Annotated in this window: 48 protein-coding genes and 3 tRNA genes (2 of these 51 running past the window's edge); 13 read left to right on the top strand and 38 right to left on the bottom strand. The window is 59.0% G+C overall.

Going from position 1 to position 57671, the window contains the following annotated elements; all coding sequences use genetic code 11:
* Window positions 1-1386: the 3' portion of a TonB-dependent receptor gene (locus AC07ZE_RS04645; RefSeq protein WP_207261739.1), read on the top strand. Its footprint begins 939 nt before the window's first position; only the last 1386 of its 2325 coding nucleotides appear in the window; the start codon falls outside the window, past its left edge; its stop codon occupies window positions 1384-1386.
* Window positions 1387-1515: 129 nt separating this feature from the next.
* Entirely contained in the window at window positions 1516-4041 is a 2526-nt protein-coding gene (locus AC07ZE_RS04640) for a PepSY domain-containing protein (RefSeq protein WP_207261737.1), read from the top strand.
* A gap of 129 nt (window positions 4042-4170) precedes the next feature.
* Here AC07ZE_RS04640 and AC07ZE_RS04635 read toward each other — a convergent pair whose 3' ends face one another.
* The 4 genes from AC07ZE_RS04635 to ptsP form a co-directional block, all read right to left on the bottom strand.
* Window positions 4171-5712: an alkaline phosphatase D family protein gene (locus AC07ZE_RS04635; protein ID WP_207261735.1), complete on the bottom strand. Its 1542-nt coding sequence runs from the start codon at window positions 5710-5712 to the stop codon at window positions 4171-4173.
* Between the two features lie 167 nt (window positions 5713-5879).
* On the bottom strand, window positions 5880-7619 hold the full coding sequence (locus AC07ZE_RS04630; RefSeq protein WP_207261733.1) for a PTS fructose-like transporter subunit IIB: 1740 nt from the start codon (window positions 7617-7619) through the stop codon (window positions 5880-5882).
* Between the two features lie 11 nt (window positions 7620-7630).
* The gene (gene pfkB, locus AC07ZE_RS04625) at window positions 7631-8572 is read right to left on the bottom strand and encodes a 1-phosphofructokinase (protein ID WP_207261731.1); all 942 of its coding nucleotides are present in this window, start codon (window positions 8570-8572) and stop codon (window positions 7631-7633) included.
* Window positions 8572-11433, bottom strand: coding sequence for a phosphoenolpyruvate--protein phosphotransferase (gene ptsP, locus AC07ZE_RS04620; protein WP_207261728.1), 2862 nt, complete (start codon window positions 11431-11433; stop codon window positions 8572-8574). The genes pfkB and ptsP overlap by 1 nt, the downstream gene beginning before the upstream one ends.
* Before the next feature lie 292 nt (window positions 11434-11725).
* On the opposite strand from ptsP, the gene cra reads away from it, so the two are divergent.
* Complete coding sequence (cra, locus tag AC07ZE_RS04615) at window positions 11726-12721, top strand: catabolite repressor/activator (protein ID WP_207261726.1); 996 nt, start codon at window positions 11726-11728, stop codon at window positions 12719-12721.
* A 3-nt stretch (window positions 12722-12724) separates the two neighbouring features.
* Entirely contained in the window at window positions 12725-13504 is a 780-nt protein-coding gene (locus AC07ZE_RS04610; RefSeq protein ID WP_207261724.1) for a TatD family hydrolase, read from the top strand.
* Between the two features lie 38 nt (window positions 13505-13542).
* Here the strand turns inward: AC07ZE_RS04610 and AC07ZE_RS04605 are convergent, their stop codons facing one another.
* The 4 genes from AC07ZE_RS04605 to AC07ZE_RS04590 form a co-directional block, all read right to left on the bottom strand.
* On the bottom strand, window positions 13543-14247 hold the full coding sequence (locus tag AC07ZE_RS04605) for a methyl-accepting chemotaxis protein (protein ID WP_404940885.1): 705 nt from the start codon (window positions 14245-14247) through the stop codon (window positions 13543-13545).
* A 1512-nt stretch (window positions 14248-15759) separates the two neighbouring features.
* The gene (gene ampE / locus AC07ZE_RS04600; RefSeq protein ID WP_207261720.1) at window positions 15760-16596 is read right to left on the bottom strand and encodes a regulatory signaling modulator protein AmpE; all 837 of its coding nucleotides are present in this window, start codon (window positions 16594-16596) and stop codon (window positions 15760-15762) included.
* Window positions 16593-17168, bottom strand: a complete 576-nt coding sequence (gene ampD, locus AC07ZE_RS04595; RefSeq protein ID WP_207261718.1) for a 1,6-anhydro-N-acetylmuramyl-L-alanine amidase AmpD — start codon at window positions 17166-17168, stop codon at window positions 16593-16595. The genes ampE and ampD overlap by 4 nt, the downstream gene beginning before the upstream one ends.
* A gap of 64 nt (window positions 17169-17232) precedes the next feature.
* Entirely contained in the window at window positions 17233-18516 is a 1284-nt protein-coding gene (locus tag AC07ZE_RS04590) for a DUF1631 family protein (protein ID WP_207267761.1), read from the bottom strand.
* A 240-nt stretch (window positions 18517-18756) separates the two neighbouring features.
* Here AC07ZE_RS04590 and nadC point away from each other — a divergent pair, with 240 nt between their 5' ends.
* Complete coding sequence (nadC, locus tag AC07ZE_RS04585; RefSeq protein ID WP_207261715.1) at window positions 18757-19605, top strand: carboxylating nicotinate-nucleotide diphosphorylase; 849 nt, start codon at window positions 18757-18759, stop codon at window positions 19603-19605.
* 71 nt (window positions 19606-19676) lie between these two features.
* Here the strand turns inward: nadC and AC07ZE_RS04580 are convergent, their stop codons facing one another.
* Window positions 19677-19982 (bottom strand): DUF6388 family protein, encoded by a 306-nt coding sequence (locus AC07ZE_RS04580; protein WP_095193990.1) that lies wholly within the window; start codon window positions 19980-19982, stop codon window positions 19677-19679.
* 298 nt (window positions 19983-20280) lie between these two features.
* Here AC07ZE_RS04580 and AC07ZE_RS04575 point away from each other — a divergent pair, with 298 nt between their 5' ends.
* Window positions 20281-20733 carry a hypothetical protein gene (locus AC07ZE_RS04575; RefSeq protein ID WP_207261713.1) on the top strand — a complete coding sequence of 151 codons (453 nt, stop codon included), beginning with the start codon at window positions 20281-20283 and terminating at the stop codon, window positions 20731-20733.
* Window positions 20734-20742: 9 nt separating this feature from the next.
* Here the strand turns inward: AC07ZE_RS04575 and AC07ZE_RS04570 are convergent.
* The 16 genes from AC07ZE_RS04570 to rlmE all read right to left on the bottom strand — a co-directional run bounded on the left by AC07ZE_RS04570 (window position 20743) and on the right by rlmE (window position 36288).
* Window positions 20743-20818: transfer RNA gene (locus AC07ZE_RS04570), tRNA-Thr, on the bottom strand.
* 139 nt (window positions 20819-20957) lie between these two features.
* Window positions 20958-23063, bottom strand: a complete 2106-nt coding sequence (gene pnp / locus AC07ZE_RS04565; protein ID WP_096513505.1) for a polyribonucleotide nucleotidyltransferase — start codon at window positions 23061-23063, stop codon at window positions 20958-20960.
* Between the two features lie 210 nt (window positions 23064-23273).
* A complete protein-coding gene (rpsO, locus tag AC07ZE_RS04560; RefSeq protein WP_002555121.1) occupies window positions 23274-23543 on the bottom strand; it encodes a 30S ribosomal protein S15 in 270 nt (89 codons plus the stop codon).
* A 142-nt stretch (window positions 23544-23685) separates the two neighbouring features.
* The gene (truB, locus tag AC07ZE_RS04555; protein WP_207261711.1) at window positions 23686-24603 is read right to left on the bottom strand and encodes a tRNA pseudouridine(55) synthase TruB; all 918 of its coding nucleotides are present in this window, start codon (window positions 24601-24603) and stop codon (window positions 23686-23688) included.
* A gap of 3 nt (window positions 24604-24606) precedes the next feature.
* On the bottom strand, window positions 24607-25008 hold the full coding sequence (gene rbfA / locus AC07ZE_RS04550) for a 30S ribosome-binding factor RbfA (RefSeq protein WP_095193994.1): 402 nt from the start codon (window positions 25006-25008) through the stop codon (window positions 24607-24609).
* Between the two features lie 159 nt (window positions 25009-25167).
* Complete coding sequence (gene infB / locus AC07ZE_RS04545) at window positions 25168-27687, bottom strand: translation initiation factor IF-2 (RefSeq protein WP_207261701.1); 2520 nt, start codon at window positions 27685-27687, stop codon at window positions 25168-25170.
* A 27-nt stretch (window positions 27688-27714) separates the two neighbouring features.
* Window positions 27715-29196 carry a transcription termination factor NusA gene (nusA, locus tag AC07ZE_RS04540; RefSeq protein ID WP_207261700.1) on the bottom strand — a complete coding sequence of 494 codons (1482 nt, stop codon included), beginning with the start codon at window positions 29194-29196 and terminating at the stop codon, window positions 27715-27717.
* Window positions 29197-29243: 47 nt separating this feature from the next.
* Window positions 29244-29702, bottom strand: coding sequence for a ribosome maturation factor RimP (gene rimP, locus AC07ZE_RS04535; protein WP_007915250.1), 459 nt, complete (start codon window positions 29700-29702; stop codon window positions 29244-29246).
* Between the two features lie 138 nt (window positions 29703-29840).
* Window positions 29841-29917, bottom strand: a tRNA-Met gene (locus AC07ZE_RS04530).
* Window positions 29918-30014: 97 nt separating this feature from the next.
* Window positions 30015-30100, bottom strand: a tRNA-Leu gene (locus AC07ZE_RS04525).
* Between the two features lie 22 nt (window positions 30101-30122).
* Window positions 30123-30506: a preprotein translocase subunit SecG gene (gene secG, locus AC07ZE_RS04520; RefSeq protein ID WP_017336473.1), complete on the bottom strand. Its 384-nt coding sequence runs from the start codon at window positions 30504-30506 to the stop codon at window positions 30123-30125.
* 4 nt (window positions 30507-30510) lie between these two features.
* Window positions 30511-31266, bottom strand: a complete 756-nt coding sequence (tpiA, locus tag AC07ZE_RS04515) for a triose-phosphate isomerase (RefSeq protein ID WP_207261699.1) — start codon at window positions 31264-31266, stop codon at window positions 30511-30513.
* Window positions 31267-31332: 66 nt separating this feature from the next.
* Window positions 31333-32670, bottom strand: a complete 1338-nt coding sequence (gene glmM / locus AC07ZE_RS04510) for a phosphoglucosamine mutase (protein ID WP_207261698.1) — start codon at window positions 32668-32670, stop codon at window positions 31333-31335.
* Window positions 32671-32686: 16 nt separating this feature from the next.
* A complete protein-coding gene (gene folP / locus AC07ZE_RS04505) occupies window positions 32687-33538 on the bottom strand; it encodes a dihydropteroate synthase (protein WP_207261697.1) in 852 nt (283 codons plus the stop codon).
* A gap of 8 nt (window positions 33539-33546) precedes the next feature.
* On the bottom strand, window positions 33547-35457 hold the full coding sequence (ftsH, locus tag AC07ZE_RS04500; RefSeq protein ID WP_077046416.1) for an ATP-dependent zinc metalloprotease FtsH: 1911 nt from the start codon (window positions 35455-35457) through the stop codon (window positions 33547-33549).
* A 201-nt stretch (window positions 35458-35658) separates the two neighbouring features.
* A complete protein-coding gene (gene rlmE, locus AC07ZE_RS04495; protein WP_096513513.1) occupies window positions 35659-36288 on the bottom strand; it encodes a 23S rRNA (uridine(2552)-2'-O)-methyltransferase RlmE in 630 nt (209 codons plus the stop codon).
* A gap of 101 nt (window positions 36289-36389) precedes the next feature.
* On the opposite strand from rlmE, the gene AC07ZE_RS04490 reads away from it, so the two are divergent.
* Entirely contained in the window at window positions 36390-36698 is a 309-nt protein-coding gene (locus AC07ZE_RS04490; protein ID WP_017336468.1) for a YhbY family RNA-binding protein, read from the top strand.
* 9 nt (window positions 36699-36707) lie between these two features.
* Here AC07ZE_RS04490 and AC07ZE_RS04485 read toward each other — a convergent pair whose 3' ends face one another.
* The 8 genes from AC07ZE_RS04485 to grpE form a co-directional block, all read right to left on the bottom strand.
* Window positions 36708-37112, bottom strand: coding sequence for an MFS transporter (locus tag AC07ZE_RS04485; protein ID WP_207261696.1), 405 nt, complete (start codon window positions 37110-37112; stop codon window positions 36708-36710).
* A gap of 28 nt (window positions 37113-37140) precedes the next feature.
* Window positions 37141-37617, bottom strand: coding sequence for a transcription elongation factor GreA (gene greA, locus AC07ZE_RS04480; protein WP_207267760.1), 477 nt, complete (start codon window positions 37615-37617; stop codon window positions 37141-37143).
* A 2-nt stretch (window positions 37618-37619) separates the two neighbouring features.
* Window positions 37620-40841: a carbamoyl-phosphate synthase large subunit gene (gene carB, locus AC07ZE_RS04475; protein WP_207261695.1), complete on the bottom strand. Its 3222-nt coding sequence runs from the start codon at window positions 40839-40841 to the stop codon at window positions 37620-37622.
* Window positions 40842-40959: 118 nt separating this feature from the next.
* Window positions 40960-42096: a glutamine-hydrolyzing carbamoyl-phosphate synthase small subunit gene (gene carA / locus AC07ZE_RS04470; RefSeq protein ID WP_095965946.1), complete on the bottom strand. Its 1137-nt coding sequence runs from the start codon at window positions 42094-42096 to the stop codon at window positions 40960-40962.
* A 259-nt stretch (window positions 42097-42355) separates the two neighbouring features.
* On the bottom strand, window positions 42356-43159 hold the full coding sequence (dapB, locus tag AC07ZE_RS04465) for a 4-hydroxy-tetrahydrodipicolinate reductase (RefSeq protein WP_095194005.1): 804 nt from the start codon (window positions 43157-43159) through the stop codon (window positions 42356-42358).
* Window positions 43160-43169: 10 nt separating this feature from the next.
* Window positions 43170-44294: a molecular chaperone DnaJ gene (dnaJ, locus tag AC07ZE_RS04460; protein ID WP_007973132.1), complete on the bottom strand. Its 1125-nt coding sequence runs from the start codon at window positions 44292-44294 to the stop codon at window positions 43170-43172.
* Window positions 44295-44592: 298 nt separating this feature from the next.
* Window positions 44593-46509 (bottom strand): molecular chaperone DnaK, encoded by a 1917-nt coding sequence (gene dnaK / locus AC07ZE_RS04455; protein ID WP_207261694.1) that lies wholly within the window; start codon window positions 46507-46509, stop codon window positions 44593-44595.
* 102 nt (window positions 46510-46611) lie between these two features.
* Window positions 46612-47178, bottom strand: a complete 567-nt coding sequence (gene grpE, locus AC07ZE_RS04450; protein WP_207261681.1) for a nucleotide exchange factor GrpE — start codon at window positions 47176-47178, stop codon at window positions 46612-46614.
* A 241-nt stretch (window positions 47179-47419) separates the two neighbouring features.
* Between grpE and recN the strand changes: the two genes are divergently transcribed.
* Window positions 47420-49093, top strand: a complete 1674-nt coding sequence (recN, locus tag AC07ZE_RS04445) for a DNA repair protein RecN (RefSeq protein ID WP_095194008.1) — start codon at window positions 47420-47422, stop codon at window positions 49091-49093.
* A gap of 76 nt (window positions 49094-49169) precedes the next feature.
* Here the strand turns inward: recN and fur are convergent, their stop codons facing one another.
* The gene (fur, locus tag AC07ZE_RS04440) at window positions 49170-49574 is read right to left on the bottom strand and encodes a ferric iron uptake transcriptional regulator (RefSeq protein ID WP_003197684.1); all 405 of its coding nucleotides are present in this window, start codon (window positions 49572-49574) and stop codon (window positions 49170-49172) included.
* A 97-nt stretch (window positions 49575-49671) separates the two neighbouring features.
* Between fur and AC07ZE_RS04435 the strand changes: the two genes are divergently transcribed.
* A complete protein-coding gene (locus AC07ZE_RS04435) occupies window positions 49672-50199 on the top strand; it encodes an outer membrane protein assembly factor BamE (protein ID WP_207261679.1) in 528 nt (175 codons plus the stop codon).
* Between the two features lie 58 nt (window positions 50200-50257).
* Here the strand turns inward: AC07ZE_RS04435 and AC07ZE_RS04430 are convergent, their stop codons facing one another.
* Genes AC07ZE_RS04430 through AC07ZE_RS04420 form a run of 3 tightly spaced genes read right to left on the bottom strand, consistent with a single transcriptional unit; the run spans window position 50258 to window position 52410 of the window.
* Window positions 50258-50572, bottom strand: coding sequence for an RnfH family protein (locus tag AC07ZE_RS04430; RefSeq protein WP_207261677.1), 315 nt, complete (start codon window positions 50570-50572; stop codon window positions 50258-50260).
* A complete protein-coding gene (locus AC07ZE_RS04425; RefSeq protein WP_207261675.1) occupies window positions 50565-50999 on the bottom strand; it encodes a type II toxin-antitoxin system RatA family toxin in 435 nt (144 codons plus the stop codon). Before AC07ZE_RS04425 ends, AC07ZE_RS04430 begins: the two co-directional genes overlap by 8 nt.
* A 7-nt stretch (window positions 51000-51006) precedes the next feature.
* Window positions 51007-52410, bottom strand: a complete 1404-nt coding sequence (locus AC07ZE_RS04420) for a sodium-dependent transporter (protein WP_207261673.1) — start codon at window positions 52408-52410, stop codon at window positions 51007-51009.
* 120 nt (window positions 52411-52530) lie between these two features.
* Between AC07ZE_RS04420 and smpB the strand changes: the two genes are divergently transcribed.
* Window positions 52531-53013 carry an SsrA-binding protein SmpB gene (smpB, locus tag AC07ZE_RS04415; RefSeq protein WP_137806057.1) on the top strand — a complete coding sequence of 161 codons (483 nt, stop codon included), beginning with the start codon at window positions 52531-52533 and terminating at the stop codon, window positions 53011-53013.
* A 61-nt stretch (window positions 53014-53074) separates the two neighbouring features.
* Here smpB and AC07ZE_RS04410 read toward each other — a convergent pair whose 3' ends face one another.
* On the bottom strand, window positions 53075-53842 hold the full coding sequence (locus AC07ZE_RS04410) for a GntR family transcriptional regulator (RefSeq protein WP_207261671.1): 768 nt from the start codon (window positions 53840-53842) through the stop codon (window positions 53075-53077).
* A 262-nt stretch (window positions 53843-54104) separates the two neighbouring features.
* On the opposite strand from AC07ZE_RS04410, the gene AC07ZE_RS04405 reads away from it, so the two are divergent.
* The 3 genes from AC07ZE_RS04405 to AC07ZE_RS04395 form a co-directional block, all read left to right on the top strand.
* Complete coding sequence (locus AC07ZE_RS04405; protein WP_207261668.1) at window positions 54105-55799, top strand: lactate permease LctP family transporter; 1695 nt, start codon at window positions 54105-54107, stop codon at window positions 55797-55799.
* A 146-nt stretch (window positions 55800-55945) separates the two neighbouring features.
* Window positions 55946-56770, top strand: coding sequence for a (Fe-S)-binding protein (locus AC07ZE_RS04400; protein WP_207261666.1), 825 nt, complete (start codon window positions 55946-55948; stop codon window positions 56768-56770).
* Window positions 56767-57671: the 5' portion of a LutB/LldF family L-lactate oxidation iron-sulfur protein gene (locus tag AC07ZE_RS04395; RefSeq protein ID WP_095194016.1), read on the top strand. Its footprint extends 550 nt past the window's final position; the window shows 905 of its 1455 coding nt (coding positions 1-905); its start codon is at window positions 56767-56769; the stop codon falls past the right edge of the window. The genes AC07ZE_RS04400 and AC07ZE_RS04395 overlap by 4 nt, the downstream gene beginning before the upstream one ends.

The following is a 57671-nucleotide window of genomic DNA, read 5'->3' as shown; positions in this document are numbered from 1 at the left end:
AAAGGCCGCGTCGACACTGCAACCATCGCCATCGAGCACGACCTGAGCGACGCGCTGACCGTCAAGAACACCCTGCGCCACGGCAACAGCATGCAGGATTACATCCTGACCCAGCCGGATGACAGCAAGGGCAACGTCAACAATGGCAGCGTCTGGCGTCGTGCGAACACTCGCGTGAGCAACACCGAGACCACCACCAACCAGACCGATCTGTTTGGTGATGTCTACATCGCCGGCTTCAAGAACAGCTTCGCCACCGGTATCGAACTCAGCCGCGAGGAAAGCCAGAAATCCTCGTACAACGTCAACACCGACACGACTCCGGGCACAGCGGCCGTCACCACCAACTGCTCGCCGGCATTAATCGGCGCGCCAAGCGGTTACAACTGCACCTCACTGCCCAACCCGAACCCGAACGATCCATGGAACGGTGCGATCTCGCGCAACTACGCAGGCACCGACACCAAGGCCAACACCTATGCGTTGTACGTGTTCGACACTTTGGAGTTGTCCGAGCAGTGGCTGGTAAACATGGGCCTGCGCTACGACCATTTCGATACCGATTACAAAACCTACAACGCCGCCGGCACCACCACGTCCAAGGGCGATGACGTCAGCGAGTTCGTCACCGGCCAGTTCGGCGTGGTCTACAAGCCGGCGGAAAACGGCAGCATCTATGCGTCCTACGCCACCTCCGCCACCCCACCCGGCGCTACTCTCGGCGAAGGCCAGGACGGCAACCCGCTGGGCGGCACGCCAGATCGCAACGGCAACCTGCTGAGCAGCGACATGGAGCCTGAAACCACCAAGAACTACGAAATCGGTACCAAGTGGGATCTGATGAATGATCGTCTGTCGCTGACCGCCGATATCTTCCGCACCGAGAAGGAAAACGCTCGTGTGCAGACCAACACCACGACCTACGAAAACGTCGGCAAAACCCGCGTCCAAGGCTTCGAGCTGTCGGCCACCGGCAAGCTGACCGACAAATGGCAAGTCTTCGCCGGTTATGCCTACATGGACAGCGAGCAAGTCGACGGTGGTGACATTCCGGCAAACCGAGCCAACGACGGCAACGAGCTGCCCAACACGCCAAAAAACAGTGCCAGCCTCTGGACGACCTATCAGGTCACACCGAAGTTGACTATCGGTGGCGGTGCGTTCTATGTCGACGACGTATTCGGCAGCGCGGCCAACACCACCATGGTCGATTCCTACGTTCGCTACGATGCGATGGCCGCCTACAAACTGACCAAAAACATCGACCTGCAACTGAACGTGCAGAACCTGACCGACGAAACCTACTACGACAAGGCTTTCTCGACTCACTTCGCCAATCAGGCGGCGGGCCGTACTGCCTTGCTGAGCACCAACTTCCACTTCTAATGATGTGGGAGTGGTTAGCCCCGTTCATCCAGGTGAACGGGGCTTTTGTGTGTAAAAAGAATGCTTCTCGAAAACCCACGGCATAATGCGCGCCGTGACGATTATTTTTAAACGAACAAGGCGAGCGACGTGTTGAAGAAAACCCTGTTCCAGTTGCACTGGTTTTTCGGCATCAGCGCCGGACTGGTCCTGGCCCTGATGGGCATCACCGGGGCGACGGTCTCGTTTGAGGATGAAATCCTCTACGCACTGAACCCTTCGGTGCTGCAGGTGCAGAAGCAGGTTGCAGGTGTATTGCCGCCTGCTGAACTGGTCGAAAAAATCGAAGCATCCACCGGCAAAAAAGTCGCGATGCTTTCGGTGGACGTCGACAGCGACATCGCCGCACGCGTGTTCTTCACTCCGCCTCCCGGGGAGCGCCGGGGGCAAATGCGCTTCTTCGATCCGTACACCGCCGAACTGATGGGCGACGCTACCGGCCAGCAATTCTTCGGCCTGATGCTGCAACTGCACCGCTTCCTCGCCATGGGCGACACCGGCCGGCAGATCACCGGCGCCTGTACGCTGATCCTGGTGTTCTTCTGCCTCTCCGGCCTGTACCTGCGCTGGCCTCGGCAGTGGAAAAGCTGGCGCACCTGGCTGACCCTCGACTGGAAGAAAAAAGGTCGCAGCTTCAACTGGGACCTGCATTCGGTTGCCGGCACCTGGTGCCTGGTGTTTTACCTCTTTTCCGCGCTGACCGGGTTGTTCTGGTCCTACGAGTGGTACAGCAAGGGCCTGACCCAATTGCTCTCCGACTCGCCGCAGAGCGAGCGCGTCCGCTCGCGCGGTCCGGCGCCAAGCGGCCCGGCCCCGACAGCCGATTACTCGGCGATGTGGAGCAGCATCTACAGCGCGGCCGGTCCCGACCTGAGCTTCTACAACACCCGCATGCCACCGGTGGCCGGGAAACCGGCGACTGTTTACTACCTGTTGAAAGACTCGCCCCACGACCGCGCACTGAACCAGATCACCCTCGACCCGGTCACCGGCGTGATCAAACGGCATGACCGCTACAGCGACAAGAGCTTCAAGGCGCAACTGCTGACCAGCATTTATGCACTGCACGTCGGCAGTTACTTCGGCCTCGGCGGGCGCATCATCCTGACGATCACCGCCCTGACCATGCCGCTATTTTTCATCACCGGCTGGCTGCTGTACCTCGATCGGCGCCGCAAAAAACGCCAGATCAAGGACGCCCGCAAAGGCCTCGCACAACCGGGCAACGACGCCCCGGCGTGGCTGATCGGCTTCGCCAGCCAAAGCGGGTTCGCCGAGCAACTGGCGTGGCAGACGGCCGGCCAGTTGCAAGCCGCCGGCCTGCCGGTGAAGGTGCAGCCGCTGGCGAGTGTCAGCGAGCAGGACCTGCATGACTCGAACAACGCGCTGTTCGTGGTCAGCACCTTCGGCGACGGCGAAGCGCCGGACAGCGCCCGTGGCTTCGAGCGCAAAGTACTGGGCCGGGCGTTGAGCCTGGAGAGCCTGAACTACGCCGTGCTCGGCCTCGGTGACCGGCAGTATCAACACTTCTGCGGATTTGCCCGACGCCTGCACACCTGGCTGGGTGATCACGGCGGCAAGACTCTGTTTGCCCCGGTGGAAGTCGACAGCGGCGACCCTTACGCCTTGCGTCACTGGCAACAGCAACTGGGCCTGTTGACCGGCCAGGCGCCCGTGGACACCTGGCAGGCACCCGGCTACGGCAACTGGACCCTGAGCCGTCGCGAATTGCTCAACCCTGACAGCAGTGGTTCGGCTGTCTATCTGCTGGGGCTCACCGCACCGACCACCAGCAGTTGGCTGGCGGGTGACCTGGTGGAAGTGCTGCCGCGCAATTGCCCTTGGGCGATCGAACATTTCCTCGATGGTTTGGGGATCGACGGTCGGGCCGCCATTACACTCGATGGTTTGTCGCAACCACTGGAACAAGCCCTCGCCAGCCGACAGCTGCCCGAGAACCGCAGCCACCTGGTCGGTCTGCACGCGCAAGCGCTGGTGGATGCCCTAGTACCGCTGGCCATGCGTGAATACTCCATTGCCTCGATTGCCGCTGACGGCATCCTCGAACTGATCGTGCGCCAGGAGTTGCATCCGGATGGCAGCCTGGGTGTCGGCTCCGGCTGGCTCACCGAACACGCGCCGGTGGGCAGCAGCATCAGCCTGCGGGTTCGACGCAACGGCAGTTTCCATCTGCCCAACGAAGCGGTGCCGATGATCCTGATCGGCAATGGTACCGGCCTGGCCGGACTGCGCAGTCTGCTCAAGGCTCGGATTGCCGATGGTCAGCAACGTCAATGGCTGGTGTTCGGCGAGCGTCATCGGGAACACGATTACCTGTGTCGCGACGAACTGGAAGAGTGGTTGATTTCCGGCGATTTGCAGCGCCTGGACCTGGCGTTTTCCCGGGATCAGACGCAGAAAATCTACGTGCAGGATCGCCTGCGTGAATCAGCGACTGAACTGAAGAAATGGCTGGAGGATGGGGCCGTGATCTACATTTGCGGCAGCTTGCAAGGGATGGCGACTGGGGTGGACCAAGTCCTCAACGATGTACTCGGCACTGCCGAGGTTGAACGCCTGATCGAACAGGGCCGCTACCGCCGCGACGTGTACTGACGCTCCAAATCCCCTCTGAGAGCGAGCCTGCTCGCGAAAGCTGTCTGACAGACACTCAACATTGAATGTCATACCGCCTTCGCGAGCAAGCTCGCTCCCACAAGGGAACGGTGTCGACCGGCCCTCTTCTTAAACCGGCTGCAATTTCTGCTCAAACACCGCCACCCCATCCAGATCCCGCAACACCACGCTCAGCTCCCCCGTCTGCCCATCGATATTCACCTCGCCAAAGAACTGAAACCCGGCAAACGGCGAACTGTTTTGCGCCGGCGGTGCTTTGTGGAACACCACGTCAGGGCCGAAGGTTTTATCCAGCTGGTCAGGACCGAAGCTTCCGGCATTCAATGGGCCGGCGACAAACTCCCAGAACGGTTCGAAGTCCTGAAACGCCGCATGGTCCGGGTGATAGTGGTGCGCCGCGCAGTAATGCACATCCGCCGTCAGGAACACGAAATTGCGCACCTGCTGCGCCCGCAGGAAACCCAGCAGCTCGGCGATTTCCAGCTCCCGCCCCTGGGCCGGTCCCGGATCGCCATTGGCTACCGCATCCCAACGCTCGACTCCGGGGCTGACCTCGCCGTCCGGTACGCCAAGGCCGATCGGCATGTCGGCGGCGATGACTTTCCATTGCGCGGTGGAGGCTTTCAGCGACGCCTTCAGCCAATCCAGTTGTTCGCGCCCGAGGAAAGGTTTGGCGTCGCCCAGGTTGTCGTCATTGGCGCCACGATAACTGCGCATATCGAGCACGAATACATCGAGCATCGGCCCATAACCGAACTGGCGATAAACCCGCCCGTGACCATCGCCCCCCTGTAATCGCATCGGTGCGTACTCGAGCCAGGCCTGACGCCCGCGGTCCACCAGGCTGTGGATATCTTTGCTGTTGTAGCGCTCATCCAGTTGCTTGCCTGGCGACCAGTTGTTCACCACCTCATGGTCGTCCCACTGCCAGATCTGCGGCACCTCGGCGTTGAAGCGGCGAATGTTTTCGTCCATCAGGTTGTAGCGGTAATTACCCCGGTAATCGTCGAGCGTCTCGGCGACTTTGCTCTTGGCCTCGCTGGTGAGGTTGCGCCACACCCGACCGCTCTCGGTGGTGAGCTGCGCAGGTATGGGACCGTCAGCGTAGATACTGTCGCCGCTGTGGATAAAGAAATCCGGCAGTCGCAAACGCATGGCTTCGTAGATACGCATGCCGCCGATGTCAGGGTTGATGCCGAAGCCCTGACCGGCGGTGTCACCGCTCCAGACGAAACGGATGTCGCGGTGTGTCTGGGGCACGCTGCGCAGATGGCCGAACCAGGGCTCGCTGACGACACCGCTTCGGGCGTCCTCAAATTGCACACGATAGAAAATCGCCTGATCGGCGGGCAGTCCGGTGAGCTCGACTCGAGCGGTGAAGTCGGTGCGGGCATCGGCCAGGGGCGACACGAATCGCCGGGGATTGGAAAACAGGCTGCGGGTGTCCCATTCCACCACCATCCGCGCCGGGCGATCACAGCGGCTCCAGATGATCGCGCGGTCACCGAGCACGTCGCCGGATTGCACACCGTCGGTGAGTTGCGGTCGATCCTTGACCGAAGCGATCACCGCTGGCGCCAGCCCCGGCAACAACAGCCCGGCACCCACCGCTTGCATGACGCGACGGCGGCCGAGGTCGAATTCGCTCATTGTTGTTCTCCCTGGAAAAGGAAAAACTCAAGCACGCGGGCATGACACTCATGTGAAAAAGCGATCGCTGTGGGAGCGAGCCTGCTCGCGAAGGCGTCGTGTCAGTCTACTTCTACTTTACAGGCAGACCGCTTTCGCGAGCAGATTCGCTCCCACAGGGGCCTGTGTCAGGCGCTGACGGGTTCTACCGCCAACTCTACAACTTCCGGCCGCTTGACCAGCGCATACACCACCGCCGTCAACAAGCTCCCCGCCACGATCGCGAGTAAATACAACAGCGCATGATTGATTGCATTCGGGATCAGCATCACGAACAAACCGCCATGGGGTGCCATCAGCTTGCAGCCGAAATACATCGACAACGCGCCGGTCAGCGCGCCACCGGCGATGCTCGCCGGGATCACGCGCAATGGGTCTTTGGCGGCAAACGGAATCGCGCCTTCGGAGATAAAACACAAACCCAGCACCAACGCTGCCTTACCGGCCTCGCGCTCAGTTTGCGCAAACTTGCGCCGGGCGATGAACGTGGCGATCCCGAGGCCAATCGGCGGCACCATGCCCGCCGCCATGGTCGCGGCCATCGGCGCATAACTCTGCGACGCCAGCAGCCCGACCGAGAACGCATACGCGGCTTTGTTGATCGGCCCGCCGAGGTCGACGCACATCATGCCACCCAGCAGCACGCCAAGCAGAATCGCGTTGGTGGTGCCCATGCTGTCGAGGAAGTGCGTGAGCCCTGCGAGCATCCCGGCCACCGGCTTGCCGACCACGTAGATCATTACCAGACCGGTGAACAGACTGGCCAGCAGCGGGATGATCAGGATCGGTTTCAGCGCTTCGAGGCTTTGCGGCAACCGTGCATAACGATTGATCGCCTGGGCCGCGTAACCGGCAATGAAACCGGCAATGATTCCGCCGATAAACCCGGCGCCCAGGGTGCTCGCCAGCAGGCCACCGATCATCCCCGGCGCGAGGCCCGGCCGATCGGCAATCGAATAGGCGATGTAGCCCGCCAGCAGCGGCACCATCAACTTGAACGCCGTGTCGCCACCGATTTGCATCAACGCCGCCGCCAGCGTCCCCTCCTCCTTGAACGCGGTGATGCCGAACACGAACGACAAGGCGATCATCAGGCCACCCGCCACCACCATCGGCAACATGAACGACACACCGGTCAGCAGGTGTTTGTAGACCCCGGTCTTCTCTTGCTTCGCCGGCCCTTTGGCACCGGTCGATGCGCTTTCCTGCGTGCCTTCGGCCAGCGCTTTGTTCAGCGTCGCCTCGGCCTGTTTGAGAGCAATGCCAGTGCCGCAACGGTAAATCTTCTTGCCGGCAAAACGCTCGGTGGCGACTTCGATATCCGCCGCCAGTAACACCACGTCGGCATCGGCAATCGCTTGCGCACTCAGAGGATTGCGCGCGCCAACGGAGCCCTGGGTTTCCACCTGCAGGTCGTAGCCCAAGCGCTTGGCCGCCTGTTGCAAGGCTTCGGCGGCCATGAAGGTGTGGGCGACCCCGGTCGGGCACGCGGTGATCGCTACCAGGCGCGGTGCATTTTTTGTGGCGCTTACAGGTTCGGCGGTGGCTTCAGGCGCGAGATAAATCTGCGCCTCTTCGGCGCCACGTCGCAGCACCCCTTCCACATCTTGCAAAGCTTGCGCTGGCGTACTTTGGAAAACGCGCTTGCCGACAAACCGCGACATATCCAGCGGCGCGCTGCTCACCAGCAAAACCCACTCGGCGGCTTCAATCGTGGCCGCCGACATTTGCCGCTCCGGATGCGCCGCATCGCTGACTTCGACACTGGTGCTCCACCCTTGACGCTGGGCCGCCGCATCGAGCAAGCGGGCGCACAGCACACTGGTGACCATGCCGTTGGGGCAGGCAGTAACAATGGCTAACTTCATGACCAACCCTCTTATTGTTCTGTCAGGGGACGCACGCGCACACCCTGTTCGAGCTGCGCCAGGTGCGCCGCATCGCCAATGCCGAAACCGATCTGGGTGACCGCCATCGCGGCAATCGCCGTGGCGGTGCGCAAGGTCTGCTCAGGCGTATCGGCACTGAGTAAACCGTGGAGCATGCCCGCCAGCAACGAGTCACCCGCGCCCACCGTACTGGCGACGCTGACGCTGGGAGGCGTGGCATGCAGCGCCGAGCCGACACTGAACCAATTCACACCCTCGGCGCCGTGAGAAATCACCACATGTTCGATACCTTGAGCATGCAAGCGGTTCGCCGCTTCGGCCTGGGCAAGGACCGAAACCACCTCGCCACCCAGCACCTCGGCCAGCTCTTCGGTGTTGGGCTTGATCAGCCATGGACCGGCCTTGAGCGCCGCCGCCAAGGCCTCGCCACTGCTGTCGAGGGCAACTTTCAAACCGAGGCTTTTCAAGCGCAGGATCAAGGCCTGCAACCACTGCGGGCTGACACCTTGCGGCAAGCTTCCCGCGACAACGACGGCGTCATGCAACGGTGCGATCTGATCAAGCCGATCGAGCAACGCTTGCTGCGCCGCGGCACTGACCAGTGGCCCCGGACCGTTGAGGTCGGTGATGCGACCATTGCTTTCCGCCAGCTTGATATTGCTGCGGGTCTCACCGGGCACACGAATGAACGCGTCGACAAAACCGCGCTTGGCGAACAGGGTTTCGAACGCCTGCAGGTTGTCCTCGCCGAGGAAACCGCTGACCGTCAGCTGATGCCCGAGGTCCGCCAGCACCTGCGCCACGTTCACCCCTTTGCCGGCGGCGTGGGTGTGCATGGCGTCACTGCGGTTGACCTGACCGGGTTCCAGGCGCGGTAACTGCACGGTGAGGTCCAGCGCCGGATTGAGGGTCAGGGTCAGAATCTTGGCCATTACAGGGCCTCCACTAATGCGCGCACTTCATTGGCGCTGCCCACGGCGAGTGCCGCTTGGGCGAGGGTTTGGGTTTGGCTGAGGCTCAGTTCGCGAATCCGCGCCTTGACCTCAGCGATGCTGCGCCCGCCCACGCTCAGCTCATCCACGCCCAGCCCGACCAGCACCGGCACCGCCAGTGGATCGGCCGCCAGCTCACCGCACACGCCAACCCATTTGCCATGGGCATGGGCCGCGCGCACGGTCATGTCGATCAATTGCAGCACTGCCGGGTGCAAGCCATCGGCCTGGGCCGACAAGGTCGGATGACCACGATCGATGGCCAGGGTGTATTGGGTCAAGTCGTTGGTGCCGACGCTGAAGAAGTCGACCTCTTTGGCCAGCACCGGCGCCAGCAATGCCGCCGACGGCACTTCGATCATGATGCCCAGTTGCAGGTCCGCGACCGGGATTTCCAGGCGCAGGCGTTCGGTCATGTCCCGCGCCTGGCGCCACTCGTCGACGCTGCCGACCATGGGGAACATGATGCGCAACGGGCGGTTGTCGGCGGCCCGTAGCAGGGCGCGCAACTGCGCTTCCATGACCTGCGGCCGTTGCAGGGTCAAGCGAATGCCACGCACACCGAGGAACGGGTTCTCTTCCTTGGCGATCGGCCAATAGGGCAGCGGTTTGTCACCGCCAACATCCAGGGTACGCACCACCAGCGGTCGCCCGGCGAGGCCATCGAGTACGCGGCGGTATTCAGCTTCCTGGGTGGCTTCGTCCGGCGCTTGCGGGTGGGCCATGAAAATCAGTTCGGTGCGCAGCAGGCCGATGCCTTCGGCGCCCTGCTCCACGGCGCTGGTGACGCCGGCGCTTTCACCAATGTTGGCGAATACTTCGACGGCATGTCCGTCGGTGGTCAATGCCGGTAGATGACGTTGTTCGGCAGCAGCTTTCAGTCGCTGTTCGCGGGTGTCACGTTCTTCGGTGGCGCGCTGCAAGGTTGTCGCGTCAGCATCCACGTGCAAACGACCACGCTGGCCATCGAGCAGCAACGGAGTGCCCGGCGCCAGCAGCAACACCGCCGCACCGGCACCGACCAGTGCCGGAATCCCCAAGGCCCGGGCGACGATGGCGCTGTGGGCGGTGGCGCCACCACGGGCGGTAAGGATGCCGGCAACACGGGTCGGATCAAGACGCGCCACGTCGGACGGGCCGACTTCGTCCATTACCAGAATGTACGGCTGTTCGGGTTCGCTCGGCGTTTCGACACCACACAACTGTGCCAGCACGCGGCGACCGATATCACGCAAATCGGCGGCGCGCTCGGCGAGCAAGGCATCCTGCAACGATTCCTGTTGTCGGGCAGCGGCTTCGATCACCGACATCCACGCTGCCTCGGCGCTTTCGCCCTGCTTGAGGCGGGTGTCGACTTCATCGGTCAGTTCCGGGTCGTCGAGCATTTCCTGATGGGTGACGAAAATCTCGCGAATTGCCTTGGCCTTGCTGCGTTCGATCAAGCCGCCAATGTCGCTTCGCACGTCCGCCAGCGCCTGTTTGAGACGGTCGCGCTCGATGGCCGCGGACTCACCGCGCAGCTGATAATCAATGTTTTGCAGCACTTGAATGTGTGCCGGGCCGATCGCAATGCCCGGTGCCGCCGCAATGGCCTGCACCAGCGTGCCGGACGCCGGCGCCAGCAACACCTCGGCGACTTCGACGACTTCTTCCCGTGGCGGGCTCACCGCTGGCAATGGCTCGACTTCTTCACCCAGGCCTTCTTCGATGGCGGCCAACAACGCGGGCAATGCATCGGCGGCGATGCTCGGCTCGGCGATGATTTCCAGCACTTGACCGCGTCGGGCGCCCAGGCTGAGCAGCTTGCTCAAACTCTTCACCGACACCGCGCTGTCCTGGCTCTCGACGATGCGGATGCGAATCTCGCCCTCAAAGCTTTTCGCCAATTGCGCGAGGATTTTCGCCGGCCGCGCATGCAAACCGTGGGCGTTGGCCAGCGCAATGCGTGCGCTCGGCCAATCCGCCGGCAACTCACCACCGAGTACTTCAAGCACCGCACGGCAACTGGTGGCGCGACCCAACTCATGGCCGCGACCTTCAATCAGCAATGCACATAGGCGTTCGAGCAAGGCTTGATGGGCTTCACCCAGGCTGGCCAGACAGAACAAACCGCTCAGCGGCTGACCGAGGTAGCGCAATGGTTTATCCGGGGTGACGAACGCCAGTCCTGGACGTTTCACCGTTTGCTCACTGTGCAACCACCACAGGCCATCGCCCAGCGGCAACGCTTCGACCTGCTGCAGCACAGCGGAAAAACCATTGCTGACGCAGTCGGCCTGGCGCAGCAGTCGCGCACCGCGCCAGACCAGCTCTTCGAAATCTTCAGCGGCAACGCCCAGGCCGATCATTTGCGCATCCAGCGCCAGCTCCTGCGGCGCGCCTTGCAGCAGTTTCAGCAAGGCTTCGGCAGAGCTGGCGCGACGCAAGGCTTGGCCCAGATCGGTTTCGCCGAGGGCGCGGGTCAGTAATTGCAACAGGCGCAGGTGTTCATCGGATTTGGCGGCGATACCGATCGCCAGGTACACGATCTGCCCGTCGCCCCAGTCCACGCCATCGGGGAACTGCATCAGGCGCACGCCTGTGGTGAATACCTGATCGCGGGTTTGCGGCGTACCGTGAGGAATGGCAATACCTTGACCGAGAAAGGTCGAGCCCTGGGCTTCGCGAGCCTGCAAACCGGCAAGGTAACCATCGGCGACCAGGCCGTCGGCAACCAGATGCCGGGCCAGCAACTGCAAGGCTTCGGACTTATCCACAGCCGACTGGCCCATGGATATCTGCTCTACAGAGAGTTCGAGCATGCTTTCTCCTTTTTGGCGCTTGTGGACACCAGGTATTGTTTTGAGTGATTCAGCTTACGCGCTTGTCCGAAGACAGCATTTGGCGGTTTCGCGGCAGATCCGACCAAAGGCATCAATATGGTAGCAAATACGCTTGCTGAAACGTTTAATCTAGAATGATTGGCACGTTACTCCATAATTTCTTTCTCTTGAAGTCCAATTGTCGGATGCGCCACGACAATGGTCGACTGCCTGAATCGGGTAGGATTGACGAAAATGTCGAGCATGCTCGAAAAAACAAGGAATCAACGGGTTGAAACTCAGTGATATCGCCCAGTTGGCCGGTGTGTCCGTTACCACCGCCAGCTATGTCATCAATGGCAAGGCCGAACAGCAACGCATCAGCAGTGCCACCGTCGAGCGTGTGCGCGCGGTGGTCGATCAGCACGGCTTCACGCCCAATCCCCAGGCCGCCGGGCTGCGCAGTCGCCACACCCGCACCCTGGGTTTCATACTGCCGGACCTGGAAAACCCCAGTTACGCGCGAATCGCCAAGTTGCTGGAACAAGGGGCACGGGCTCGCGGCTATCAGTTGCTGATCGCCAGCTCCGACGATGCGCCGGACAGCGAACGGCAATTGCTGAAGCTCTTCCGTGCCCGGCGCTGCGATGCGCTGATCGTCGCCAGTTGCCTGCCGCCTGGCGACGAGAGCTATCGTCAGTTGCAGGCTAAAGGCATCCCTATCATTGCGATCGACCGGGTCATGGAGCCGGAACATTTCTGCTCGGTGATCAGCGACGACCGCGAAGCCAGTCTGCAATTGACCCGCAGCCTGCTCGACCCGCTGCCCAAGCAGATCGCCTTGATCGGCGCCCGCCCGGAACTGAGCATCAGCCAGGAACGGGCCGCCGGTTTCAGGGAAGCACTGGCCGGGTACAACGGTGAAATGCTGATCGAACACGGCGAATCGTTCAGCCGTGAATGCGGCAGACAGTTGATGGAAGAACTGCTCCAGCGTGTCGGGCATTTGCCCGAGGCGCTGGTGACCACTTCTTACGTGCTCCTCCAGGGTGTGTTCGATGCCTTGCATGACTTCCCGCTCAAATCCCGTCCATTGCGCCTCGGCACGTTTGGCGACACCCAATTGCTGGACTTCCTGCCGTTGCCGGTCAATGCCATGGCCCAGCAGCATCAGTTGATTGCCGACAAAGCCCTGGCGCTGGCCTTGGCCGCCATCGAACAGTCCGATTACCAACCCGGCGTGCAAGCCATTGCGCGCACCTTCAAGCAACGCATTCGCCAGGACTGAACCGTGGAGCTGATCGACACCCACACCCACCTGGATTTTCCGGACTTCGACGCCGATCGCCAGGCGTTGATGACCGAAAGCCGCGCCCTCGGGGTGCGGCGGATGGTGGTATTGGGGGTTTATCAGGGCAATTGGCAGCGGGTCTGGGACCTGGTGCAAGGTGATCGCGACCTGCATGCTGCGTTCGGTTTGCACCCGGTGTATCTGGACGATCATCGCCCTGAACATCTGACGGAACTCGGGGATTGGTTGACGCGGCTGTCCGGTCATCGACAACTGTGCGCGGTGGGTGAAATCGGCCTGGACTACTTCATCGAAACCCTCGATCGTGAACGCCAGCAGTCACTGTTCGACGCCCAACTGCAACTGGCAACAGACTTCAATCTGCCGGCACTGATCCATGTACGGCGCAGCCACGCGGCAGTGATTGCCACCCTCAAACGATTTCGCCTGAAACGTGCCGGCATCATCCACGCCTTCGCCGGCAGTCGCGAAGAGGCCCGGGAATACATCAAGCTTGGTTTCAAACTTGGCCTGGGCGGCGCCGCCACCTGGCCGCAGGCACTGCGCATGCACCGCGTTCTGGCCGAGTTGCCGCTCGACTCGGTGGTACTGGAAACCGACTCGCCGGACATGGCGCCCGCCATGTTTCCCGGCCAGCGCAACAGTCCGGCGCACTTGCCGGCGATCTGCGCATCACTGGCCGAGATCATGGCGATCAGCCCCCAACGACTGGCCAACGTCAGCACCGCCAATGCCTGCGAAGTGTTCAACTGGCAATAACTGACAACCCGCTCCCACCTTTGCTCTGCCTCGCGGCGTTAAACCCGAAACGCGCTGATCAGATGCTTGAGTTCCACCACCTGCGCCGACAACGCACGGCTGGCATCTTCGGTCTGGTGCGCCCCTTCGGCGGTGCGCTCACCGGCGCGGTTGATCTCGACGATGTTCTGGTCGATGTCGTGGGCCACGGCAGTTTGCTGCTCCACGGCGGCAGCGATCTGCTGGTTCTGGTCGACGATCATGCCCACCGCGCCAAGGATATTTTCCAGCGCCTGCTGGACCTTTTCCGACTGGCCGACGGTGCCGTTCGCCATCTCATGGCTCACCCCCATCGCCTTCACGGCAGCACCGACTCCGCCGTGGAGTTTGGCGATCATCTGCTCGATTTCTTCGGTCGATTGCTGGGTACGCTTGGCCAGTGTCCGGACCTCGTCCGCCACCACCGCGAACCCACGTCCCTGCTCTCCCGCCCGGGCCGCTTCGATTGCGGCATTGAGCGCCAACAGGTTGGTCTGTTCAGCAATGCTCTTGATCACTTCCAGCACGCGACTGATGGACTGGCTGTCGCTGGCCAGTTGATTGATCACCCGCACCGATTGATCGATCTCGCTGGCCAGCGCGGCGATGCTGCCCTGCTGGGATTGCACCAGCCCGCGGCCGCTGATGGTTTCGTCGTTGACACTGTGAGCACTGCTGACCGCGGCGGCGGCACTGCGCGCGACCTCCAGGGACGTGGCCGACATCTGGTTCATCGCCGTAGCGACCTGCTCGATCTGCGTACGCTGTCCGGCCACGGCCTGGTTGCTTTGTGCGGAGACGTTCTCCACCTGACCGGCCTGGCGCTCGACCTCGCTCACGGTCTGCCCCACACGCTCGATCAGGTCATGGATTTTCTTCACGGTGCCATTGAACACCTCTCCCAACTCGCCCAGCTCGTCACGGCTGTTGGCGCTGAAAGTGACGGTCATGTCGCCAGCCGCCACCTTGTCCATCACCCCGCCAAGGCGTTTGAGCGTGGTGCGGGTCGAAGCGTAGAAGCCGCCATACAGGTAAAAAATCAATACAAATACCACCGACAGCGCGACGGCCTGCAAGATCATGTGGGTTTGGTTCTGCTCCAGACGCTGTTGTAACTGAGTGCCGAGAAATTTAAGTGTGGCTTCGTTGAGCTGGTAAGTCTGGTCCATCAGGGCCGTGACCTGATCGTAAAAAGCCTGCCACGGCGCATCCAGCGTATCGGCCATCACCACTTGCTCTTCGAACAGCTCACTGGCCTTTTTCAGTGACAGCTTGCTGCTATCGGCCTGAGCCGCCAGGGTTTCACCCGCGGCTTTGCTGGAGGCCAGTGCGTCCTGCAATTTCAACCCATATTCGGCCTGGAGTTTTTCGATCTGCGCCAACAGTTCATCGAAACGGGTGCTCGACGATGAATTGAGAAAGCCCTGCCCCAACGAATAAGAACCCATCGCCCGACCGTCCCCCACCAGTTGGGTAACGGCCGGGGTGATATTGGTGATGAGTTCGGTCAACTGGCGCATGTCGCTTTGTGTATCGCGACTCAAACCCGCCTGGCTGGCGATGATCTGGCTGAAAATCTGTGCGTTGCCCAGCAATTTACCGATCAAGGCACTTTTGCTTTGCAGCGAGCTTTCCGACTGCTGCGCCTTGAAAGCGGTGATCATTTCATCGCGCTTGGCATCAAAAACGGCGATTTGCTCCGGGTCGGTGGTCATCGCCGTCAGCCCTTGCAAACGGTTCAAGACGCTTTGCCCCAGTGTGCCAATCTGCGCCTCGACATTGCCGGCCTTGCCGGACTGACCGAGGGCGACATTGATCTGCACCAGGTTGTTCAGGGTTTCCAGATCGCGCCGTAGTGTCAGGCTGCTGCCCAACAGGTCGAGGCTCTGCAGTTCGACCCGGGTGCCCTGGAATTCGCGATAGGAATCACGCACCAGATAGAAGTTGGTCACCAGCATCGGCACCAGGAACAGAACACTGATCAGGCTGAACTTCATGCCGAAGCTCAGGCGATTCATCAGCGCGACGGCGGGATAGAGCAAGCTCTTCACTGGAAGTCTCCCTTTGATTTCTTATTTTTATTGGCAGGCGCAGCTCGACAGCAGATAGCCACTATTGGGCGCTATCTCTATATAGCTCAAATCAGGGGAGTGTTTTGTAACTTAAGGTTAACGGCAAAAGATCGCAGCCAATAGTCGCTGCCACAGGCTGCAATCTTTTGATTTTGATCTATTCAATCAGGGCAGCACAGTCCACAACGCAAACCCCGCATACCAGAGTACCGCCGCCCGCAACAGCAACTCCCAGATCCGGTCGAGGTTGATGATGCCTTCAGGCCCGACCACCGGGGCCGGGATCTCGGCGGCCACCAGCCCGGCCTTTTCGATCAGTTGGGCCGCACTGATGTTCCAGTTCAGCAGCTCGTGCAACATCACCCGGCTGACCGCGACAAAGTTGCCGACCAAGGCAAAACTCGCCGCCAGCAAACGTACCGGCACCCAATCGAAGGCGTGGCGCAGTTGCGCAGCGCGTTCGACCACAGCAGGGTTTTGCCCGTGCTCTTCAGCCAGTGCCAGCAGCCGGTAGCTCAGGGCGGCGACCGGCCCCAACAGGAAGTACCAGAAAATCACCGCGAAGAAACTCTGGTAAGCCTCCCACAACAAATGCCCTTCGACTCTCTCCAGCAGTTGCTCGCCGCTGTCGGCGCAGATATCGAGGTCGCGTTTGGCGACATGAGCCGCGGCTTGCAGGTCCTCCCGGCGCCAGGCATCGCGAAACGGCCCCAGGCCGCCCAGCAGATCACCACGCCCCAGGCTGTAAATCACCACCAGCAGGTGCACCGGCAATGCCAACAGACCGTAAGCCACCGGGTCCAGCACCAGCAACAGTAAACCCAACAGCGCAACCGGCAACAGCACCAACACGACCAAGACCAGCCATGGGCTTTTTGCCATACGCGGATTGGATTCAAGCTTGTGCAACTCGCGCACCCAACCGCCATCTCGCTGAATCTGATGGCGCAGCGCCGAGAACTTCTCGATCCACACCGCCAGCAGCAACACCAGAAAACTCATTGTTTTTCCTCTTTTTCCAGCACGTCTTTCGCCAGTGCGGCACGATAGCGTGCCCAGTCGAAAGCCGGTCCCGGATCGGTTTTGCGCCCGGGCGCGATGTCGCTGTGCCCGCAGATGCGTTGTGGCGTTATGGCCGTGAAGGCGCTTTGCAGTTGCCGGGTCAGGGCAATCAACGCCTTGTACTGAGCATCGGTGAATGGCAGATCATCCGTGCCTTCAAGCTCGATGCCTACGGAAAAATCGTTACAGGTTTCCCGCCCCTCAAAACTCGAAACCCCTGCGTGCCAGGCACGCTCAAGGCAGGAGACAAACTGGGTGACGGTGCCGTCTCGCTCGATCAGAAAATGCGCAGACACCCGCAGATCAGCAATTCCCTCAAAGTAAGGGTGCTCCGTGACATCCAGGCGATTCTGGAAAAACTCCTGCACCTTGCCGGTGGCGAATTGCGCCGGTGGCAGGCTGATGTTGTGAATCACCAGCAGGGAAATTTCGCCCTTGGGGCGCGCATTGAAGTTGGGCGAGGGGCACAAACGCACGTCCTGACACCAACCGCTCGCGGGGTCCAACTGCATACCGATTCCTTCAACGACGACTGTGTTGGTGCCCAGTATGCCGTGATAGCCCCTCTGGAGGCGATCACTTGCCGCGATTGAGACGGAATAGGCCGTCGTCAGCGCTCGGCAAAAACACTTCGTCCAGCACTTCGACCATCGTCGGGTTTGCATGGGCGCTGCTCGGCTCAGGTTCAAACAACTGAAGGTGCAAACCTTCGAGCTCGGTGAAAAACTCGCTGGTGGTAAACGGATCGAATGCCGAGCCATTCAATCCCTCACGCAACCCCTTGAGCAAGTCCGGCACCAACGCCAACAAGCGTGAACGCGCTTCGGGCTCATCATGGCGCTGCACGCTCCAGATCAATTGTTCCATGGTCTGCGCAGCGACATGCCACTGCATCGACTGATCGCCATGCTTGAGGCAGGTCAGCAGCAACACTTTGCTCCAGGTTTCGTGGACGAACACCACCACGCTTCGCGGCAAGACCTTGCCGATCAGTGCCTGGTTCAACAGCCGCTCGACGCAGCGACGGGCCAACGCGGTTTGGGCACGAATTTCCTCGGCATCACGGGTCCGTTGCTCCAACCATTCACAACGGCGACGCTCTCGCGGATTGTCAGGCTCGACCGTCGCACTGGCGACCTGCCCCTCCACGCTCCGACATGCCGGTGCGGGCTGGAGATCGGCCAGCACGCCGGTGGCTATCAGCAATTGGTTAGCTTCGGCGTACAGCTGATCGGTCCCGCTCAGTACATAGCGGTCAAACAGCTTCAGGATGATCAACTTGACCTTGATCTCTACCCCCAAGCAGCGTCCGGCCTGCAAGAAGAACACGCAGAGCATCGTCGGCCCCATGGGATTGTGCTGTTCCATCAGTGACCTGCCCAGCAGAGTACTGAGACGGGCGGTAAGTTGGTCCAGGGCGAAACCGTCGCGGTTCAGTACTTTGTTGACCATCGCCTCCACCGCCACATTGCGCTCAAGCTCTTCATCGGGTAACGCCGCACAGGCAGCGATGGGCGGTGCCGAAGGCAACAACGTGTGGGTGGCGTTGTACTGGGTGAGGCGCACAAACGCTTCGAAGAACGCTTCGAAAAAAATACGCTCGATGCTTTTACGCTTCAGGCGCAGGTCACGCATCGCTTGAAAGAAAATATTCTGCTCGAGGTCATTGCGCGCCCGGTCGGCCATTTCGAACAGGGTGTCGTCGGCGTTGTCGAACAGTTCCTGCAAACCCTGTCGAAGCTGTTGTGTGGCTTTGTCGCGAACCTGAAGCAGAACCACGGGCAGGCGGGCGAGCGGCGAGTGAATCGCCTGGTTGGTGGTCGCCTTGCGTATAGGCACGACATTCCCGTCGTTGTGCATCCCGCCTCCTGAAACGGTGATCTTGCGAATCGTCAAAGTCATGACGCCAATTCCAAGGCGAATTATCTTGAAAACCGCACTCTTGTGCCAGAACACTCTGCATTGGCCTTCTTGCAGCCGACCGCTCGCTCACGGGAATCGACCAAATGCAGGCTCCGCAGCGCAAGGAACAGCGCAGATGCCTTGGGTTGCCTCGCACCATGGCCCTATAATCGGGCCACTTTGTTTGTGGAGCCCGTTATGCCGAATCTACGTCTCGCCGATTTGACCGCCGAAATCGAAGCCAACGTGCGCCGTGCGTTGCTCGAAGACGTCGGCAGCGGCGACATCACCGCGCAATTGATCCCGACCGAACGCCTGGCCAAAGCCACCATCATTACCCGCGACGCTGCTGTCATCTGTGGTACCGCCTGGGTGGATACCGTGTTTCGGCAACTGGACCCGCGGGTGGCGGTGCACTGGCAAGTCGCCGATGGTGAACGGGTCAAACCCAATCAAGTGCTGTTCCACCTCGAAGGGCCGGCCCGCTCGCTGCTGACCGGTGAGCGTAGCGCGCTGAACTTCCTGCAACTTTTGTCCGGCGTGGCCACTCGCGCCCAATACCTGGCGGACTTCGTGGCCCAAACTCAGGTGAAGTTGCTCGACACCCGTAAAACCTTGCCGGGGCTGCGACTGGCGCAAAAGTACGCAGTAACTTGTGGCGGTTGCCACAACCACCGCATTGGCCTGTATGACGCCTTCCTGATCAAGGAAAACCATATCGCCGCTTGCGGCGGAATCTCGCAGGCCATCGCCGCGGCACACAAAATCGCGCCGGGCAAACCGGTGGAGATCGAAGTGGAAAGCCTGGTTGAGCTCAAAGAGGCCCTGGCGGCCGGCGCCGATATCATCATGCTTGACGAACTGAGCCTTGATGACATGCGAGAAGCTGTACGCCTGAACGGCGGCAAGGCAAAGCTGGAGGCCAGTGGCGGGATCAATGAAAGCACTTTGCTGCCGATCGCCCAAACCGGTGTGGATTACATTTCCATTGGTGCAATGACCAAGGATGTGAAGGCTGTGGATTTATCGATGCGCTTGAGTCTCTGAGAGAAGCAGCTACAAGCTTCAAGCGGCAAGCTGACTTGCTTTGACTTGTAGCTTGTAGCTTGTAGCTTCTCTCAAACCACCAGATTGTTCATCTCGCAGTACTCTTCCCACTCGACGCCCAATATCTCTGCCGCTTCCTTGTGCAGCTTCAGGCGCTCGGCCTCGTATTCTTCCGGGGTGGTGGTGTACTTGAGCGTCAGCTCCCATGGCTGTAGCCCCTGGGCTTCTGCTTCATCCTCGAACGCCCACTGGATCTGGTCTTTCTGATCATCGGCTGGCAAGTCCTTGATCTCGTCCATCAATTCGGGTGCGTCCAGCACATACTTCTTCAGGGCTTCTTCGTGTCTGGCTTCTTGAGTCAATTCTTTAACGGTCATGGCGTTCTCGTTGATCTGGGGAATGGAAGATGGATCTGGATCATCAAGGATCTCTCTGACGCAAAAAACCGTTGGTAGTCCGGTTTATCTGGCCTTCAGGACCATTCTGGATCATCTGAAAACTGCTGGGCGAAGCTCATGCAGGCTCCGAATATAGGATGTTTGTCGGACGATTTACACGACTCTTTACATCAACCCCACAAAAAACCGCACTTCCCGTCAGTGGTGCCTGGGAACATAAATCAAAACGCCAAGTCATAGCGATGTGCCATATAGCACTTCACAAGGAACCTCAGTGATGCGCAGTTTTTCGAAGCTTTCGCCTGCTTTGTCCGCAACCGCAATGACTGCCCTCTTGGGTGCCATGGCCCTGCCAGGAACCGCTCTGGCGGGAATTGAACTGAGTAATAGCAGCGCGTACCCCAGCGATAAAATTACCGCCATTCACAGCGAGTTCGGCAAAGACGTGCTGATCAAATCAGATGTCGACGTTGGCGCCCTGAAAAAAATGCAAGACACCCTCAGCGATCAGACGCACCAGATCGAGGAACTCAAGCGCACGATCAACGAGCAGGAACGTGATCTGGATAATCTCGGCAAACAAGTGGAAGAGCTCAAGCGCAACAACGGCTCCAGTTCAAGTTCGAACAACAGCGAGATTTCGAACCTCAAGCGGGAAGTCAGTGATCAGGATCGCGAAATGGATCAGCTCAAGCGCACTGTCGAGGAGTTGAGCAGAAAAGTGAAATGAGGTGCAGCGTGGTGCCCGAGACAGGAATCGAACCTGCGACCTTCGCGTTACGAGTGCGCTGCTCTACCGACTGAGCTACACGGGCGGTGGGCTAAACCTAGCACTGACTATTGAGTCAGGCAACTTCATGAGTCGACTCAATTTCCTGCTGGCAAAAAAAGACCCCGCCGTTTTCGCGGCGGGGGCTTTTCTACAACGTTGGAGCGGTCAGGCTTGAGAGCGGATTAAACGCCCGAAGCCTTGGCTGCTGCCACGTCCTTGATGGACAGCTTGATACGACCGCGGTTGTCCACGTCCAGTACCAGCACTTCCACTTCCTGGCCTTCCTTCAGGATGTCGGTCACTTTCTCAACGCGAGCATCGCTCAACATCGAGATGTGAACCAGACCGTCCTTGCCAGGCAGGATGTTGACGAATGCGCCGAAATCGACGATGCGCTCAACCTTACCGACGTAGATCTTGCCGATCTCGGCCTCGGCGGTGATGCCCAGAACGCGCTGACGTGCTGCTTCAGCCGCTTCCTTGGTTTCGCCGAAGATCTTGATCGAACCGTCGTCTTCGATATCGATCGAAGCCTTGGTCTCTTCACAGATCGCACGAATGGTTGCGCCACCTTTACCGATGACATCACGGATTTTGTCGGTGTCGATTTTCATCGCGATCATTGTCGGTGCGTTTGCCGACAGCTCGGTACGCGACTGACCAATAATCTGGTTCATCTGACCGAGGATGTTCAGGCGCGCTTCCAGGGCTTGGCCCAGGGCGATTTCCATGATCTCTTCGGTGATGCCCTTGATCTTGATGTCCATTTGCAGCGCGGTCACACCTTTGGCGGTACCGGCTACCTTGAAGTCCATGTCGCCCAGGTGGTCTTCGTCACCCAGGATGTCGGTCAGGACGGCGAACTTCTCGCCTTCTTTAACCAGACCCATGGCGATACCGGCAACCGGTGCCTTCATCGGTACACCCGCGTCCATCAGCGCCAGGGAAGCACCGCAGACCGAAGCCATGGAGCTGGAGCCGTTGGATTCGGTAATTTCCGATACAACACGGATGGTGTACGGGAACACGTCAGCGGCCGGCAGCATGGCCTGAACCGAACGACGGGCCAGACGACCGTGACCGATTTCACGACGACCGGCGCCACCCATGCGACCACACTCGCCCACCGAGAACGGAGGGAAGTTGTAGTGCAGCATGAACGGGTCTTTTTTCTCGCCTTCCAGAGTGTCCAGCAGTTGTGCGTCACGGGCGGTGCCCAGCGTCGCGACTACCAGAGCCTGGGTTTCGCCACGGGTGAACAGCGCCGAACCGTGGGTCTTCGGCAGAACGCCGACTTCGATGTTCAGTGGACGAACAGTGCGAGTGTCGCGACCGTCGATGCGTGGCTTGCCGTTTACGATGTTTTCGCGAACGGTACGGTATTCGATTTCACCGAAAGCCGCTTTGACGTCAGCAGCGGAAGGCTGGCCTTCTTCGCCGGACAGCTTGGCAACCACTTGATCCTTCAGCTCGCCCAGGCGAGCGTAACGGTCGGCCTTGACGGTGATGGTGTAAGCCTGCGAGATCGCTTCGCCGAACTCGGAGCGGATAGCGCCCAGCAGTTCGGTGGCTTCGGCTTGCGGAGCCCAGGTCCAGGTTGGCTTGGCAGCTTCGGCAGCCAGCTCTTTGACGGCCTGGATCACGGCCTGGAACTCATCGTGTGCAAACAGTACCGCGCCCAGCATCTGGTCTTCGGTCAGCTCTTTGGCTTCCGATTCAACCATCAGAACGGCTTCCGAAGTACCGGCAACGACCATGTCCAGGCTCGAAGCAGCCAATTGCTCGTAAGTCGGGTTCAGCAGGTAGCCGGTGCTTTCGTGAAAAGCAACGCGGGCAGCGCCGATCGGGCCATCGAAAGGAATGCCGGAGATGGCCAGGGCAGCCGAAGTACCGATCATCGCAGCGATGTCCGGATCGGTCTTCTTGCTGGTGGAAACGACGGTGCAGACAACCTGCACTTCGTTCATGAAGCCTTCAGGGAACAGCGGACGGATCGGGCGGTCGATCAGTCGGGAAGTCAGGGTTTCTTTCTCGGAAGGACGGCCTTCACGCTTGAAGAAACCGCCAGGAATCTTACCGGCAGCGTAAGTTTTTTCCTGGTAGTGGACAGACAGAGGGAAGAAACCCTTGCCTGGATCGGCTTGTTTGGCACCGACTACGGTCACCAATACGCTGACGTCGTCGTCAACGGTGACCAATACTGCGCCGGAGGCCTGACGGGCGATACGGCCAGTCTCGAGGGTAACGGTCGACTGACCGAACTGGAATTTTTTGATTACCGGGTTCACGGTGTCCTACCTTCTTTTGTGGCTCTTGGGGAAACTGGTTTCTTGCGAAATTCTTGGGCAATGCCGGGAATCGGCCCGATCGGTTTGTCCAGGTGCTGACACTCAGGTAAAGCAGATATCCAGATAAAACTTGAGGCTGGGAGCCTGCCATGCACCTGCGGAAAACCCGCTGACGCATGACAGACAACCAACCTCTAGCGCAATCGCTTATTAGCGACGCAGACCCAGGCGACCGATCAGAGCGCTGTAACGGCTCACGTCTTTGCCTTTCAGGTAGTCCAGCAGCTTACGACGCTGGTTAACCATGCGGATCAGACCACGACGGGAGTGGTGATCTTTACCGTTGGCCTTGAAGTGACCTTGCAGTTTGTTGATGTTGGCGGTCAGCAGTGCAACTTGCACTTCTGGCGAACCAGTATCACCAACAGCTTGCTGGTAGTCGGTAACGATTTGAGCTTTTTCTTCAACGCTGAGAGCCATGAGGCAATCCTTTTATCAGGAAACTGTTTCAGAGAAACAGCTTCAACAGGCCAGGGACAAATCCCTGTATCTAAAAAAGAGTAGTGACCGTGCCTGTTGACAGCCACCCTCGCCAGCCTGCTGTTACACAGACTGGTTTCGGTCATTCTGACCGAATCAGTCGACGTGGCGCGATACGCCCGTCTTCACTCACTTCACCGATACCGATGAAGCGACCATTGTGATCCTGTACCCGCACCATGCCAAATTTCGGTGCATCGGGGGCACGTACCGGCTGGCCGTTGAGCCAGTAGAACGCGCTCGCTTCCGAAAACTGCAGCAACGGCCAATCCAGCAAGCCGCTGTCCGATGGCATCAGGAAGCGATCGACCGCTTCGTTGCCGCCTTCGGCATGTACCGCTTCCAGCTCTTCCAGGGTGACGGTCTGGGCCAGTGTGAAAGGCCCGGCCTGGGTACGTCGCAGTTCCGCGACGTAAGCACCACAACCGAGTTTCTCGCCGATATCCTCCACCAGGGTACGGATATAGGTGCCTTTGCTGCAATCCACTGCAAGCCGCGCAGTATCACCTTCGAAGGCCAGTAATTCCAAGCGCGTAATAGTAACAGAACGCGGTTCGCGCTCCACTACTTCGCCTGCGCGAGCCAGCTTGTACAGCGGCTGCCCATCACGCTTGAGGGCCGAGTACATCGGCGGTATCTGACTGATTTGCCCACGAAAATCCGGAAGCACTGCTTCGATATCGGCGCGACCAACGGTCACCGGGCGCTCCTGCAAAACTTCACCCTCGGCATCCGCCGTGGTGGTGGTTTTGCCCAGTTGCGCCAGGGTTTCGTACCCCTTGTCGGAATCGAGCAGGTATTGCGAGAACTTGGTGGCCTCACCGAAGCACAACGGCAACACACCGGTGGCCAGCGGATCGAGGCTGCCGGTGTGTCCGGCCTTCTCGGCGTTGAGCAGCCAGCGGACCTTTTGCAGTGCCGCGTTGGAGGTGAACCCCAACGGTTTGTCGAGCAGGACGATGCCGCTGACGTTACGACGGATACGTTTGACCTGAGCCACCGATTACTCCTTGGTGTCTTCGGCTTCTGCCGCAACCGGATGCTGATTGTCTTCAGCCACTGCGCGCTCGATCAAAGCCGACAGATGCGCACCGCGCACGACGCTTTCGTCGTAATGGAAGTGCAACTGTGGAACGCTGCGCAGCTTCATCTCCCGGGCCAACTGCATGCGCAGGAAACCGGCGGCGGAGTTGAGCACCTTGATGCTTTGTGCGATGTCTTCGCGGCTGTCCTGCCCCATCACAGTGATGAAGATCTTGGCGTGACCGACGTCACGGCTGACTTCCACAGCGGTAATGGTGACCAGGCCGACGCGCGGGTCTTTGACTTCACGACGGATCAGTTGTGCCAGCTCGCGCTGCATTTGATCGCCGATGCGTTGGGTACGGCTATATTCTTTTGCCATGTCTTGTTACCTGTTACTGCCCCATGGTGAAACCCATGAGGTCTGAAAGCGGCAAACGCCCGGCCTGACAAAAGCCAGACCGGGCGTTGCGTTTAGAGTCCGGGCGATGCGCCGTACATTTGCATGCGGCAGGCCATCACGGCTCTTGAAGTGTGCGAGTTAGAGGCTGCGAGCAACCTGAACCTTCTCGAAGACTTCGATCTTGTCACCGACTTTGACGTCGTTGTAGCTCTTCACGCCGATACCGCATTCCATGCCGGCACGTACTTCGGAAGCGTCATCCTTGAAGCGGCGCAGGGATTCCAGCTCGCCTTCGAAGATAACGATGTCTTCACGCAGTACACGGATTGGACGGTTACGGTGAACAACACCTTCGAGAACCATGCAACCGGCGATCGCGCCAAACTTAGGCGAACGGAACACATCACGCACCTCGGCCACACCCAGGATGTTCTCGCGAACATCGCTGCCGAGCATACCGGTCAACGCTTTCTTGACGTCTTCGATGATGTCGTAGATCACGTTGTAGTAACGCATATCCAGGCCTTCCTGCTCGACAATCTTGCGAGCGCCGGCATCGGCACGCACGTTGAAACCGAACAGTACAGCGTTGGAGGCCAGTGCGAGGTTAGCGTCGGACTCGGTGATACCACCGACACCGCCACCGACCACACGCACTTGCACTTCGTCGTTACCCAGGCCGTTCAAGGCACCGTTCAACGCTTCCAGCGAACCACGGACGTCGGATTTGAGGACGATGTTGAGCGTCTTCTTCTCTTCCTGACCCATGCTTTCGAAGATGTTTTCCAGCTTGCCTGCGTGAGCGCGAGCCAGTTTGACTTCGCGGAACTTGCCTTGACGGAACAGAGCCACTTCACGGGCTTTCTTCTCGTCAGCCACAACGCTCATCTCGTCGCCAGCGTCCGGGGTGCCGTCCAGGCCGAGAATCTCGACAGGGATTGCAGGACCGGCTTCCTTGATTGGCTTGCCGTTCTCGTCGAGCATGGCGCGGACACGGCCATAGTTCGAACCGACCAGGACCATGTCGCCTTGACGCAGGGTACCGTCTTGAACCAGAACGGTAGCCACCGGGCCACGGCCCTTGTCCAGACGCGATTCAACCACGACACCACGGCCGGGAGCCGAAGGCGTGGCCGTCAGTTCCAGAACTTCGGCTTGCAGCAGAACGGCTTCGAGCAATTCGTCGACACCAGTACCCATCTTCGCGGAGACCGGTACGAATGGAGTATCACCACCCCATTCTTCCGACGTCACGCCATGTACCGACAATTCGCTGCGGATACGATCGAGATCGGCGCCCGGCTTGTCGATCTTGTTCACTGCCACGACCAGCGGAACACCCGCGGCCTGAGCATGCTGAACAGCTTCAATGGTCTGCGGCATCACGCCGTCGTCTGCTGCAACCACCAGGATCACGATGTCGGTCGCCTTGGCACCACGGGCACGCATTGCGGTAAACGCGGCGTGACCCGGGGTGTCGAGGAACGTCACCATGCCACGGTCGGTTTCAACGTGGTACGCACCGATGTGCTGGGTAATGCCGCCGGCTTCGCCAGCCGCTACCTTGGCACGACGGATGTAGTCGAGCAGGGAAGTCTTACCGTGGTCAACGTGGCCCATTACGGTCACGACCGGCGCACGGGCAACCGCCTCGCCTTCAAACTTCAGGGACTCGGCCAGGGAATCTTCCAGGGCGGTGTCGCTGACCAGGGTCACTTTGTGGCCCAGCTCTTCGGCAACCAGCTGGGCAGTTTCCTGGTCCAGTACCTGGTTGATGGTCGCTGGAGTACCCAGTTTGAACATGAACTTGATGATTTCAGCAGCCTTGACCGACATCTGCTGGGCCAGATCGCCCACAGTGATGGTCTCGCCGATCTTCACTTCGCGCACGACAGGACCGGTAGGGCTCTGGAAACCGTGGGCGTTGCGCTTCTTCAGCTTGGCCTTGCCGCGACCACCACGACGGAAGCCATCGCTTTCTTCGTCGGTAGTACGTGGGGCAACGCGTGGAGCAGGCGCTTTTTCCTTGACTGAAGCACGATGCGGAGCGTTTTTGCGCTCGCCATCGCCACCACCGCGACGATTGTTATCGTCGGCACGTGGTTTGTCCGGACGGCGCGGCTCGTCCCGCTTGCGGGTGTCGGCAACCGGTGCAGCAGCCACGACCGGAGCGCTTTCACGCACAGGCTCGGCCACCGCAACAGGGGCGGCAACAGGTTCGGCTGGAGCGGTCGGCGCAGCAGCAGGCTGGCGACGCGCTTCTTCTTCGGCGCGGCGCTTGGCTTCCTCTTCAGCCTTCTGACGAGCAGCATTTTCTACTGCGCGACGTTCTTCCAGTTCACGCTTGCGCTCGGCTTCGATTTCTTCCGGGCTGCGCTGTACGAAGACTTTCTTCTTGCGTACTTCAACACTGATGCTTTTGCTGCCAGCAACACGCAGGGTGCTGGTGGTTTTACGCTGCAGCGTGATCTTGCGTGGTTCTTCCACTTTCGCCTTGTGGCTGCTTTTCAAGTGAGTCAGCAAGGATTGCTTCTCACTGTCAGTCACACTTTCTTCGGCGGCGGTGTGCGGCAGACCTGCCTCACGCATCTGCTGCAACAGGCGCTCTACCGGTGTTTTGACCTCATCGGCCAGTTGTTTCACCGTGACTTGCGTCATGCACTTCTCTCCTCAGGCCGCGCCTAATTACTCGAACCAGTGGGCTCGGGCGGCCATGATCAACTTGCCGGCACGATCATCGTCAATGCCGTCGATGTCGAGCAGATCGTCAATAGACTGCTCGGCCAGGTCTTCGCGGGTAATTACGCCGCGCACCGCCAGTTCCATCGCCAAATCCTTGTCCATACCCTCAAGCGAGAGCAGGTCTTCGGCCGGATGGGCGTCTGCCAGCTTTTCCTCAGTAGCGATGGCTTTGGTCAACAAACGATCCTTGGCACGAGCGCGAAGCTCGTTGACGATGTCTTCGTCAAAGCCCTCGATGTTGAGCATTTCTTCCAACGGTACGTAGGCAATCTCTTCCAGGCTGGTGAAGCCTTCATCAACCAGCACCTGCGCCAGCTCTTCATCGACTTCCAGCTCTTCGATGAAGTTGCGCAGGATGTCACCGGTTTCTGCTTGCTGCTTAGCCTGGATGTCCGATTCGGTCATCACGTTCAGGGTCCAACCAGTCAATTGGCTGGCCAGACGCACGTTCTGACCACCGCGACCGATGGCCTGAGCCAGATTGTCTGCACCAACGGCGATGTCCATGGCATGGGCATCTTCGTCGACGATAATTGCTGCGACCTCGGCCGGGGACATGGCGTTGATCACGAACTGAGCCGGGTTGTCGTCCCACAGGACGATGTCGACACGCTCACCACCCAACTCACCCGACACGGCCTGGACGCGCGAACCGCGCATACCGATGCAAGCGCCCTGCGGGTCGATGCGTTTGTCTTTGGAGCGCACGGCGATCTTGGCGCGCGAGCCCGGGTCACGGGACGCAGCCATGACTTCGATCAGGCCTTCGGCGATTTCCGGCACTTCGATGCGGAACAACTCGATCAGCATTTCCGGCGCGGTACGCGACAGGATCAGCTGCGGGCCGCGGTTCTCGGTGCGGATTTCCTTGAGCAGTGCACGCAAGCGCACACCAACCCGGAAAGTCTCGCGAGAAATGATGTCTTCACGAGCCAGCAACGCTTCGGCGTTATTACCCAGATCAACGATCACGTTGTCGCGGGTTACTTTCTTCACGGTGCCGGAGATGATTTCTCCCAGGCGCTCGCGGTATGCGTCAACAACCTGGGCGCGCTCGGCTTCGCGAACTTTCTGCACAATAACTTGCTTGGCAGTCTGTGCCGCGATACGACCGAACTCGATCGACTCGATCTTTTCTTCGACGACATCGCCGACCTTGGCACCAGGATGCGTCTCTGCAACCTTGCTCGGCCAGGTTTCGATGGCCGGATCGTCCAGGTCTGCTTCTTCGACGACCGTCCAGCGACGGAATGTCTCGTAAGCACCGGTGTGGCGATTGATTTCCACACGCAGATCAACTTCGTCCTCGAAACGCTTTTTGGTAGCAGTGGCCAGAGCCAGCTCCAGCGCTTCAAAAATTACGCTTGCCGGTACACCCTTTTCATTGGATACCGACTCAACAACCAGCAGTACTTCTTTGCTCATCGTACGCCTCGCCTTTCGCAAGCCATTGGATCCGCGGGATCCGCGTCTCAGTCAAAACTGGGAATAATGTTGGCCTTGTCGATCATATCGATCGGCAACAGGAACTCATGGTCATCTACCTGCACCACGACATCCTGCTCTTCTACACCGCGCAGAAGGCCCTGAAAGTTGCGTCGACCCTCAAAAGGCGAGCGCAACTTGATCTTCACTTGTTCACCGGCAAATTTTGCAAACTGCTCAAGAGTGAACAGTGGGCGTTCCATGCCAGGCGAGGAAACTTCAAGGGTGTATTCAACGGAGATTGGATCTTCAACATCCAGGACGCCGCTGATCTGACGGCTTACGATGGCGCAATCGTCCACCAGCACGCCGCCCTCTTTATCAATATAAACGCGCAACATTGAGTGACGACCTTGAGCCGAAAACTCAATACCCCAGCATTCATAGCCTAGGGCCACGACCACCGGGGCCAGCAAGGCCTGCAACTCTTCTAGCTTGCTCGACACCTGAACCCCCTAGTGCATGTATGTGCATGCTATGCAAAATAAAAAAATGGGCTAAACGCCCATCCTTGAAACGCCGTCGAACAGCGGCGTTGAAAGTGTCCAGCTAACAAAAAGCCCCTTAAAAGGGGCTCCTTAAACTGGTTGCGGGGGCCGGATTTGAACCGACGACCTTCGGGTTATGAGCCCGACGAGCTACCAGACTGCTCCACCCCGCGACAAAGCTGGGGCGGAAGTATACGACCGATCCCTGACAGGGTCAATGTAACCTTCCACCTGCAAGAAAGCCCGCAACAGCGGGCTCTCCTGACTAATTGGTACCGAGAAGGGGACTCGAACCCCTACACCCTATGGGCACAACCACCTCAAGGTTGCGTGTCTACCAATTCCACCACCTCGGCAATACTACGTTTGAAACCCTTCTTACTTCTGCTCTTGAGCTGGAGGCACGTCAGTCGCTGGAGTAGCCGACTTTTGCTCTTGAAGCACCGGGACATCGTCAGAAGCCGGTTGTTGCTTTGGAACTTCCAGTACCGCTGGATTTGGGAGACCTACTTGAGTCAGCTGGTGAGCCTTCTCTTTAGCAAAGTAACCTAACCCCAAGCTGGTTATGAAAAAACCTGCGGCAAGTATAGCAGTAAACTTACTAAGAAAGGTAGAGGAACCTTGGCTTCCGAACACAGTATTTGAAGCACCTGCTCCGAAAGACGCGCCAGCATCCGCACCTTTACCCTGCTGCAGCAATACCAGAGCTACTACGCCCAATGCACCCAGCAGATGAAAAACGACTACGACTGTTTCCAGCATTTTTTCAGTTTCCCGCGGCGCGACAAATCGCACCGAACTCATCTGCATTCAGGGAAGCCCCACCAATGAGACCCCCATCGATATCCGGCATGCCGAACAGTTCGACCGCATTGGCCGCCTTCACGCTGCCGCCGTATAGAAGCCGCACACCTTGCGCGACTTCAGAATTTTCTGCCGCCAACTGAGCGCGGATGGCTGCATGCACATCCTGGGCCTGTTGCGGCGAAGCAGTCAGCCCGGTACCAATGGCCCAGACCGGCTCGTAAGCAATGACTGCATTTGCAAAAGCACCGACACCCAGCTCTTCGATGACGCTGTCCAGCTGACGCCCGACAACCTCAAGGGTTTGTCCGGCTTCGCGCTGCTCAAGGGTTTCCCCTACACACAAAACCGGAATCATGCCGCATGCCTGTGCCGCCGCGAACTTGCGAATCAGCATTCCGTCCTGCTCGCCCATAATCTGGCGGCGCTCAGAGTGCCCGACAAGCACCAGGGAACAACCTGCATCCACCAACTGACTCGGCGAAACCTCACCAGTCAACGCACCTTGCCCGGATTCCACTGCAGAATTCTGCGCACCGACCGAAATCGACTTTCCTTTCAAGCCATCAATCACTTGATTGATATGCAGGCAAGGCGGGAATACCGCGACATCAACACCGCTCGGCAAGGCCATTTCTTTCAGGCCGTTGATCAGCTCAGCGACGCTGGCGCGGGTACCGTGCATCTTCCAGTTACCAGCTACCATAGGGCGACGCATGCTGTACCTCGTCGGTCAAAGTGGGCGCAGATGTTACCCAACACAATCATGGCTGGCAAGCCGAATTCAGGCAGAAACTTCAGTTACCAGTTTTGCCAGCTCTTCGGCGTAGGCACGAACTTGCTTTTCATCTTCGCCTTCGACCATCACACGCACCAACGGCTCTGTGCCGGACTTGCGCAACAGCACACGCCCGCGCCCCGCCATGGCCTTGGTCACACGCTCGCTGGCTTCCTTGACCGCCGGATGATCCAACGGACTTGTGCCACCACCGAAACGTACATTGATCAGCACCTGAGGGCACTTGCGCAGCGCTTGGCGGGACTGAGCCAACCCTTCGGAACGCGTCCTCAGCGCCATCAACACCTGCAGCGCAGCGATGATCGCATCGCCGGTAGTCGTGTGATTGAAGCAAACGATATGACCGGAATTTTCACCACCCACCAGCCAATTGCGCTCCAGCAGGTCAGCGATCACATAACGGTCGCCGACATTGGCGCGCACGAATGGAATAGCCAGGTCCGCCAACGCCAATTCAAGGCCCAGGTTACTCATCAATGTACCGACCACACCGCCCTGCAACTTGCCCCGCTCATGCAGATCGCGAGCAATAATGAACAGCAACTCGTCACCATCAACGATTGTACCGGTGTGATCGACCATCAGGACTCGATCGCCATCGCCATCGAATGCAATTCCCAGATCAGCATGCTCAGCCAGGACCGCGGCCTGCAATTGCCCCATATGGGTCGAGCCACAGTTGTCGTTGATGTTCAATCCATTGGGTTGCGCAGACAGCACCACGACTTCAGCACCCAGCTCACGGAACACGCTAGGCGCGACTTTGTAAGTCGCACCATGGGCGCAGTCGAGAACGATCTTCAACCCGGAAAAACTGGTACCGGTTGGCACGCTGCTCTTGCAGAACTCGATATAGCGGCCGGAGGCGTCATTGATTCGCGAGACCTTGCCGATCTTGCTCGACTCGACCACGGTCATCGGCGTGTCCAGCAGCTCTTCGATCATCAGCTCCAGCTCATCCGGCAGCTTGGTGCCTTTGCCAGAGAAAAACTTGATGCCGTTATCGTCATGAGGGTTGTGCGAGGCGCTGATCACGATTCCGGCCTCAGCCTGGAACGTGCGCGACAAATAGGCGATGGCCGGCGTCGGCATGGGGCCGAGCAGCATCACGTCAGCTCCCGCCGACGTCAGACCGGCCTCAAGCGCCGACTCGAACATATACCCGGAAATCCGGGTGTCCTTACCGACGAGTACCTTGCAGGCCCCCATCTTGCGGAACGCCATGCCCGCAGCCCAGCCGAGCTTGAGCATGAAATCAGGAGTAATCGGGTACTCACCGACTCGACCACGAATGCCGTCAGTACCAAAGTATTTTCTAGTCATAATCGCTCCATCACTCTTATTCGGCTGATTCCACTGCGGCGATCATCCTCACCACATCGACTGCTTCCGCCACATCATGGACGCGCAATATACGCGCCCCCTTGTGCGAAGCCAGCGCCGCCAGGGCAAGTCCGCCATACAGGCGCTCATCCACTGGACGACTCAACGCCTGGCCTATCATGCTCTTGCGCGAAACCCCGACCAACAGGGGGCGGCCCAGGGCGTGCAAGGCTTCCATATGCTTGAACAAGCTTAGATTGTGCTGCAAGGTTTTGGCGAAACCAAACCCCGGATCAAGAATGATCCGTTCAGCGGGAATTCCCACTGAGGCGCATTCAGCCATGCGCCCGGCAAGAAACTCGCCCACCTCCTTGGTAACGTTCTGGTACTGCGGGTTGTCCTGCATGTCGCCCGGCTCACCGAGCATATGCATCAAACAGACCGGCAACCCCGTGGCCGCCGCTGCATCCAGCGCACCATCGCGGCGCAGCGAGCGCACGTCGTTGATCAAACCAGCCCCCAGCCGTGCGGTTTCGCGCATGACCGCCGGCGTGGAAGTATCGACCGAGATAATTACATCCAGCTCGCGATGTATTCGCTCAACAATCGGAGCGACACGCTCAAGCTCTTCCAGTGGCGAAACCGCCCTGGCGCCTGGTCGTGTCGATTCACCACCAACATCGATCAGTGTCGCGCCAGCTGCCACCATGGCTTCGGCGTGGCGCAAGGCGGCATCGAGCTGGCTGTATTGACCGCCATCGGAGAAGGAATCGGGAGTGACGTTGAGGATGCCCATGACGTGCGTCTGGGCCAAATCAAGAACCCGGTTGCCGCAAGGCAACCGGGTCGAGGACTGAACAAAAGTCATTTCAAACCTTAAACGTCAGCAGCCGGACCGCCGATAGGTGTTTGCGGGCGCTCATCCTGCACTGCCGGTGGCGTTCCGGAAGTACCGGTACCACCCGACCAATCGCGAGGTTCGCGAGGAGTACGTCCAGCCATGATGTCGTCAATCTGCTCGGCATCAATGGTCTCGTATTTCATCAGGGCATCTGCCATGGCGTCGAGCTTGTCACGATTATCCGTGAGGATCTGTTTCGCCGTGCCGTAGCACTGATCGATAATGCTGCGCACTTCGGAATCGATCAGCTTCGCCGTCTCACCCGAGAAGCTTGCATTCTGACCACCACCCCCTCGACCGAGGAACACTTCGCCCTCTTCTTCGGCGTACATCAATGGACCGAGCTTCTCCGAAAGCCCCCACTTGGTCACCATGTTCCGCGCAATCTGACTGGCACGCATGATGTCGTTGGAGGCACCGGTGGTAACACCGTCGAAGCCCAGGGTCATCTCTTCTGCGATACGGCCACCGTACAGCGAGCAGATCTGGCTGATCAAGGCGCGTTTGGACAGACTGTAGCGATCCTCTTCCGGCAGGAACATGGTCACACCCAGCGCACGACCGCGCGGAATGATAGAGACCTTGTACACCGGATCATGCTCTGGCACGACGCGACCAACGATAGCGTGACCCGCTTCGTGGTACGCGGTGTTCTGTTTTTCTTTCTCGGACATGACCATGGATTTGCGCTCGGCGCCCATCATGATCTTGTCTTTGGCCAGTTCGAATTCTTTCATTTCGACGATGCGCTTGCCGGCACGGGCGGCGAACAACGACGCCTCGTTCACCAGGTTGGCCAGGTCAGCACCGGAGAAACCGGGTGTACCACGGGCGATCACGGCAGGAGCAACATCGTCACCCATTGGCACCTTGCGCATGTGGACCTTGAGAATCTGTTCACGACCGCGAATATCCGGCAGACCAACCACAACCTGACGGTCGAAACGGCCCGGACGCAGCAGCGCAGGGTCCAGTACGTCAGGACGGTTGGTCGCGGCAATCACGATGATACCGTCATTCATTTCGAAGCCGTCCATCTCCACCAGCAACTGGTTGAGAGTCTGCTCGCGCTCATCGTGACCGCCGCCCATGCCGGCACCACGGTGGCGACCGACGGCGTCGATTTCATCGATGAAGATGATGCATGGGGCGTGCTTCTTGGCCTGTTCGAACATATCGCGAACACGGCTGGCGCCCACACCGACGAACATTTCAACGAAGTCGGAACCGGAAATGGTGAAGAACGGTACTTTGGCTTCGCCGGCAATGGCCTTGGCCAGCAAGGTCTTACCGGTACCCGGAGGACCGACCATCAGCACACCACGAGGGATACGACCACCCAGGCGCTGGAACTTGCCCGGATCACGCAAGAACTCGACCAGCTCGCCAACTTCCTCCTTGGCTTCGTCGCAACCGGCAACGTCAGCCAGCGTGGTCTTTACCTGATCCTCGGAAAGCAGGCGTGCCTTGCTCTTGCCAAAGCTCATTGGCCCGCCCTTGCCACCGGCACCGCCCTGCATTTGCCGCATGAAGAACATGAACACGGCAATGATCACCAGAATCGGGAAGCTCGCCACCAGGAGCTGAGTCCAGATGCTTTGCTGTTCAGGCTGCTTGCCTTCGACCACCACGTGGTTATCCACCAGATCGCCGATCAGACCGTTGTCCTGAATTGCCGGACGAATGGTCTTGAAGCTGTCGCCATCGTTACGCTTGCCGGTAATCACGTAGCCATCAACCGCCACGCGCTCGACCTTGCCATCCTTGACCTGCTGGATGAAGTCGGAATAGTTGAGGGTCTGCGGCTCGTTAGGGCTGGAGAAGTTGTTCATCACCGTCACCAGGACAGCCGCGATGATCAACCACAGGATCAGATTCTTTGCCATATCGTTCAATTAACTACCCTCTGAAGCAAGCGCCGCTAATGGCGCGCGCTTCGCATGATATTCACCGGCCTAACTTACTACATTACCTACAACTCTGGCAGGCGCCGTCTGTAACCCTTTGTGAAACACTTCCTACACAATATTCGCTATTTCTCACAGGGCGAAATACGAAATTCCTATTGCCCCGCAAAAAAACCCGCTTTATTCACTCCGACCGCGGTAGCCCCAAGCCAGCATGTATTGCTCGCGGGAACTGCCACGGGAAGAGTCCGGCTTGATCATCTGGACCTTGTCGAATTTCTGACGAGCGTCCTTCACGTAAGCATCAAACCCTTCACCCTGAAAAACCTTGATCACGAAATTACCACCCGGCTTGAGTATCCGAGCCGCCAGATCAAGAGCCAGCTCGCAAAGAAACATGGCTTTGGGCATATCCACGGCAGGCGTACCACTCATATTGGGGGCCATATCGGAAATCACAAGGTCCACCTGCGAATTACCCACGGCCTCCAGGATACGAGCAAGCACTTCGTCCTGGGTAAAGTCACCCTGGATGAAAGTCACGTCCGGAATGCTGTCCATTTCCAGGATGTCCGAGGCGATCAGACGCCCCTGACCACCGATCAGCCGGCTAGTGACCTGCGACCAGCCACCGGGCGCCGCCCCCAGGTCGACAACGGTCATGCCCGGACGGATCAGCTTGTATTTCTCCTGGACCTCCAGAAGCTTGTAACTCGCACGCGAGCGATAGCCATCCTTCTGCGCCTGCTTCACATAGGGATCATTGACATGTCGTTTCAGCCAACCAAGGCTTGTCTTGGAACGCGCCATTGGGCACCTCGATGATAAGGGTCGTGATTAATTGGGCGGATCCACGAACCCTCGGGTAAAATGGCCGCCATTTTACAGAATCCAGACGAAAGGGTCAGATTATGCCGCTCACTCAAGAGCAGAAGAAACAGTACAAATCCATTGGCCACCATCTGAAACCAGTTTTGATTGTGGCTGACAACGGTCTGACTGAAGGTGTGCTAGCCGAACTTGAACGCGCTTTGGCGGATCACGAACTGATCAAGATCAAGCTCAACATCCTGGATCGCGAATCGCGCCTGGCGTCCATTGCAGAACTGTGCAAAGCCGGCAAAGCGGACCTGGTTCAGGTCATCGGCAAAATGGCACTGATTTACCGCAAGAACTTCAGCGTCAACAAGCAGCTGTCGAACGTCCATCGCTTCAAGTGATGGCAAGGGTCAGGGGTGTGCTTCGCGCACCCTGCCACTCCATCCCGGCACGGGCTGCAATACCAGCACCAGCCCGGAAAGGCCCAGGACAAGATAGCTGAACACCTGCCAACGCACTGCATCCGGCCAACCGATACGCGCCGCGAAGTACATCGCACACGCATACAGCGCCATCAACAACAGTTGCCCGCGAATATCCCGCCATAGACTGGCAAGGCCCTCGGCCTGAACCAGCACCAAAGCCTGAAAAACCACGCACGCGGCGGCAAACCCCACCACCAGCGCATTCAACATGCCTGCGATTTCGTCGATCAGCAGCGGCGCCAGGCCGATTCGCCCCAGCACCGGCAGCAGACCGATGTGCAATAACCACAGACCGCCGACCCACAACATCTGGGTCAGCTGCCAAAGCATGGCGCCCGCTCGAAGCGGACGCCTGCCTTTAGAGGTGGCGAACTTCGACAATCTCGTACTCGATAACGCCACCAGGCGTTTTGACGACGACCACATCGCCCTCTTCCTTGGCGATCAAGGCGCGAGCAATGGGCGAGCCGACCGAAATCTTGCCGAGTTTGATGTCAGCTTCGTCCTCACCAACAATCTGGTAGGTCACGCTTTCATCCGTTTCGACGTTGGCGATTTCGACGGTCGTGCCAAATATCACTTTGCCGGTATGAGGAATGGTCGTGACGTCAATAACCACAGCGTTCTGCATGCGGCCTTCGATGTCACGGATCCGCGCCTCGACCATACCTTGTTGCTCGCGAGCGGCGTGGTATTCGGCGTTTTCCTTCAAGTCACCCAACTCGCGGGCCGTACCGATATCCTGGCTGAGCTTCGGACGGACGACTTTGGTCAGGTGAGCGTGCTCCTCTTCCAGGGCGCGAGCGCCCTGAACGGTCATCGGGTACTTCGTTATGCTCATGCCTTCAATCCTGCGTGTAGATCCTGCAAGCGGCGCACGGTCTTCTCGGGACCGAACTTCAGCGCTTCGCAGATCGCTTCGCCAGCAGCAATGGTCGTGGTGCAGTAGATCTTGTGCTGCAGGGCATTGCGACGAATGGAATAGGAGTCGGCGATCGACTGGCGGCCTTCGGTGGTATTGATGATCAGAGTGACTTCGTCATTTTTGATCATATCGACCACGTGCGGACGGCCCTCGGTCACCTTGTTTACGCGGCGCACTTTCAGGCCTGCGGCTTCGATCAGCTTGGCAGTACCGGCAGTGGCAACCACTTCAAAGCCCAAGTTGATCAGATCACGGGCCACGCCCGCAACCAGCGGCTTGTCGTCGTCGCGGACGCTGATGAATGCAGTACCACCGGTCGGCAGCACTTCGCTGGCACCCATTTGCGCCTTGGCGAACGCTTCGCCGAAGGTGTCACCCACACCCATCACTTCGCCGGTGGACTTCATCTCAGGGCCGAGGATCGGGTCAACACCAGGGAATTTGGCGAACGGGAACACCGCCTCTTTCACACTGTAGAAGTTCGGGATGATTTCCTTGGTGAAACCCAGCTCTTTCAGGGTTTTACCAGCCATCACGCGTGCAGCGATCATTGCCAGGGAAACACCGATGCACTTGGACACGAACGGTACGGTACGGGAAGCACGCGGGTTGACTTCGATGACGTAGATATCTTCGCCTTGCAGCGCCAACTGTACGTTCATCAGACCGACCACGCCGAGCTCCAGGGCCATTTTCTTGACCTGTTCGCGCATCTCGTCCTGGATGTGCGCCGGCAGCGAGTACGGCGGCAGCGAGCACGCGGAGTCACCAGAGTGAACACCGGCCTGCTCGATGTGCTGCATGATCGCGCCGATCACCACGTCCTTGCCGTCGCAGACAGCATCCACGTCCATTTCGATCGCGCAATTGAGGAAGTGATCCAGCAGCACCGGGCTGTCGTTGGACACTTGAACCGCTTCACGCAGGTAGCGCTTGAGCTCTTCTTCTTCGTAAACGATTTCCATCGCACGACCGCCCAACACATAGGACGGACGCACCACCAGCGGGTAGCCAATCTTGGCAGCAGCACGAATCGCTTCGTCTTCGCTACGCACGGTGGCGTTTGGCGGCTGACGCAGGTTCAGGCGCTGGACCATTTGCTGGAAGCGCTCGCGGTCTTCGGCACGGTCGATGGCGTCAGGACTGGTACCGATGATCGGCACACCGGCGGCTTCCAGGGCGCGAGCCAGTTTCAGCGGGGTCTGACCACCGTACTGGACGATCACGCCTTTTGGCTTCTCGACGCGGACGATTTCCAGCACGTCCTCCAGGGTTACGGGTTCGAAGTACAGGCGATCGGAGGTGTCGTAGTCGGTGGAAACGGTTTCCGGGTTGCAGTTGACCATGATGGTCTCGTAACCATCATCGCGCAGGGCCAGTGCCGCGTGTACGCAGCAGTAGTCGAACTCGATGCCCTGGCCGATACGGTTCGGACCACCGCCCAGGATCATGATCTTGTCGCGGCCCGACGGCGCGGCTTCACACTCTTCTTCGTACGTCGAGTACAGGTAAGCGGTATCCGTGGCGAACTCGGCGGCACAGGTGTCGACACGCTTGTAGACCGGGAATACTTCCACCTTGTGGCGATGAGCACGCAGGCTCTTCTCGGTCACGCCCAGCAGCTTGGCCAGACGCTGATCGGAGAAACCTTTGCGCTTGAGTCGGAACATCAGGTCGCGGTCGATGCTGGTCAGCCCCAGGGTCTTGACCTTCTCTTCGTCCTTGATCAGATCTTCCATCTGCACCAGGAACCAAGGATCAATCATGGTCATGCTGAAGATGTCTTCAACGCTCATGCCGGCGCGCATTGCGTCCGCCACGTACCAGATACGCTCGGCACCCGGCACGGTCAGTTCGCGCTTGAGGATGCTCATGCTTTCCGGGTTGCTCAGGTCAACCTTCTCGTCCAGACCACAGACGCCCACTTCCAGGCCGCGCAGGGCTTTCTGCAGGGATTCCTGGAAGGTGCGGCCGATGGCCATGACTTCACCGACCGACTTCATTTGCGTGGTCAGGCGTGCGTCTGCCTTGGCGAATTTCTCGAAGGCGAAACGTGGCAGCTTGGTCACAACGTAGTCGATGGACGGCTCGAAGGACGCCGGGGTCTTGCCGCCGGTGATGTCGTTCGACAGTTCGTCCAGGGTGTACCCCACAGCCAGCTTGGCTGCGACCTTGGCGATCGGGAAACCGGTGGCTTTCGAAGCCAGTGCCGAGGAGCGGGATACACGCGGGTTCATCTCGATGACAACCATGCGACCAGTGTTCGGGCAGATACCGAACTGGACGTTGGAACCACCGGTTTCCACGCCGATCTCGCGCAGTACCGCCAAGGAGGCGTTACGCAGGATCTGGTATTCCTTGTCGGTCAGGGTCTGTGCTGGCGCCACGGTGATCGAGTCACCGGTGTGCACGCCCATCGGGTCGAAGTTTTCGATGGAGCAAACGATGATGCAGTTGTCCTTCTTATCGCGGACAACCTCCATCTCATACTCTTTCCAGCCTATCAGCGATTCGTCGATCAGCAGCTCTTTGGTTGGCGACAGGTCCAGGCCACGGGCGCAGATTTCTTCGAACTCTTCACGGTTGTAAGCGATACCGCCGCCGGTGCCGCCCATGGTGAAGGAAGGACGAATGATGCACGGGAAGCCCAGCTTCTCAAGGACCGCGTTGGCCTCTTCCATGCTGTGGGCAATACCCGAACGCGGGCACGCCAGGCCGATGGACTTCATGGCCTTGTCGAAACGCGAACGGTCTTCAGCCTTGTCGATGGTGTCAGCGTTGGCACCGATCATTTCTACGCCGAACTTCTCCAGAACGCCTTCGCGCTCCAGGTCCAGGGCGCAATTGAGGGCAGTCTGACCACCCATGGTCGGCAGCAGTGCGTCCGGACGCTCTTTCTCGATGATCTTGGCGACAGTCTGCCATTTGATCGGTTCGATGTAAGTGGCGTCGGCCATGGCCGGGTCAGTCATGATGGTGGCCGGGTTAGAGTTCACCAGGATGACGCGGTAACCCTCTTCGCGCAGGGCTTTACAGGCCTGGGCGCCGGAGTAGTCGAATTCACAGGCCTGGCCGATAACAATCGGGCCAGCGCCGAGAATCAGGATGCTTTTAATGTCTGTACGTTTTGGCATGGGTTTGTCACTCAAATCCGCAGGTCAGTCGGCAAGCCGTCTTGTTCAATCTATGAAGACTTGAGGGGGACGCCGGTATCGGGACCGCCCTCAAGCTTTGCTGCATCAGGGCGAGCGATCAGCGTCGCTTGGCCATCTCATTGATGAAGCGATCGAACAGTGGCGCTACGTCGTTCGGGCCAGGGCTGGCTTCAGGGTGACCCTGGAAGCTGAAGGCGCTCTTGTCGGTGCGCTCGATCCCTTGCAGGGTGCCGTCGAACAGCGATTTGTGGATCGCGCGGACGTTGGCCGGCAGGGTCGCTTCGTCAACCGCAAAACCGTGGTTCTGGCTGGTGATCATCACGACACCGGTATCCAGATCCTGGACCGGGTGGTTGGCACCGTGGTGGCCGTGGCCCATTTTCAGGGTCTTTGCGCCGGAGGCCAGGGCCAGCAGCTGGTGACCGAGGCAGATACCGAACACCGGGATCTCGGTTTCCAGCACATCCTTGATCGCCTGGATCGCATAGTCGCAAGGCTCCGGATCACCAGGGCCGTTGGACAGGAATACGCCATCCGGCTTCAGCGCCAGCACATCAGCCGCAGGGGTTTGAGCGGGTACAACGGTCACGCGGCAACCGCGCTCGACCAGCATGCGCAGGATGTTCACTTTGACGCCGTAGTCGTAGGCCACCACGTGGTATGGCAGCTCGGAAGCTTCGATGGTCGCGTGGCTGTCGGTTTTCAAATCCCAGACAGTCGAGCGCCACTCGTAGGAATCCTTGGTACTGACGACTTTCGCCAGGTCCATGCCTTTGAGACCAGGGAAGCCCTGGGCAGCGGCGATGGCGGCTTCTTCGGAAATGTTGTCACCGGCCATGATGCAGCCGTTCTGCGCGCCTTTTTCACGCAGGATGCGTGTCAGGCGGCGGGTGTCGATACCGGCGATCGCCACAACATTGTTGGCTTTCAGGTAGTCGGACAAGGACATCGTATTACGCCAGTTGCTCGCTACCAGTGGCAGGTCACGAATAACCAGGCCAGCGGACCAGACGCGGTTCGACTCGGCATCTTCCGGCGTGGTGCCGGTGTTGCCGATGTGCGGGTAAGTCAGGGTAACGATTTGTTGGGCGTAGGAAGGATCGGTAAGGATTTCCTGATAGCCGGTCATTGCGGTGTTGAACACCACCTCACCAACGGTTTGACCGTCGGCTCCAATGGCTTCGCCGCGAAAAATGCTGCCATCAGCAAGGGCGAGTATGGCTGGCTTAGTCAAGAAGACCTCCCGTAAATAAAGCCTGAAAGGGCGATCGCAGGTTGTAAAAAAGCGGAGTGACGTATGGACACGTCACCCCGCTTCTTCACTGAATTATTCTGCGCGCTTTTAGTGGACACACTAAAGCTGTAGCTTACAGAAAAAGGCATTTTTGGTCTACCGCCAATGAGCCCGAAAGGCCGGAGAATGCAACAGGTCGTCGCTTGGCGGAGTAAAACCGGGCTCAAACGCAGGGTTTGAACCCGATTTCGGGCATATCTTAACGCAGGTCGAGTACGTCTTGCATATCGTAAAGGCCAGGCTCGCGCCCATCCAGCCACAACGCGGCACGTACAGCACCCTTGGCGAAGGTCATGCGACTGGACGCCTTGTGAGTGATCTCCACACGCTCGCCATCAGCAGCGAACAGCACGGTATGATCACCAACAATGTCACCGGCGCGCACAGTGGCGAAACCGATCGTTTCACGCTCACGAGCACCGGTCTGGCCCTCACGACCGTAAACCGCCACTTTCTTCAGGTCACGACCCAACGCATCGGCGATCACTTCGCCCATGCGCACCGCCGTTCCCGACGGCGCATCGACTTTATGCCGATGGTGGGCTTCGGTGATCTCGATATCGACATCATCACCGAGCACACGAGCGGCAGTGTCGAGCAACTTCAGGCAGAGGTTTACACCGACGCTGAAGTTGGCGGCGAAGACGATCGGGATATCTTTGCCCGCCTCCGCCAGCAACTGCTTCTCTTCAACACTGAAACCGGTGGTGCCAATGATCATCGCCTTACCGTGCTTGCGGCAGAAGACGAGATTCTTCAGGGTCACCGTCGGGTGCGTGAAATCGATCAGCACGTCGAATTCGTCAACGACACGGTCCAGATCACCGGACAGCGGCACACCAATTCGGCCCAGCGCAGCCAGCTCACCGGCATCGGCGCCAACCAGCGTGCTGTCAGGACGATCCACGGCCGCGGTCAGGCCAGCGCCCGGCGCTTGATGCACCGCCTCGATCAGGGTTTTACCCATGCGCCCGGCGGCGCCCATCACAGCTATACGTCGCATGCCTGCCTCCTTACAAATCGCCGAAGAAGCGCTTCACGCCTTCGAACCAGCCCGTGGTTTTCGGTGAATGGCTGTTGTCATCCGCCAGCGAGCTGCGGAACTCTTCCAGCATTTCGCGCTGACGACGACTCAGGTTGACCGGTGTCTCGACCGCTACACGGCACATCAAGTCACCGGCACCGCCGCCACGTACAGGCGCGACACCCTTGCCACGAACACGGAATTGCTTGCCGGTCTGAGTACCTTCAGGAATCTTCAGCTTGACCCGACCATCAAGGGTCGGAATCTCCAGCTCGCCACCCAGCGCCGCATCGACGAAGCTGATCGGCACTTCACAGAACAGGTGCTTGCCGTCGCGCTGGAAGATCGAGTGCTCGCGCACATTGATCACCACGTACAGATCACCGGTCGGCCCACCCTGGGCACCCGCCTCGCCTTCGCCGGACAGGCGAATGCGGTCGCCGGTATCGACACCGGCCGGCACTTTCACCGACAGGGTCTTGTATTCCTCGACACGACCTTCGCCATGACAGGAATCGCACGGGTCGGAAATGATCTTGCCCTGGCCATGGCAGCGCGGGCAGGTCTGCTGCACCGAGAAGAAACCTTGCTGCATGCGTACTTGGCCGATGCCGCCACAGGTCGGGCAAGTCACCGGCGAAGAGCCTTTCTTGGCACCCGAGCCGTCGCACGGCTTGCAGTTGACCAATGTCGGAACACGGATATTCACGGTCGTGCCGCGCACCGCTTCTTCCAGGTCCAGCTCCAGGGTGTAACGCAAATCACTGCCGCGCTGAGCACCGCCACGGGAACCACCGCGACCGCCACCGAAGAAGTCACTGAAGACATCACCAAAGATGTCGGAGAAGTTCTGGCCACCGAAACCGGCACCGCCGCCACCCATGCTCGGGTCGACACCGGCATGGCCGTACTGGTCGTACGCCGCACGCTTGCTGGAATCGGACAGCACTTCGTAGGCCTCGTTGGCCTCCTTGAACATCTCTTCCGACGCTTTGTCATCGGGATTACGGTCCGGGTGGTGCTTCATCGCCAGGCGACGGTAGGCCTTTTTCAGGTCCGCCTCGCTTGAGCCTCGTTCAACACCCAATACTTCGTAATAGTCACGCTTTGCCATAAGTCTTTTGCACTCTTGAGGACGTTCGACAAACCTCTCCTGAGCCTCGCCGAACTCGTTGAGCCCCAATGCAGGCCCGGACCCAACTCACGTCAATTCAACGATCCTGGTCTTTGTTTCGATGCGGCACTTCCGGCTCGGAAAGCAGGAGCATTTCCGGCCATGCCACCAACATCCGAACGTTGTCGCATGTTGTAAAAATTCGCTAACTCCAGACACGCCAACGCGGGAGCAAGCTCCCGCGCGGCGACATCCTACCAGTCACCGCCTGAAGGCAGTCAACCGGCCGACCAACAACTTACTTGTGGTCTTTGACTTCTTCGAACTCGGCGTCGACGACGTCGTCAGCCTTCTCAGCCGATTCGCCTTGCGGTGCAGCACCTTCAGCTGGCTGCGCCTGCTCGGCGTACATTTTCTGAGCCACTGGCGCGGAGACCTTGGACAGCTCTTCAACCTTGGCTTCGATAGCGGCCTTGTCGTCGCCTTTTACAGCGGCTTCCAGGGCAACGACTGCGGCTTCGATTGCGGCCTTCTCTTCAGCGCTCACCTTGTCGCCAGCATCAGCGACCATTTTGCGCGTCGAGTGAACCAGTGCATCACCCTGGTTACGGGCAGCGGCCAGCTCTTCGAACTTGCGGTCTTCCTCGGCGTTGGCCTCGGCATCACGCACCATGCGCTCGATTTCTTCGTCGGACAGACCGGAGTTGGCCTTGATCACGATCGACTGAGTCTTGCCGGTAGCCTTGTCCTTGGCGCCTACGTGCAGAATGCCGTTGGCGTCGATGTCGAAGGTCACTTCGATTTGCGGTACACCACGTGGTGCCGGTGGAATCTCGGCCAGGTCGAACTTGCCCAGGGACTTGTTCTGCGCCGCTTGCTTACGCTCACCTTGCAGCACGTGAATGGTCACGGCGCCCTGGTTGTCGTCGGCAGTCGAGAACACTTGCGATTTCTTGGTAGGAATCGTGGTGTTTTTCTCGATCAGCGCAGTCATCACGCCACCCATGGTTTCGATACCCAGGGTCAGCGGGCTGACGTCCAGCAGCAGAACGTCCTTCACGTCACCCGCCAGAACGGCGCCCTGAATCGCAGCACCCACGGCAACGGCTTCGTCCGGGTTTACGTCCTTACGAGGCTCTTTACCGAAGAACTCGGTCACCAGCTTCTGAACCAGCGGCATACGGGTCTGACCGCCGACGAGGATCACATCGTTGATCTTGGCGACATCGATACCGGCGTCTTTCATGGCGATGCGGCAAGGTTCGATGGTGCGTTGAACCAAGTCCTCTACCAGCGCTTCCAGCTTGGCGCGGGAGATCTTCACGTTCAGGTGCTTAGGACCGGTGGCGTCTGCGGTGATGTACGGCAGGTTCACGTCGGTCGACTGAGCGGAAGACAGCTCGATCTTGGCTTTTTCAGCGGCTTCTTTAAGGCGCTGCATCGCCAGCGGGTCACCCTTAAGGTTCATGCCGCTTTCTTTCTTGAATTCGTCGACGAGGTAGTCGATCAGACGAATGTCGAAGTCTTCACCACCCAGGAAGGTGTCGCCGTTGGTGGCCAACACTTCGAACTGGTGCTCGCCATCGACTTCGGCGATTTCGATCACGGACACGTCGAAAGTACCGCCACCCAGGTCATAAACGATCACGGTGTGATCGCCCTTGGCCTTGTCCATGCCGTATGCCAGAGCGGCCGCGGTTGGTTCGTTGATGATACGTTTTACGTCCAGGCCCGCGATGCGGCCGGCGTCTTTGGTGGCCTGACGCTGACTGTCGTTGAAGTAGGCCGGAACGGTGATCACCGCTTCGGTCACTGGCTCGCCGAGGTAGTCTTCGGCGGTCTTCTTCATTTTTTTCAGGATTTCAGCCGAGATTTGTGGCGGAGCCATTTTCTGGCCGTTCACTTCAACCCAGGCGTCGTTGTTGTCAGCCTTGACGATCTTGTAAGGGACCATCTGAATGTCTTTCTGAACGACTTCTTCTTCGAAGCGACGACCGATCAGACGCTTCACCGCGTACAGGGTGTTGTGCGGATTGGTCACCGCCTGGCGCTTGGCCGACTGGCCAACCAGGATTTCGCCATCGTTGGCGTAAGCGATGATCGACGGCGTGGTGCGTGCGCCTTCGGCGTTTTCAATAACTTTGGCTGTGCCGTTTTCCATCACGGAGACGCAGGAGTTGGTAGTCCCCAGGTCGATACCGATAATTTTGCCCATGTTCACTCTCCCGAAACTTTGGATTTGGTTGCCGCAGCAGTGGTGGCTAACTGCGGTAGCACTTAAACGCTTGACTTCTAAATGGGGGCCTTGCGGCTAATTTCAAGCCTGCTCATCAATCGAAGGCGAAACAGCTGCCGGCGCCTTGCTGACCACGACCATTGCCGGACGCAACAGGCGACCGTTGAGCTCGTAGCCCTTCTGGAACACCTTGAGCACGCTGTTCGGCTCGACGTCAGCACTTTCCTGCATCGCCATTGCCTGATGCTTGACGGCATTGAACGGCTCGCCATGCGGATCAATCGCTTCCAGCTGATAACGCTTCAGGGTGTCCTGGAACATTTTCAGGGTCAGTTCGATGCCTTCGCGCATTGGGCGGATGCTTTCGTCATCCGGGTTGGACAACTCCAGGCCGCGCTCCAGGCTGTCAATGATCGGCAGCAGATCGCCGGCAAATTTTTCCAGCGCGAATTTGTGAGCCTTTTCTACATCCTGCTCGGCGCGACGGCGGACGTTCTGCAGATCGGCGGCCACACGCAAAGCCTGATCCTGCGCGCCTGCCAGTTGCTCTTCGAGCACTTGTACACGAGCCGCCAGGTCGTCACCCGAAGCCTCGGGCGCCTGATTGGCGTCTGGATTTTGCGTATCCACTGTCTGTTCGTCAGCCATAGAATTCTCCTTTCAATATCGTCTGCGAGCCTGACTCGCGCTTCTGCCCAGCTATATGGGGCCGCAAAATGCAGCTTCAAGGGGCGCCCGTGCATTAACCCTACAAAAAACAGCTGCATTATCATTCCAGAACGCACCAAGGATTTCGTCGGATCAAGCGAATCGAGCTAACGAAGGGCATTGTCAGCCCGAAACAAAACACTGTATAAATAACCAGACCTAATGCCTGGGAGCGGCCTTTATGCTGGTGCACCTGTCCGTACACAACTACGCCATCGTTGAACATCTCGATCTCGAACTCGATCGCGGGATGAGCGTGATCACAGGCGAAACCGGCGCCGGCAAGTCGATCATGCTCGACGCGCTCGGCCTGACCCTTGGCGATCGCGCAGACAGCGGCGTGGTTCGACCGGGCGCAGACAAGGCCGACATCCTGGCGACCTTCGACCTGGTCGACATCCCGGAAGCCAGCGCCTGGCTGGCCGAACGCGATCTCGAGAACGATGGCCCGTGCATCCTGCGCCGGGTCATTACCGCCGAAGGGCGCTCACGCGGCTATATAAACGGCACCCCCTGCCCCTTGGGTGACCTCAAGGCGCTGGGCGAACTGCTGATCGATATCCACAGCCAGCACGAACACCAATCCTTGCTCAAGACCGACACCCACCGCCGCCTGCTCGACGAGTACGCCGGCGCGACGGACCTTGCCCGCCAGGTACAGCTGGCCGCCCAACGCTGGCGCCAGACCCGCCAGGAACTGGAGCGACTCTCCAACTCCGGCGACGAACAGCGCGCTCGCCACCAATTACTCAGCTATCAGCTCGAAGAGCTGGAAAACCTGGGCCTGGGCGACAACGAACTGGAGCAGCTTGAACAGGAACACAAGAACCTGACCAATGCTGAAACCCTGCTGGGCATCTGCCGGCAGGTGGTCGAGCAATGCAGCGAAAGTGATTCCGGCAACGTGCTGAACGCCCTGACCGCCAGCCTCAACCGCCTGTCGAGCGTGAACAACTCGATAGGCGCGCTGGGCGAAGCCAGCAGCCTGCTGACCAGCGCACAGATCCAGGTGGAGGAAGCCGTGGGCGAGCTGAATCGCTTCCTCGACAACTTCGACGCCGACCCTTCGCGCCTTCAGTACCTGGAAGAACGCCTCGACTCGATCTACACCCTGGCGCGCAAACATCGCATTCAGCCGACTGAAGTCGCCGAGATGCAACAAAAGCTGCTGGATGAAATCGAAACCCTGAACGCCAATGACGAATCCATCGAGCGCCTGAGCGACGAGCTGTCGTCCTACGCCCGTCACTACCAGGAAAAGGCCCGCGAACTGAGCGATTTGCGTCACCAGGCCTCCACCAGCCTGGCCAGCGCAGTGGAACAGGAAATCCAGCGCCTGGGGATGCCCGGAGGGCGCTTCACCATCGAACTGCGCCCCAACAGCGGAGACGAACTGCTGCCTAACGGGCTCGAGCAGGTCGAGCTTCTGGTCAGCGCCAACCCAGGGCAGCCATTGAAGGCCCTGGCGAAAGTCGCATCCGGCGGCGAGCTGTCACGGATCAGCCTGGCTATCCAGGTTATTACCGCACAAACCTCTCGCGTACCGACCTTGGTCTTCGACGAAGTGGACGTGGGCATTGGCGGCCCGACGGCCGAGATCGTCGGCCAGTTGCTGCGTCGACTCGGAGAGCGCGGGCAGGTTCTGACTGTGACGCACTTGCCACAAGTCGCAGCGCAGGGTCATCAGCACCTGTTTGTGCACAAAGTACGAGGTGAAGATGCTACCCGTACTGCCGTCTCAAAACTGAGCAAGAATGACCGTGTCGAAGAGGTGGCTCGAATGCTGGGCGGCATCGATCTCACCAAGGAATCCCTGGCTCACGCCAAAAAAATGGTGGTTGCTGCAAAAGCTTAAGTCGATGCAGAAAGCACGAAGGCGACCCAAGGGTCGCCTTCGTTCGTTTCGCGAAGCTTGTGTTCGCGCGACATGCTTACTTTTTCTTGCGCACGTACAGCACCAGATTGTGATCAACCATCTCGAAGCCATACTTGTCGACGATTGCTTTCTGCAGGCGCTCGATTTCTTCGTCGAAGAATTCGATCACTTCACTGGTCTCGACGTTGACCATATGGTCGTGATGCTTGCCGTCGTCCAGCTCGAAGACCGCATGGCCTCCGTCGAAGTTGTGTCGCACCACAAGGCCAGCTGCCTCGAACTGAGTCAGTACACGGTAAACCGTGGCCAGACCGACGTCCTCGCCAGCCTCCATCAGTGCCTTGTAGACATCCTCGGCACTCATGTGGCGTTGCTCGGCGGAATCGAGCATTTGCAGAATCTTGACCCGTGGCAGGGTCACTTTGAGGCCGGCTTTGCGTAGTTCGCTATTTTCAACCATGGTCAGCTTTCTCGCGATGCTGCTTCGCAGCTTCTCTTAATGCGGGTATGATCGGCGTTTACGTTGTCCCAGCCAAGATAGTGGAAGTCGCCCACCGATGCAAAACACCAAGCTCTTGCTAACCAGTTTCACCTTTGTGGGACTGCTCGCACTCGCCGGTTGTTCATTCCCCGGGGTTTACAAAATCGACATCCAGCAGGGCAATGTCGTCACGCAGGACATGATAGACCAGTTACGCCCGGGAATGACCCGTAAGCAAGTAAGGTTTATCATGGGCAACCCTCTGTTGACCGACACGTTCCATGCCGATCGCTGGGATTACCTGTACAGCCTGCAACCAGGGGGCGGTGAACGCCAACAGGAACGCATTAGCGTTATCTTCAACCCAAATGATCAACTTGTCAGCCTCTCCGGTGATTTCATGCCAGGCGTGAGCCGTGACGAGGCCATTCTCGGCCAGGACAGTGGCACTACCGTGACCGCGCCAACTGAAAACGTCGAGAAGCCGAAACCGGAAAAACCGGTCAAACCAGGTTCGTTGCTGGATCAGATCCAGAAGGAAGTGGACGGTGTAGAAACTGTTCCGGTTCCCACTCCAGAACCACTGGACACCTCGCCGCAATAATTTGCGATGCAATAAAAAACCCGGCATGCCCGGGTTTTTTATTGCCTGGCCGTAACACTCACTGATTCCGGGCCTTGGCTTCGGCCGCTTTGGCTGCACGCAACCGACGAACTTCCTTCGGATCCGCCAGCAAAGGCCGGTAAATCTCGATGCGATCCCCAGACTGGACGCACCGGTTGCCGGGATCGACGATCACCTTGCCGAAGATCCCAACGGGACATGTGGCCAAATCCAGCTCCGGAAACAATTGGCCAATCCCGGATTGCAGCAACGCCGCCCGAATGCTTGTTCCTGGCGGTACCTTCACCGACAAAAGCACCTGCCGATCAACAGCGGCATAGACCACTTCGACCTCGATCACTGCCTCAACCATGTATGTGCTTGGCCCGCTGGCAGAACGCATCCACCAACGTGTTGGCCGCCTGATTGAACAACGGCCCCAGGGTCGCGCGAACAATGGGTCCGGCGTAATCAAACGACAGGTCCAGACTGATCTTGCAGGCCTTGTCGGTCAAAGCCTTGAATACCCAAATGCCATGCAGCTGAGTGAACGGGCCTTCTTCGAGGTTCATCTCGATCGACTTCCCAGGGATCAGGGTATTACGCGTCACGAAATGCTGGCTGAGCCCTCCCTTCGCTACACCGACGCTGGCACGCATATGCTCGGGCGAGCTTTCCAGCACTTCGGCGGATGAACACCACGGCAGGAACTCAGGATATCGCGCCACGTCATTGACCAGGTCATACAGGGCTTGCGCCGGGTACGGCAACAAGGCCGAACGTGAAATGTGTGTCGTCATGTCAGCGTCATTTCCACAACTGGGCGGCAAACACTACAAGAATGCCGATGGGCGCCACATAGCGCATCAAGAACAAAGACAGGGCGAACAACGCAGGGTTGCGGAGCGACAGTTCGTCGCGCACCACTTCCCGGTTCATCACCCAGCCCGCGAACACCACGAAACACAAACCACCGAGTGGCAACATGATCCGCGAAGTGAAGAAATCGATCACGCCAAAGAAATCCAGGCCGCTCGCCGCCCCCCATTGGTAGAGGTGGAACGAACCGCCTTCGTTCACGAAAAACTTGGCTTGCTTCCAGATATTGAACGAAAACACCGTGCCCAGACCGACAAACCAGCAGGTAAATGCCAGCCAGAAGGTCACCCAGGCGCGGCTGATTTTTGTCCGTTCGACCAGGTACGCCACCATCGGCTCGAGCAGTGAGATCGCCGAACTCCAGGCCGCAATCGCCACCAACACGAAGAACACTACGCCCATCAACTGACCGAACGCTACGTTACCGAAGGCAAACGGCAGGCTGACAAACATCAGCCCAGGACCTTCGCTCGGGTTCAGACCCGCGGCGAACACGATCGGGAACAGTGCCAGACCGGCCACCAGGGAAACAAAAGTGTCGAGCAGCGCCACGCCAACGACTGTCCCGGAAATAGACGAGCTCTTCGGCATGTAAGCGCCGTAGATCATGATCGAACCAACGCCCACGCTCAGGGAAAAGAACGCGTGCCCCATGGCCGGCAACAAACCTTCAAAGACTTTTTCCGGATGGAAGTCGAACATAAAATGCACGCCCTCCATGAAATATCCGGTGGTCATGCTGTACCCCAGCAACACAATCACCATCACAAACAGCAGCGGCATCATGATACGCAAGCTGCGCTCAAGCCCGGCAACCACGCCCCTGGCGATTACAACCGCCGACAACAGCATAAAAATCGTGTGCCAAAATGTCAGGCGCCACGGGTCGGCAATGACATTGCCAAAGTACGCCCCCACCTGATCGGGTGTCGCCCCCTGAAAGTCGCCACGCCCCATGTCGATGATGTAATCGAGCGACCAGCCGCCAACCACACTGTAGAAAGACAGGATCAGCAACGCCGTGATCATCCCGGCAAAGGCACCCCAGGACCATTTCGCCGAATGCCCCGCTTCCAGCGCCAGCACCTTCAAGGCGTTGGCCGGACTTTGCCGTGCCCGCCGGCCGATCAGGGTTTCCGCCAACATGACCGGGACACCGATCAGCGCAATACAGGCCAGAAACATCAGTACAAAGGCACCGCCGCCATAGACGCCGACCATGTACGGAAATTTCCAGATGCTGCCCAGCCCCACGGCAGAACCGGTCGCGGCGAGTATGAAAACCCAGCGGCTAGCCCAACTGCCGTGGACAGAAACCTTGTCTGTCGACATCGATATTACGACCAAGCGTTCAAAAAAAAGAGCGCGCATTGTCCGGGATTCAATCAACCTGCTCAAGCACGCAGCATCACCGTAGCCGACTCGCTTGCAACTCCCTATAATGCCGCCCCTATGGCTAAACAGAAGAAACACCCCACAGGGACCATCGCGCAAAATAAAAAGGCGCGACACGATTACTTCATCGAACATCGGTTCGAGGCTGGTCTGGTCCTGGCCGGCTGGGAAGTAAAAAGTTTGCGGGCAAGCAAGCTGCAACTGGTTGACAGTTACGTACTGCTCAAGGACGGCGAAGCCTGGTTGCTCGGCAGCCACATCACGCCGCTGACGACCGCCAGCACCCACGTCATTGCCGATCCGACCCGCACCCGTAAATTGCTGCTCAACCGCCGCGAGCTGGATAAGCTGTCCGCAGCCGTACAGCAAAAAGGTTACGCCTGCGTGTGCCTGTCCTGGTACTGGAGCAAGCACATGGTCAAGTGCGAGATCGCACTGGGCAAGGGCAAGAAGGAATACGACAAGCGTGATACCGAGCGCGAGCGCGATGCCGGTCGCGAGCTGCAGCGTGCGGTGCGGAACAAGGGTAAGGAAGAGTAATCTTCTGGCCTGACCGCGACTACTGTGGCGAGGGAGCTTGCTCCCTCGCCACAGAATACCCCTACATCCCCTTGCGCCGCTCCGCCCGGGCCACGCGCTGAACTTCCTGACGCACTTCTTCCAGCACTTCCTGCACATACAGAATGTGGCGACTGGAGACTTCCCGCGCGCACTCCGCCCTGCCTTCGATAATCGCCAGATACAATTCCCGGTGCTGCGTGATCAGCATATCGCGGGTTTCAGTGCGCTGTTTGTACATGCCGCCAATGTTGGTGACCACGTTGCGTTTGAGCAGGTCGAACAAGCCGCGAATGGTGTGCAGCAGCACCGCGTTGTGGCTCGCCTCGGCAATCGCCAGATGGAATTTCGCATCCGCCGCGCCTTCTTCCGCCCGACTGACCTCATCGTGCCGCGAATAACAGTCCTGCAACTCATTGAACGCCGCGGTCAGTCGCTCGCGATCAACATCCGTGGCACGTAAGGCGGCGTAGTAAGCGCAGGACGCTTCCAGTGTATGGCGAAATTCCAACAGATCGCGCTGAGCCTCGGGATTGCTTTCCAGCAGTTGCAGCAGTGGATCACTGAAGGTCGTACCCAGGGACTCCACCACATAGTTGCCACCCCCCTGGCGACTGACCAGCAAACCCTTAGTGACCAGTTTCTGAATGGCTTCGCGCAACGAAGGGCGTGACACACCGAACTGCTCGGCCAATGCCCGTTCGGCCGGCAGACGCTCTCCGGCCTTCAGCGTGCCTTCAAGGATCATGCCCTCCAGTTGCTCGACAATATCGTCAGACAAACGGCGCTGACGTATCTGATCAAACCCCATAACTCGATTTCTCCACGACCCGACGACTCGCCGGGGCTCTATTCTGGTCCATTCGCGCCGTGTCGGCACCTGTTGCCAAGCATTTAACCCGGCAACCCGAATGCGGCGACTGATCACGCATTCGACAAAAGTTTTAGGGCGGCAAATTGACACACCGCATACAAGGCTTTTACCCTAGCCAACAGCGATTGTAAATTGGTCTTACCAATTATCCAAGAACGCTGATCAGTGCCTGACCAACAACAATTAGGGGCCACCCCATATGCAAACTTGGCAACAGCTCTACAGCCCACTCGGCAGCCTCGGTTTATCCGCGCTCGCAGCCGTCATCCCCATCGTGTTTTTCTTTCTGGCCCTGGCCGTGTTCCGTCTCAAAGGGCACGTGGCCGGCAGCATCACCCTGGCCTTGTCGATTCTGGTGGCGATCTTTGCTTTCCAGATGCCGGTCGACATGGCATTCGCCGCCGCCGGATATGGCTTCGCCTATGGCTTGTGGCCAATTGCCTGGATCATCGTCGCCGCCGTATTCCTCTACAAGCTGACGGTCAAGAGTGGCCAGTTCGAAGTGATCCGCAGCTCGGTGCTGTCGATTACCGACGACCAGCGCCTGCAAGTGCTGTTGATCGGCTTTTGCTTCGGTGCGTTCCTCGAAGGTGCGGCCGGCTTCGGTGCGCCGGTAGCGATTACCGCCGCGTTGCTGGTAGGCCTTGGTTTCAATCCGCTGTACGCCGCAGGCTTGTGCCTGATCGCGAACACCGCGCCGGTGGCGTTCGGTGCGCTGGGTATTCCGATCATCGTGGCCGGGCAAGTGACAGGCATCGACGCGTTCAAGATCGGCGCCATGACCGGTCGTCAACTGCCTCTGCTGTCGTTGTTCGTGCCGTTCTGGCTGGTGTTCATGATGGATGGCCTGCGTGGCGTCCGCGAAACCTGGCCTGCTGCACTGGTCGCTGGTTTGAGCTTCGCCGTGACCCAGTACTTCACCTCCAACTTCATCGGCCCGGAACTGCCGGACATCACTTCGGCGCTGGCCAGCCTGGTTTCCCTGACACTGTTCCTGAAAGTCTGGCAGCCCAAGCGCGCCGCCGGCCAACACATCGTCGGCGCCGTATCCGCCTCCGTGGTGAGCGCCAGCAACGGTGGTTTCGGCCAAAAGCGCACCACCGTGGCCTCGCCTTACAGCCTGGGGGAAATCATCAAGGCATGGTCGCCGTTCCTGATCCTCACCGTACTGGTCACCATCTGGACCCTGAAACCGTTCAAGGCCATGTTTGCCGCCGGCGGTTCCATGTACAGCTGGGTGTTCAACTTCGCCATTCCGCACCTGGACCAGATGGTGGTCAAAGTTGCACCGATCGTGGCCAATCCGACCGCCATCCCGGCCGTGTTCAAGCTTGACCCGATTTCCGCGACAGGTACGGCGATTTTCTTCTCGGCACTGATTTCGATGCTGGTTCTGAAGATCAACCTCAGAACTGGTCTGACCACTTTGAAAGAGACTTTCTACGAACTGCGCTGGCCGATTCTGTCCATCGGTATGGTGCTGGCTTTCGCCTTCGTCACCAACTTCTCGGGCATGTCGTCGACCATGGCCCTGGTGTTGGCCGGTACTGGTGCAGCCTTCCCGTTCTTCTCGCCGTTCCTTGGTTGGCTGGGCGTGTTCCTGACCGGTTCCGACACCTCGTCCAATGCCCTCTTCGGCTCGTTGCAAGCGACCACTGCGCACCAGATCGGTGTCAACGACACCTTGCTGGTGGCGGCCAACACCAGCGGCGGCGTGACCGGCAAGATGATTTCGCCACAATCGATCGCCGTGGCCTGTGCCGCGACCGGACTGGTGGGCAAGGAATCGGATCTGTTCCGCTTCACGCTCAAGCACAGCCTGTTCTTTGCAACCATCGTCGGCCTGATCACCCTGGCTCAGGCCTACTGGTTCACCGGCATGCTGGTGCACTGAGTCCTACCCGCCGCATAGAAAAAACCGACGCCGGACCACGACTCCGGCGTCAGCTATTCACAACCCGGTCTGTAAGGCTGCTGAAAGCGACAATCTCTATATTCAGCAGCCTCAGCGGACGGATAACCGGCCGAGAGACACGCCCGATGAGCGAGCTTTTTTACAACGCTGTGCCGAATGCGACCCGTGTCGCCCCGCCACTGCCCGAGCCTCGGCAATACCCCAGCGAGAAACCGCAACGGGTGTACCTGTTCGGGACCTGCGTAGTGGATTTGTTCTACCCGGAAGCCGGGATGGATGCGATCCACTTGCTGGAGCGCGAAGGCATCCGTGTCGAGTACCCGCAAGGGCAAAGCTGCTGCGGTCAACCGGCCTACACCTCGGGTTACACCGAGCAGGCCAGGACCGTCGCGCGCTCACAACTGGCGCTGTTCGCCGGGGATTATCCGGTGGTGGTGCCGTCCGGTTCCTGCGCCGGGATGTTGCGTGAGCACTATGCCGACCTGTTCAAGGACGAGCCGCAAACGCTGAAACAGGTTCAGGCATTGGCTGACAGAACCTATGAACTGGCCGAGTTCCTGCTATTTGTCTGCAAGGTGCAGCTCAAGGACAGCGGCGAGCCGGTGAAAGTGGCGTTGCACACCTCGTGTTCGGCACGTCGCGAAATGAACACTCATTTGCATGGCCGCGAGTTGTTGGCGCAATTGAGCAATGTAGAACGCGTCAACCATAGCCATGAAAGCGAATGCTGTGGCTTCGGTGGGACTTTCAGCGTCCGTATGCCAGATATTTCCGGGGCGATGGTGGCTGACAAGACCCGGTCGTTGAAGGAATCCGGCGCGCACAAGGTACTCAGTGCCGATTGCGGTTGCCTGATGAACATCAACGGCTCGCTGGAGAAACAGCAAGAAGCGTTGCGTGGCCAACACCTGGCCAGTTTCCTCTGGCAGCGAACCGGAGGCGCGCAATGAACGCTTCCGCGATTATTCCTACGGTCGCCGTAGAAGAAGATTTCCGCACCCGGGCTCACGACGCACTGGGTGATGCGCAATTGCGAAACAACTTTCGCAAGGCGATGGATTCACTGATGACAAAACGGGCAACGGCTTTCAGCGATGCCCATGAAAGAGAACACCTGCGAGCGCTGGGCAATGCGGTCCGCGCCCGCGCTTTATCGAAGTTGCCCGACCTGCTCGAGCAACTTGAACAGAACCTGACCCGCAACGGTGTGACAGTGCACTGGGCGGAAACGGTGGACGAGGCCAATGGCATCGTCCTCTCGATCATCCGCGCTCACGAGGGGCGGCAAGTGATCAAGGGCAAATCGATGGTCAGCGAAGAGATGGAGATGAACCATGTCCTCGCTGAACAGGGCATTGAATGCCTGGAATCGGACATGGGCGAGTACATCGTCCAGCTCGACCACGAGAAGCCTTCACACATAATCATGCCGGCAATCCACAAGAACGCCGGCCAGGTCGCGTCCTTGTTCCACGACAAACTTGGCGTGGAATATACCAAGGACGTTGACCAACTCATTCAGATTGGTCGCAGGGTCCTGCGGCAGAAATTCTTCGAAGCGGACATCGGCGTCTCCGGTGTCAACTTCGCCGTGGCCGAAACCGGCACCTTGCTGCTGGTTGAGAACGAAGGCAACGGTCGCATGACGACCACGGTGCCACCGGTGCACATCGCCGTCACCGGCATCGAAAAAGTTGTGGAAAACCTGCGCGACGTGGTGCCGCTATTGTCGCTGCTGACCCGTTCGGCACTCGGCATTCCGATCACCACCTACGTCAACATGATTTCCGGCCCGCGCAAGGAACATGAACTGGACGGCCCACAGGAAGTGCACCTGGTCCTGCTGGATAA

This window comes from Pseudomonas sp. GW101-3H06 (assembly GCF_059424605.1).
Note: the sequence above shows the minus strand (reverse complement) of the source record. Positions and strands in the feature narration are given on the sequence as shown.

Excerpts from the sequence above, each read along its gene's own strand:
- nadC (WP_207261715.1), top strand. The coding sequence starts at position 18,757 with ATGCCGAATCTACGTCTCGCCGATTTGACCGCCGAAATCGAAGCCAAC.
- ftsH (WP_077046416.1), bottom strand. The coding sequence starts at position 35,457 with ATGGCAAAGAATCTGATCCTGTGGTTGATCATCGCGGCTGTCCTGGTG.
- AC07ZE_RS04410 (WP_207261671.1), bottom strand. The coding sequence starts at position 53,842 with ATGGGGTTTGATCAGATACGTCAGCGCCGTTTGTCTGACGATATTGTC.
- ampE (WP_207261720.1), bottom strand. The coding sequence starts at position 16,596 with ATGAGTTTTCTGGTGTTGCTGCTGGCGGTGTGGATCGAGAAGTTCTCG.
- rbfA (WP_095193994.1), bottom strand. The coding sequence starts at position 25,008 with ATGGCAAAAGAATATAGCCGTACCCAACGCATCGGCGATCAAATGCAG.
- carB (WP_207261695.1), bottom strand. The coding sequence starts at position 40,841 with ATGCCAAAACGTACAGACATTAAAAGCATCCTGATTCTCGGCGCTGGC.
- ampD (WP_207261718.1), bottom strand. The coding sequence starts at position 17,168 with ATGCAGTTGGACCCCGCGAGCGGTTGGTGTCAGGACGTGCGTTTGTGC.
- fur (WP_003197684.1), bottom strand. The coding sequence starts at position 49,574 with ATGGTTGAAAATAGCGAACTACGCAAAGCCGGCCTCAAAGTGACCCTG.
- glmM (WP_207261698.1), bottom strand. The coding sequence starts at position 32,670 with ATGACTAGAAAATACTTTGGTACTGACGGCATTCGTGGTCGAGTCGGT.
- AC07ZE_RS04405 (WP_207261668.1), top strand. The coding sequence starts at position 54,105 with ATGCAAACTTGGCAACAGCTCTACAGCCCACTCGGCAGCCTCGGTTTA.
- tpiA (WP_207261699.1), bottom strand. The coding sequence starts at position 31,266 with ATGCGTCGCCCTATGGTAGCTGGTAACTGGAAGATGCACGGTACCCGC.
- infB (WP_207261701.1), bottom strand. The coding sequence starts at position 27,687 with ATGACGCAAGTCACGGTGAAACAACTGGCCGATGAGGTCAAAACACCG.
- AC07ZE_RS04425 (WP_207261675.1), bottom strand. The coding sequence starts at position 50,999 with ATGACGACACACATTTCACGTTCGGCCTTGTTGCCGTACCCGGCGCAA.
- ptsP (WP_207261728.1), bottom strand. The coding sequence starts at position 11,433 with ATGCTCGAACTCTCTGTAGAGCAGATATCCATGGGCCAGTCGGCTGTG.
- nusA (WP_207261700.1), bottom strand. The coding sequence starts at position 29,196 with ATGAGCAAAGAAGTACTGCTGGTTGTTGAGTCGGTATCCAATGAAAAG.
- AC07ZE_RS04420 (WP_207261673.1), bottom strand. The coding sequence starts at position 52,410 with ATGTCGACAGACAAGGTTTCTGTCCACGGCAGTTGGGCTAGCCGCTGG.
- rpsO (WP_002555121.1), bottom strand. The coding sequence starts at position 23,543 with ATGGCTCTCAGCGTTGAAGAAAAAGCTCAAATCGTTACCGACTACCAG.
- rlmE (WP_096513513.1), bottom strand. The coding sequence starts at position 36,288 with ATGGCGCGTTCCAAGACAAGCCTTGGTTGGCTGAAACGACATGTCAAT.
- AC07ZE_RS04435 (WP_207261679.1), top strand. The coding sequence starts at position 49,672 with ATGCAAAACACCAAGCTCTTGCTAACCAGTTTCACCTTTGTGGGACTG.
- secG (WP_017336473.1), bottom strand. The coding sequence starts at position 30,506 with ATGCTGGAAACAGTCGTAGTCGTTTTTCATCTGCTGGGTGCATTGGGC.
- AC07ZE_RS04490 (WP_017336468.1), top strand. The coding sequence starts at position 36,390 with ATGCCGCTCACTCAAGAGCAGAAGAAACAGTACAAATCCATTGGCCAC.
- dnaK (WP_207261694.1), bottom strand. The coding sequence starts at position 46,509 with ATGGGCAAAATTATCGGTATCGACCTGGGGACTACCAACTCCTGCGTC.
- AC07ZE_RS04630 (WP_207261733.1), bottom strand. The coding sequence starts at position 7,619 with ATGAAGTTAGCCATTGTTACTGCCTGCCCCAACGGCATGGTCACCAGT.
- AC07ZE_RS04635 (WP_207261735.1), bottom strand. The coding sequence starts at position 5,712 with ATGAGCGAATTCGACCTCGGCCGCCGTCGCGTCATGCAAGCGGTGGGT.
- AC07ZE_RS04400 (WP_207261666.1), top strand. The coding sequence starts at position 55,946 with ATGAGCGAGCTTTTTTACAACGCTGTGCCGAATGCGACCCGTGTCGCC.
- pfkB (WP_207261731.1), bottom strand. The coding sequence starts at position 8,572 with ATGGCCAAGATTCTGACCCTGACCCTCAATCCGGCGCTGGACCTCACC.
- AC07ZE_RS04580 (WP_095193990.1), bottom strand. The coding sequence starts at position 19,982 with ATGACCGTTAAAGAATTGACTCAAGAAGCCAGACACGAAGAAGCCCTG.
- recN (WP_095194008.1), top strand. The coding sequence starts at position 47,420 with ATGCTGGTGCACCTGTCCGTACACAACTACGCCATCGTTGAACATCTC.
- AC07ZE_RS04605 (WP_404940885.1), bottom strand. The coding sequence starts at position 14,247 with ATGTCGGCCACGTCCCTGGAGGTCGCGCGCAGTGCCGCCGCCGCGGTC.
- dapB (WP_095194005.1), bottom strand. The coding sequence starts at position 43,159 with ATGCGACGTATAGCTGTGATGGGCGCCGCCGGGCGCATGGGTAAAACC.
- folP (WP_207261697.1), bottom strand. The coding sequence starts at position 33,538 with ATGACTTTTGTTCAGTCCTCGACCCGGTTGCCTTGCGGCAACCGGGTT.
- AC07ZE_RS04430 (WP_207261677.1), bottom strand. The coding sequence starts at position 50,572 with ATGGTTGAGGCAGTGATCGAGGTCGAAGTGGTCTATGCCGCTGTTGAT.
- smpB (WP_137806057.1), top strand. The coding sequence starts at position 52,531 with ATGGCTAAACAGAAGAAACACCCCACAGGGACCATCGCGCAAAATAAA.
- AC07ZE_RS04485 (WP_207261696.1), bottom strand. The coding sequence starts at position 37,112 with ATGCTTTGGCAGCTGACCCAGATGTTGTGGGTCGGCGGTCTGTGGTTA.
- AC07ZE_RS04590 (WP_207267761.1), bottom strand. The coding sequence starts at position 18,516 with ATGCACAACGACGGGAATGTCGTGCCTATACGCAAGGCGACCACCAAC.
- grpE (WP_207261681.1), bottom strand. The coding sequence starts at position 47,178 with ATGGCTGACGAACAGACAGTGGATACGCAAAATCCAGACGCCAATCAG.
- dnaJ (WP_007973132.1), bottom strand. The coding sequence starts at position 44,294 with ATGGCAAAGCGTGACTATTACGAAGTATTGGGTGTTGAACGAGGCTCA.
- AC07ZE_RS04575 (WP_207261713.1), top strand. The coding sequence starts at position 20,281 with ATGCGCAGTTTTTCGAAGCTTTCGCCTGCTTTGTCCGCAACCGCAATG.